At 59.8% G+C, this 57671-nt stretch carries 43 protein-coding genes, 4 pseudogenes and 1 riboswitch (2 of these 48 cut by a window edge); of the genes and pseudogenes, 28 read left to right on the top strand and 19 right to left on the bottom strand.

Features of this window, described 5'->3' with window-relative positions; all coding sequences use genetic code 11:
- From FOM02_RS42975 to FOM02_RS42930, 10 genes are all read right to left on the bottom strand, one after another.
- Positions 1-279: the beginning of an ATP-grasp domain-containing protein gene (locus FOM02_RS42975; protein WP_265441084.1), read on the bottom strand. 1008 nt of this gene lie to the left of the window's left edge; the window shows 279 of its 1287 coding nt (coding positions 1-279); its start codon is at positions 277-279; the stop codon falls past the left edge of the window.
- Positions 276-1178: a DMT family transporter gene (locus FOM02_RS42970; RefSeq protein WP_265441083.1), complete on the bottom strand. Its 903-nt coding sequence runs from the start codon at positions 1176-1178 to the stop codon at positions 276-278. Before FOM02_RS42970 ends, FOM02_RS42975 begins: the two co-directional genes overlap by 4 nt.
- Before the next feature lie 129 nt (positions 1179-1307).
- Positions 1308-2093, bottom strand: a complete 786-nt coding sequence (locus tag FOM02_RS42965) for a gamma-glutamyl-gamma-aminobutyrate hydrolase family protein (protein ID WP_265441082.1) — start codon at positions 2091-2093, stop codon at positions 1308-1310.
- 29 nt (positions 2094-2122) lie between these two features.
- Positions 2123-3181: a dhydrorhizobitoxine desaturase gene (gene rtxC / locus FOM02_RS42960; RefSeq protein ID WP_265441081.1), complete on the bottom strand. Its 1059-nt coding sequence runs from the start codon at positions 3179-3181 to the stop codon at positions 2123-2125.
- Positions 3182-3212: 31 nt separating this feature from the next.
- Positions 3213-5624, bottom strand: a complete 2412-nt coding sequence (locus tag FOM02_RS42955) for a 2-aminoethylphosphonate--pyruvate transaminase (protein ID WP_416207746.1) — start codon at positions 5622-5624, stop codon at positions 3213-3215.
- Positions 5625-6737: 1113 nt separating this feature from the next.
- Entirely contained in the window at positions 6738-7025 is a 288-nt protein-coding gene (locus FOM02_RS42950) for a hypothetical protein (RefSeq protein ID WP_141263263.1), read from the bottom strand.
- A gap of 630 nt (positions 7026-7655) precedes the next feature.
- Positions 7656-9539 (bottom strand): sulfate adenylyltransferase subunit CysN, encoded by a 1884-nt coding sequence (cysN, locus tag FOM02_RS42945; RefSeq protein ID WP_265441079.1) that lies wholly within the window; start codon positions 9537-9539, stop codon positions 7656-7658.
- Complete coding sequence (cysD, locus tag FOM02_RS42940; RefSeq protein WP_027562711.1) at positions 9539-10438, bottom strand: sulfate adenylyltransferase subunit CysD; 900 nt, start codon at positions 10436-10438, stop codon at positions 9539-9541. The genes cysN and cysD overlap by 1 nt, the downstream gene beginning before the upstream one ends.
- Complete coding sequence (locus FOM02_RS42935) at positions 10404-10715, bottom strand: hypothetical protein (RefSeq protein WP_265441078.1); 312 nt, start codon at positions 10713-10715, stop codon at positions 10404-10406. The genes cysD and FOM02_RS42935 overlap by 35 nt, the downstream gene beginning before the upstream one ends.
- Before the next feature lie 4 nt (positions 10716-10719).
- Positions 10720-11820 (bottom strand): sulfotransferase family protein, encoded by a 1101-nt coding sequence (locus FOM02_RS42930; protein WP_084334755.1) that lies wholly within the window; start codon positions 11818-11820, stop codon positions 10720-10722.
- 1822 nt (positions 11821-13642) lie between these two features.
- Here FOM02_RS42930 and FOM02_RS42925 point away from each other — a divergent pair.
- The 3 genes from FOM02_RS42925 (at position 13643) to FOM02_RS42915 (ending at position 17407) form a co-directional block, all read left to right on the top strand.
- A complete protein-coding gene (locus FOM02_RS42925; RefSeq protein ID WP_265441077.1) occupies positions 13643-16090 on the top strand; it encodes an NEL-type E3 ubiquitin ligase domain-containing protein in 2448 nt (815 codons plus the stop codon).
- The gene (locus FOM02_RS42920) at positions 16080-16460 is read left to right on the top strand and encodes a hypothetical protein (RefSeq protein WP_265441076.1); all 381 of its coding nucleotides are present in this window, start codon (positions 16080-16082) and stop codon (positions 16458-16460) included. The genes FOM02_RS42925 and FOM02_RS42920 overlap by 11 nt, the downstream gene beginning before the upstream one ends.
- Positions 16461-17110: 650 nt before the next feature.
- Complete coding sequence (locus tag FOM02_RS42915; RefSeq protein ID WP_084334757.1) at positions 17111-17407, top strand: chorismate mutase; 297 nt, start codon at positions 17111-17113, stop codon at positions 17405-17407.
- A 732-nt stretch (positions 17408-18139) separates the two neighbouring features.
- On the opposite strand, the gene FOM02_RS42910 is transcribed toward FOM02_RS42915, so the two are convergent.
- The 4 genes and pseudogenes from FOM02_RS42910 to FOM02_RS42895 form a co-directional block, all read right to left on the bottom strand.
- Complete coding sequence (locus FOM02_RS42910; protein ID WP_181411730.1) at positions 18140-18325, bottom strand: hypothetical protein; 186 nt, start codon at positions 18323-18325, stop codon at positions 18140-18142.
- Positions 18326-18799: 474 nt separating this feature from the next.
- Positions 18800-18914 (bottom strand): annotated as a pseudogene (locus tag FOM02_RS42905) (cold-shock protein); the annotation flags it as partial.
- A gap of 168 nt (positions 18915-19082) precedes the next feature.
- On the bottom strand, positions 19083-19394 hold the full coding sequence (locus FOM02_RS42900) for a hypothetical protein (RefSeq protein ID WP_231164271.1): 312 nt from the start codon (positions 19392-19394) through the stop codon (positions 19083-19085).
- Positions 19395-21251: 1857 nt separating this feature from the next.
- Positions 21252-21479: a hypothetical protein gene (locus tag FOM02_RS42895; RefSeq protein ID WP_028146387.1), complete on the bottom strand. Its 228-nt coding sequence runs from the start codon at positions 21477-21479 to the stop codon at positions 21252-21254.
- Between the two features lie 520 nt (positions 21480-21999).
- On the opposite strand from FOM02_RS42895, the gene FOM02_RS42890 reads away from it, so the two are divergent.
- The 6 genes from FOM02_RS42890 (at position 22000) to FOM02_RS42865 (ending at position 25990) form a co-directional block, all read left to right on the top strand.
- Positions 22000-22176 (top strand): hypothetical protein, encoded by a 177-nt coding sequence (locus FOM02_RS42890; RefSeq protein WP_265441075.1) that lies wholly within the window; start codon positions 22000-22002, stop codon positions 22174-22176.
- 126 nt (positions 22177-22302) lie between these two features.
- On the top strand, positions 22303-22641 hold the full coding sequence (locus tag FOM02_RS42885; RefSeq protein WP_265441074.1) for a hypothetical protein: 339 nt from the start codon (positions 22303-22305) through the stop codon (positions 22639-22641).
- Between the two features lie 145 nt (positions 22642-22786).
- Entirely contained in the window at positions 22787-23116 is a 330-nt protein-coding gene (locus FOM02_RS42880; protein ID WP_265441073.1) for a hypothetical protein, read from the top strand.
- A 442-nt stretch (positions 23117-23558) separates the two neighbouring features.
- Positions 23559-23864 carry an ATP-binding protein gene (locus FOM02_RS42875; protein WP_265441072.1) on the top strand — a complete coding sequence of 102 codons (306 nt, stop codon included), beginning with the start codon at positions 23559-23561 and terminating at the stop codon, positions 23862-23864.
- On the top strand, positions 23861-24466 hold the full coding sequence (gene fixJ / locus FOM02_RS42870; protein ID WP_265441071.1) for a response regulator FixJ: 606 nt from the start codon (positions 23861-23863) through the stop codon (positions 24464-24466). The genes FOM02_RS42875 and fixJ overlap by 4 nt, the downstream gene beginning before the upstream one ends.
- A 924-nt stretch (positions 24467-25390) precedes the next feature.
- On the top strand, positions 25391-25990 hold the full coding sequence (locus tag FOM02_RS42865) for a hemerythrin domain-containing protein (protein WP_265441070.1): 600 nt from the start codon (positions 25391-25393) through the stop codon (positions 25988-25990).
- 1177 nt (positions 25991-27167) lie between these two features.
- On the opposite strand, the gene metE is transcribed toward FOM02_RS42865, so the two are convergent.
- Positions 27168-29513, bottom strand: coding sequence for a 5-methyltetrahydropteroyltriglutamate--homocysteine S-methyltransferase (metE, locus tag FOM02_RS42860; RefSeq protein WP_265441069.1), 2346 nt, complete (start codon positions 29511-29513; stop codon positions 27168-27170).
- A 100-nt stretch (positions 29514-29613) separates the two neighbouring features.
- Positions 29614-29816: riboswitch (cobalamin riboswitch) on the bottom strand.
- A gap of 939 nt (positions 29817-30755) precedes the next feature.
- Between metE and FOM02_RS42855 the strand changes: the two genes are divergently transcribed.
- The 5 genes from FOM02_RS42855 (at position 30756) to FOM02_RS42835 (ending at position 39412) form a co-directional block, all read left to right on the top strand.
- Positions 30756-31538 (top strand): nodulate formation efficiency C protein, encoded by a 783-nt coding sequence (locus FOM02_RS42855; RefSeq protein ID WP_265441068.1) that lies wholly within the window; start codon positions 30756-30758, stop codon positions 31536-31538.
- Between the two features lie 1763 nt (positions 31539-33301).
- A complete protein-coding gene (locus tag FOM02_RS42850) occupies positions 33302-34042 on the top strand; it encodes a thermonuclease family protein (RefSeq protein WP_265442267.1) in 741 nt (246 codons plus the stop codon).
- Between the two features lie 10 nt (positions 34043-34052).
- Positions 34053-34790 (top strand): carbonic anhydrase, encoded by a 738-nt coding sequence (locus FOM02_RS42845; RefSeq protein WP_265441067.1) that lies wholly within the window; start codon positions 34053-34055, stop codon positions 34788-34790.
- Positions 34791-36126: 1336 nt separating this feature from the next.
- Positions 36127-37293: an acyl-CoA dehydrogenase family protein gene (locus tag FOM02_RS42840; RefSeq protein WP_265441066.1), complete on the top strand. Its 1167-nt coding sequence runs from the start codon at positions 36127-36129 to the stop codon at positions 37291-37293.
- Between the two features lie 1720 nt (positions 37294-39013).
- Entirely contained in the window at positions 39014-39412 is a 399-nt protein-coding gene (locus FOM02_RS42835; protein ID WP_265441065.1) for a hypothetical protein, read from the top strand.
- 699 nt (positions 39413-40111) lie between these two features.
- On the opposite strand, the gene FOM02_RS42830 is transcribed toward FOM02_RS42835, so the two are convergent.
- Both FOM02_RS42830 and FOM02_RS42825 read right to left on the bottom strand, forming a co-directional pair.
- On the bottom strand, positions 40112-40759 hold the full coding sequence (locus tag FOM02_RS42830; protein WP_027562728.1) for an FkbM family methyltransferase: 648 nt from the start codon (positions 40757-40759) through the stop codon (positions 40112-40114).
- 1160 nt (positions 40760-41919) lie between these two features.
- Positions 41920-42216: pseudogene (locus FOM02_RS42825) on the bottom strand (ATP-binding cassette domain-containing protein); the annotation flags it as partial.
- Between the two features lie 498 nt (positions 42217-42714).
- Between FOM02_RS42825 and FOM02_RS42820 the strand changes: the two are divergent.
- From FOM02_RS42820 to groEL, 3 genes and pseudogenes are all read left to right on the top strand, one after another.
- Positions 42715-42822 (top strand): annotated as a pseudogene (locus FOM02_RS42820) (co-chaperone GroES); the annotation flags it as partial.
- A 100-nt stretch (positions 42823-42922) separates the two neighbouring features.
- The gene (locus FOM02_RS42815; RefSeq protein WP_027562730.1) at positions 42923-43237 is read left to right on the top strand and encodes a co-chaperone GroES; all 315 of its coding nucleotides are present in this window, start codon (positions 42923-42925) and stop codon (positions 43235-43237) included.
- 85 nt (positions 43238-43322) lie between these two features.
- Positions 43323-44228, top strand: a pseudogene (gene groEL, locus FOM02_RS42810) (chaperonin GroEL); the annotation flags it as partial.
- A 115-nt stretch (positions 44229-44343) separates the two neighbouring features.
- Here the strand turns inward: groEL and FOM02_RS42805 are convergent.
- On the bottom strand, positions 44344-45153 hold the full coding sequence (locus FOM02_RS42805; RefSeq protein WP_027564832.1) for an SDR family NAD(P)-dependent oxidoreductase: 810 nt from the start codon (positions 45151-45153) through the stop codon (positions 44344-44346).
- A 261-nt stretch (positions 45154-45414) separates the two neighbouring features.
- Positions 45415-46473 (bottom strand): polysaccharide deacetylase family protein, encoded by a 1059-nt coding sequence (locus FOM02_RS42800; protein WP_027564831.1) that lies wholly within the window; start codon positions 46471-46473, stop codon positions 45415-45417.
- A 165-nt stretch (positions 46474-46638) separates the two neighbouring features.
- On the opposite strand from FOM02_RS42800, the gene FOM02_RS42795 reads away from it, so the two are divergent.
- The 11 genes from FOM02_RS42795 to phoU form a co-directional block, all read left to right on the top strand.
- The gene (locus tag FOM02_RS42795; protein WP_027564830.1) at positions 46639-48033 is read left to right on the top strand and encodes an OmpA family protein; all 1395 of its coding nucleotides are present in this window, start codon (positions 46639-46641) and stop codon (positions 48031-48033) included.
- Positions 48034-48035: 2 nt separating this feature from the next.
- Positions 48036-48332, top strand: a complete 297-nt coding sequence (locus FOM02_RS42790; protein ID WP_027564829.1) for a hypothetical protein — start codon at positions 48036-48038, stop codon at positions 48330-48332.
- Positions 48333-48577: 245 nt separating this feature from the next.
- Positions 48578-49168: a TetR/AcrR family transcriptional regulator gene (locus FOM02_RS42785; RefSeq protein WP_027564828.1), complete on the top strand. Its 591-nt coding sequence runs from the start codon at positions 48578-48580 to the stop codon at positions 49166-49168.
- On the top strand, positions 49165-50091 hold the full coding sequence (locus FOM02_RS42780; RefSeq protein WP_027564827.1) for a haloalkane dehalogenase: 927 nt from the start codon (positions 49165-49167) through the stop codon (positions 50089-50091). Before FOM02_RS42785 ends, FOM02_RS42780 begins: the two co-directional genes overlap by 4 nt.
- Positions 50092-50706: 615 nt before the next feature.
- Positions 50707-51762, top strand: coding sequence for a lysylphosphatidylglycerol synthase domain-containing protein (locus FOM02_RS42775; protein WP_027564826.1), 1056 nt, complete (start codon positions 50707-50709; stop codon positions 51760-51762).
- 33 nt (positions 51763-51795) lie between these two features.
- Entirely contained in the window at positions 51796-53094 is a 1299-nt protein-coding gene (locus FOM02_RS42770; RefSeq protein WP_027564825.1) for an ATP-binding protein, read from the top strand.
- Positions 53095-53238: 144 nt separating this feature from the next.
- The gene (pstS, locus tag FOM02_RS42765) at positions 53239-54252 is read left to right on the top strand and encodes a phosphate ABC transporter substrate-binding protein PstS (RefSeq protein ID WP_027564824.1); all 1014 of its coding nucleotides are present in this window, start codon (positions 53239-53241) and stop codon (positions 54250-54252) included.
- A gap of 166 nt (positions 54253-54418) precedes the next feature.
- Positions 54419-55408 (top strand): phosphate ABC transporter permease subunit PstC, encoded by a 990-nt coding sequence (gene pstC, locus FOM02_RS42760; protein WP_027564823.1) that lies wholly within the window; start codon positions 54419-54421, stop codon positions 55406-55408.
- Between the two features lies 1 nt (position 55409).
- Positions 55410-56255 carry a phosphate ABC transporter permease PstA gene (pstA, locus tag FOM02_RS42755; protein ID WP_035730482.1) on the top strand — a complete coding sequence of 282 codons (846 nt, stop codon included), beginning with the start codon at positions 55410-55412 and terminating at the stop codon, positions 56253-56255.
- The gene (pstB, locus tag FOM02_RS42750; RefSeq protein WP_027564822.1) at positions 56252-57070 is read left to right on the top strand and encodes a phosphate ABC transporter ATP-binding protein PstB; all 819 of its coding nucleotides are present in this window, start codon (positions 56252-56254) and stop codon (positions 57068-57070) included. The genes pstA and pstB overlap by 4 nt, the downstream gene beginning before the upstream one ends.
- Before the next feature lie 11 nt (positions 57071-57081).
- On the top strand, positions 57082-57671 hold the 5' portion of the coding sequence (phoU, locus tag FOM02_RS42745; RefSeq protein ID WP_027564821.1) for a phosphate signaling complex protein PhoU. It continues 127 nt past the right edge of the window; only the first 590 of its 717 coding nucleotides appear in the window; it begins with the start codon at positions 57082-57084; its stop codon lies beyond the right edge, outside the window.

Here is a 57671-nt window from a genome sequence, read left to right as displayed (position 1 = left end):
GGCGAGTTCAACTCCGGTCTCGCAGCCCGCGATAACGAACTCCAATTCCCGGCCATGGAGAGCCTGAAGATGATATTCAACGATGTCGTCGTACCCCATGCGCTCCCTGGGGCGAATGACTTCACCATACAGATCCGCATTGAAATGCGATTGGAATATGGGCGGAATCTGTGCAGCCGACATCACATGCACCGTTCCAATTCCATAGCGCTTGAACTCTTCCGGTAGGTATCGGGCGGTAGAGTAGGCGTCTACGATTACACAATTCCGTTCTTTCATGCGGATCTCCGATACTGCAAGTAGATGTTGCCGACAGCAACAGCCGTAATGAGAACATTTCCAACGAACGTGTGTGACGAAGGCACGATGCGAGAATCGAAGTACTGGAACAGGAAGGTGATGATAGGGGCGGTGGACAGGACCATGTTGACGGTGAAGGGCTCTACGTGCCGAATGCCCTGCTGGATCAAGAGCAAAGGAATAAGGATCGTCGACAGCCCAATTGCTGAGATCGTAAACCAATGCTGCGAGATCTCAGGCAAGATAGATGAATGATCGACTAGTCCCAGCAGCAAGAGAATCGTTCCATAAAAGCGATGCGCCAGGACTTGTCGGCCGGAAAACCCACGATCGAAGAGCAGTTTGACAAGTATATTTGTAAGGGCCAGCGATAGGCCGGCCACGATGGCCAAGACGATGCCAAAGGACGATCGAGCCCCCCACTCCACGCCTGCGTTGCCGCTGGCCGAGATCCAAATCATGTAAGTTCCGATCGTTGCGATCGTGACGCTCACGACAATATCGGCTGCTGGAGGGGCACCCTGGCGCCTGATCAGTGCATTCAACCACGCTGTTGCGGTGGGCCCCAGCGCCACCATGAAGGCGACGACGATCGCGGGTTCTGCGTATTTCAATCCGATAAATAAGCCGATCCAGCTGATTGCTGTCACGACATTGAGCGCGACAAAGACCAGGAGCGACCATTTCGTCACCGTTGCCCCGCCTCCCCCGTGGCGAGCCAGGAGATTGAACATCAGACAAACCACAGCGAAGGACAGCAGGAGCGCGACGAACACATCCGCTTGCTGAAAATACGACGCCGCATAAACCTCGCCTGCCGCGCTCAGGACGACGTAAAGCGCCACAAAGAAAACTCCCAGAGCGAAGCGATTCGCCAATCGTCCAGTCTTCCTGTGCCCGCGAGGCGACGCACGGCCCTCGCAGGACCCGACGCGTGCGTTGGCTCCGAGGAAATGTCCTTTCGACGTGCACGGACCACGTTTGGTTCGAAATGTCACAATCCGCCTCTAGCTCTTCTTAGTCCGGTAGTACCCAACACACGCCTCTCCAAACGCCTTGAACAATTGCTTGCTGAGGAGATCGCTTGAGACGTGCCATTCGGGGTGCCATTGCACACCGATTTGCAGCGTCGGGGCGCCAATGACCGAAGCCGCCTCGACCAAACCGTCAGGCGCCCACGCCTCCCGTCTCAGCGCCGGGGCAAGCGCCTCGATGCCTTGATTGTGCAGCGAGTTGACTTGCGCTTCGATCGTCCGCGCGATTGGAAAGAGCGCGCCATCGGAACATATCTTGACGCTGTGGGCGGCGTCGTACTGGCGGTCTCTTGGACGATCTGGCTTCTCGGCATGCATCGCACCACTTTCCGGCCTCCACTCCGCAAGCGATGAGCGGAGCGTGCCGCCGAAATAGACATTGAGTTCCTGAAGCCCACGGCAGATGCCCAGAATAGGCATTCCGAGCGCGATGGCGCTCTCTATAGTTACGGCAGAGAGCCTGTCCCGCGGACGGTCGAGGATCCCAACCTCAACGTCCTGCCGGTCATCCTCCGTCAAGGACGCGGGCGCTCTCAGGACGGCGGGGTCGATGTTCGATTCATCACCTGTCAACACCAAGCCGTCGAGCCGGCGCATGATCGCCGGGACGACCTCCTCCCTCGCATCTTCGGCGTCGACCGTCGGCAATATGACGCAAGCCACGCCCGCCTGACGATGGAGTGCCTGCAAGTACTTGCGCCGCAACCAGTCGCGGTGCACAGCATCGACCAGAAGACGGTTCGAAGTGACGCCTACCACGGCTCGGGTGCTCTCTGGTCGTAGCAACGTCACGCCACCTGCCCTCGTGTGCGAACCTCGGCAATGGACTGCTCATACAACCGTCGATTTCGCTCTTTTAACTGATCTATGACGCTAGGTTGACCTTGAGGTCCCTCGACAAAGAGCCCGCCCCAGGTCGCGGCAACCTTCGCATAGTTCGGATCCTGCATTCGGATTTTCTGAGCTTTGCGCAACAGCCAAAACGGAATGCCCGGCGAAAGGTGATGCTCAAGGTGGTACTCATCCAAATTCTGCCCGAGGATGGCCCGCTCGAGGAAATTTCCTTTCCGATTCCGGGTGAGATAGACGTTCTGCGTCTCGGTTTCGCACATAGGTGAGTGCTCAGCGAGCTCGATAAACCATCCGAGGACCTGAAACGTGGTGAGATAGGGCACGATCCAGAACAGGACGACGATATGGAGCAGCCCAACAGCATATGACCCGGCCAGGATGCTGATCCAGAAGACATAGAAGCCATACTTGTCGACAAGTATGCCTGAGCGGCTCTGATCCTCGACATCTGTGACCGAAAATCGATTCGTCCAAAGGTACTTCAGATATGCCACTGTCGCGCCGCCGAAGATCGGCTTCCAGATCATGTTGAAAGCGTACCGCTCCGGAGGCTGCACGTCGTAAACGCCGCTGGCCAGGAAGAACTTCAGGTCGGGGTCCTTGTCCGGGTCTCCAAGATAGGGGTGATGCAAATAGACGTGCGAGATCCGGTAGGCCCAGTGGCGCTGGAACAAGGGGTACGAAGCGAACAGAATGCCCAGGACGTAATTCCAGGTCGTGTTCTTCGCGAGCGTGCGGTGAGCCGCATCATGAGCGATGGTCGTCAATCCGCGCTGATAGGCACCAATTAGAAGGACGGCCAGCGGGTAGAGCCACCATGAGACCCACACAGTCGCGAGCGTGCACGCAGTGATGATAGCGTAATCTTTGGCAATATATGCGGCTCCCGTTATGTTGTCGGGCCTCAGCTCAGAGAGCTGCCTATTGATCTCTCGGCTGAATTGAACGGCCTCATAACGTGATGACCTCAACTTCCAAGCGTCTGCCTGATTCATGAGAACCTCCTCCTGATCGCCTTGCAGGTTGTCAGATTGCGGAAAGCGCCTTGTCCAGATCGCGCAGGATGTCGTTGACATCTTCGATGCCGACGCAAAGCCGGATCGAACCGCCGAATATGCCGGCGGCTTCGCGCTTTTCCCGCGGGACGGTGGTGTGGGTCGTCGAGACAGGATGGGTCACCAGCGTGCGCGCATCGCCTACATTCGAAACGTGATACATCAAGTCGACGTTCTGGATGAACTTGCGCCCGGCTTGCTCGTCCTCCACTTCGAACATGACCATCGCCCCGTGGCCGTATGCAGCACTCAGTGTCTGTTCGACGATTTCCCGATCGGCGCCTTCAAAGAGCCCCGGGTAGAAGACACGGCGTACTTTTGGATGCTCCTTGAGAACGTCGGCCACGATCCTGGCATTCGCGCAGTGCTGCTTCATGCGAAGTGGCAGCGTTTCAAGCCCTTGTATCAGTTGAAAGCTCGCAAACGGAGCGATGGCCGCGCCGGTATCGCGCAACCAGGTCATGCGAGCCTTGAGAAGAAACTCGCTCTTTCCTAGATCGTCGACATCGCGCACCGCGTTATGCCAAACAATTCCGCCATGCGCATCGTCGGGACGGTTGAACAAGGGAAAGCGAGAGGCTCCCCGGTAGCTAAACTCGCCGTTGTCAACGATCAGTCCACCGAGCGTCGTGCCATGGCCGCATATATATTTCGTTGCGGAGTACGTCGTAATGGCAGCGCCGAGATCCGACGGCCGGCATACCAGTGGCGTCGTCGTATTGTCTACGACCAACGGCACGCCGTACTTTCGGCCGATCTCAGCCAGCTGTTTGACGGGGAGCGGGATCAGACAAGGATTCGAAATCACCTCTCCGAACAGGCATATCGTGCGATCATCAATGGCACGTTCAAACGTCTCTGGCCTTCGAGGATCGGCCGTCCTCACGCTGATCCCAAGACGCTTTAAGGTGTTGTGGAGCAGGTTCCAGGTATTGCCATATAGATACGGAGAGGCGACGACATTGTCCCCCACTTCGCCACTTGACAGGTTGACGATAGCAAGGAACGTCGCTGCTTGACCTGACGCAACGGCGAGCGCGTCCTTTCCCATATCGACGGCGGCGTAGCGCCTTTCCAGCGCGCGCGTCGTTGGATTGATAATCCTTGTGTAGGTGAACCCATCGGCCTTGACATTGTAGACGTCGGCAATGTGGTTTAGATCGCCATCGAGTTCATAAGCCGTATTCTGGTAAATCGGCACTGCGACGGCTTTCGTTGCTACGTCACGCCGATAGCCCGCATGCAGAACAGCAGTCTCGGCCGAAAACGGCAGCTGCCGGTCCCCAGCCGCTCGCGCCGGCATCGTTACGCGAGCCCCGCATGACTCTTGGGCCGACATCGGCGCCGCTGACCGAGCCTGACCGGACCGGAAATATGTACGAAAAGCGCAGCCTAACTGCTCGATCCAGCTGGATTGGATTTCCCCAATACAACCGACGCGGAAGCTGCGCGTCGCAACATGCAGCTTCGAGTAGATGTAAAGGTTGTGGGCCGCCAAGTGGCGATACAGCCCATCGAATCCTGCTTGGTCCACGATTCCGGATGGCGCACTGAACGCGACGCAGACCGGCGACTGCAACTCCGTGGACAGCAGCGGAGACACCACACCTTCGAGTTCTTTGACGAGATCGTCCCTGACCTTCTCATACCTGCAGCGCCTGGCATCAATGCCCTCCTCGTGTAGAAGCTCCAGGGCCTTGGTCGTTGCCTGAACGATGTGTGTGGGAGGGGTCGATCGCCATTCACCCGTGCGCTCGAGCGAGAGCCATTGATCTCTCACGTCGAGCACAAACGACCTCGGTTCTTGAACTGCATTCTCCAGCAGCTCGCGAGACGCGATGACAAACGCTACTCCCGGCGGCCCCTCTATGCACTTGTTGCTCGAGGTGACCAGGACGTCAGGTCCACTCTGGCGCAGATCAATATTAAGGGCGCCGAAAGAACTCATCCCATCGATAATGGTCTTTACGCCACGTCGCCTCGCCTCCTCCACGATCGCGTCCAGCGGATTGACGATTCCGGTTGTCGTCTCACAATGCACGAAACACAGGTGCGTAACGCCAGGATTTCGGCTCAGATGCTCGCCAATTTCTTGCGGATCCAAAGGATCGGTCGCTCGCTTGACAAGCCTCAGTGCTTCGACGCCCCACAGCCGCAAAATCTGCAGAATGCGCTCGCCATAGATGCCGTTTATGCAAACGAGCGGCCTGTCCGCTCGGGACACAAATGAAGAGAGAGCGGCTTCCATTGCAAAAGAGCCGCCTCCCTGAATAGGCACCACCGAATAGTCTTCAGCGTTTCCCAGCAAGCTGAGCATCAGCCGCCTCATGCAGGCGGTCACTTCCTTGAACTCGCAATCGCGCGACGCGAGATCGAGCAGCATCCGGCTTTTGACTGCCAGCGATAACGACAATGGACCAGGCGTCAGCAAAGAGCGCTGTCTTGTCAAACCATTCCTCCTCAAGTTGTATTGGTCAATGGATCTGGAGTATGCCCGCGCCACCAGGGAGACCCTGTGGCGAGCGTCGACTTCTTCGGTCAAACGCCATAGATCGCAGCCGCGTTTCGGGTCGGCCTCCGAAAAGCCTGCCGCATGACAAACCTCCATATCTCATCGCAGATGCACGGCGATCTTTGCAAAGCTCTCCTCACCGATAAAATTCAAACCTCCAAGAAATTGGCTCCGCGACCACGCCCTCGAAACGCAATTGGCGCCGACGCGCGCTCTTATCCAGCCGTCACGCATGCGCAGATTTGAGCGCGGCTGCCTTCTTGCGTCACGAAGCGGCGGGTTGGCCGACCGACTTACGTGTGAACCTGCGCCATTCAGGCACACTTGACGTTGGAAAACGATGCAGTCGGATCATCGCGCCCGGATGCAGATCAAGGTATGGCACACTTGATCATCGTCGTTCGCAGCTGGAGTCTGATGCGTGGACTCAAGACCTGGTGCATTCGCACTCCGTCGCTCGTTGGAGGGTTTGTGACGCCGATGACCGTCGTCGTCCATTTCGAGATCGTACAACTTGACGTTAGGGGCGTTTCAACCCTCTCGCGGGATTTTCTCGCGTGAATTTTTTCTGACGTACTCCCATCTGGCGGCGACAAGCCGACGTAGGCAGCAGAGTGCGGAGATTCACAGCGAGCTACAGTGAGAGTCCGACATCAGGACGTCGGCATCCGCCTGCAAGCGCGATACCTGCAGGTAAGTGATGGCCCAATCTTCCGTTCACGTACGATCCTCGCCATACCCCCAGATGGAGGTAGCGAGCTTCTCCGCCGTGCAGGCGAGATCCTCCTGGATGCTGGTACCTGGAAAATATACGCGCTCGTCGCACATGACTGCCTTTATCACGTCGTTGCGCTTCAATGGAGCGGCCTTCGTCGAGTCCGGCTTGAAGACAATTGGGGGCCTTGGATCTCTGGCCGTTTAGCAGATCAGTTCGAAACCTTTCGGCGAGTCGCCGTGAAGCAGAACACGTCGTCCTGCTTAGGACTACGTCGAGCCAACTCCAGGTGATGGCACGTGTCCCTCTCTGCGAGCAATCGCTAGGCTGGCAGTATCGAGGCGATCTGGTTGGACGGATCGCACCTCCGAGCCGTCCTGCTCGCGTTGGCTCCTCTGCAGCGCCTGCTCGTTGATGGCGAGCTTGCGTTCGACGCGGCGTACCGCGCGGTCGAACAGGTTGACGGCGGACCAGAGCGGGTCATCAAGACATCGTCCTTGTCGCTTGTCATGGATGAACTCCCTTGCCTTTTGGGCCGCGCCCATCGCCGGCTTCATGGCAGGATGGCTAAGGATCGCGGCTGCTTTGTCTTGCGATGCGAAGGCGCGGCGCGTACGCGGGCCGCATCGGTCGACGAGCGGCGGGCCAAAAGGAAGCAAGCTTCCCGAAAGCTGGCAGGTCGCGACAGGAGGGAGTCGGGGTCTGCTAAGTTCGGATTGGTCAATATACTGAAGCAAGCGCCCGCTCGCTGGATGCGGCCAGGCTCGGAAAACCGGGCCCCACCCTCATACTGCTGCGCGAAAGATCGAAGCTTTTCGAGACGCTGCCTGGCTTGGCTAAATGGGAGCTCGGCGTCGCTGGCCGCACGCGTAGCAAGAAGCGCTAAGCGAAACTCAACCGACTGGGGCTCGGAATTCCTCTCTGGCCTTTGTCATCGTCGTAGATTCTCATCTGGAGCATGGAAGGCACTTCTTGATCTCCTCCGCTCCCGCCCAGGCTCAATCTCTGCTCGCGTACGCGGTCTCGAATTGCCCGTCACTTCGAGCACGTAACCGGAAGCGGGCACTCGAGGAGTGGGTGCGACACTTTTGTTCCTTTAGAGCGAAAAGTCCGGTCGCGGGCCAGCCCGAGCCGCATCGTCTTTGGCCGGGCCCGCAGGATATTCGATGGTGCGATGCGAGGGACATCTAACCATTAAGAATTGAGCGCGCCATCAAGACATCCACTACCGCTTCCGCTGAATGCTCTAGGGTCTGCTCCATGGTCCTCAGATGAATCTCCGGTGTTGTTGGTGCTTCGTAGCACGAATCGATCCCGGTGAAGTTCTTGATCTGGCCGGATTTCACTTTTGAATACAGGCCTTTTGGATCTCGCCGAGCGCATTCCTCGATCGGCGTATCGACGAAGACTTCTATGAACTCATCCTTGCCAACCAGGCCGCGCACCCTGTCGCGTTCGGCCCTAGAGGGCGAGATGAAGGAGCAGATCACGATCAAGCCACTGTCCGCCATCAACTTGGCAACTTCACCGACGCGCCGAATGTTCTCCACGCGGTCCGTCTCCGAGAAGCCGAGGTCCGCGTTTAAACCGTGCCGGAGGTTGTCGCCATCCAGCAGCATAGTATGCCGCGACATGCCACACAGCTTTTGATCAACCAGGTTGGCAATCGTCGTCTTTCCCGCGCCAGACAGGCCAGTGAACCAGATGACGCAAGGCTTCTGATTCTTGAGCGCGGCGCGCTCCCTCCTGTCCACGGATAGCGCTTGCCTAACAATATTGGTGTCCCGCCGGAGCGGAAAGGCGATCATGCCGGCCCCGACCGTACGATTCGTGTAACGATCGATGAAGATAAATGATCCGGTCTTTCGATTGAGCTCGTAAGGATCGAATACTGCGGGCATTGCGGTCGCAACATCGCAGAAGCCGATCTCGTTTAGGGAAAGCATCCCGGCGGCCAGATGCTCACAAGTGTTGACGTCGATCCGATGTCTAATTGCGGTAATGCTGCCGATAATCGTCTGCGATCCAATCCGCAGGACGTAATTGCGTCCGGGAGCGAGCGGCTCGTTGTCCATCCAGATCACATAAGCGGCGAACTGGTCGGCGACCTTCGGTCGGTCGTCCGGCCGCGACAGAATGTCGCCACGGCCGATATCGATTTCATCTTCCAGTGTAATGGTAACCGCATCGCCGGCTTCGGCGCCGACAAGGTCGCCATCGTGGGTCACGATCCGCTTGATGCGCGTGGTCCGTCCCGACGCGGCGACAACGATCTCGTCTCCTGCCGAGATCCTCCCGGAAGCCACCGTCCCGGCATAGCCCCGAAAATCCGGGTTTGGGCGGTTCACCCATTGGACCGGAAAGCGGAAAGCCTGGCCTGCGGTGCCGGACGGGATGTCAATGCTCTCCAAATGCTCGAGCAGGCAGGGACCATCGTACCAGTTGGCATGAGCGGAGCGATCCACAACGTTGTCGCCGTAGCGGGCCGAGATCGGGACCGGAACGATCGAGGTGAAGCCGAGACCGGCGGCAAAGGCCAGATAGTCAAGGGCGATCCGATCGAAGCACTCTTTGTTGTATGCGACAAGATCGATCTTGTTCACTGCCAGCACGACATGACGAATACCGAGCAGCGAACAGATAAAGGAGTGGCGGCGGGTCTGAACCATCACGCCTTTGCGGGCATCGATCAGGATGATGGCGAGCTGGGCATGGGAGGCGCCGGTAGCCATATTGCGGGTATACTGCTCGTGGCCGGGAGCGTCGGCCACCATGAAGGAGCGCCGCGGCGTCGTGAAGAATCGGTAGGCGACATCGATCGTGATGCCCTGCTCCCGTTCGGCCTCCAGCCCGTCCACGAGTAACGCGAAATCGATGTCATTTCCGGCGCTACCGTGCTTGATGCTGTCGCGTTCCAGCACCGTGAGCTGATCGTGGTAGATCATCTTGCTGTCGTGCAGTAACCGGCCGATCAGCGTCGATTTGCCGTCGTCCACCGAGCCACACGTGATGAATCGCAGCTGATCCTTTGTCCTGGCCGGGACCGCTTCCGTTGCCGGCTTTACAAACATCAAAAGTAACCTTCCCTTTTCTTCTTCTCCATTGAAGCGGCTTCATCGACATCAATTAGGCGTCCCTGGCGCTCCGACACAGTCGCAGTCCGCATTTCTGCGACGATGTCTTCAATCGCCATCGCGTTGGATTCAATAGCCCCGCTCAAAGGATAACATCCAAGCGTGCGAAAGCGGATCATCCGCATTTCCGGCGTCTCGCCGCGGTTAAGCGGCAATCGCTTGTCGTCGATCATGATCGTCGCACCATTTCGACGTACTGTGGGTCTCAGTTTTGCGAAGTAGAGCGGAACGACCGGAATCTTCTCGAGCATGATGTATTCCCAGACATCGAGCTCGGTCCAGTTTGACATCGCAAACACGCGCATGGTTTCACCCTGGCGTATCCGTGTGTTGAACAGGCTCCAAAGCTCCGGCCGCTGGTTACGGGGGTCCCATACGTGTCCGGCCGAACGGAAGGAGAGTATCCGTTCTTTTGCGCGACTCTTTTCCTCGTCGCGCCGGGCGCCGCCAAAGGCGGCATCAAATCCGTGGAGGTCGAGGGCCTGCTTCAGCGCGTCTGTCTTCATCACCTGGGTATGAAGCGCGGAGCCGGAATCGATCGGATTGATCCCGCGCGCGATGCCCTCCTTGTTGATATGGACAATCAAGTCGAGGCCGAGTCGCTTGGCTGTCGCGTCTCGAAAGCTGATCATCTCACGGAATTTCCAGGTCGTGTCGACGTGAAGCAGGGGGAAAGGCAATTTTGCCGGATAGAACGCCTTGATCGCAATGTGCAGCATCACGCTTGAATCTTTTCCGATCGAGTAAAGCATGACCGGCCGTTTGAACCCGGCGACCACATCACGCATGATTTCAATCGATTCAGCTTCGAGACGGCGCAGATGTTTCGGCAGCATATATCTTCTTTTCGATGCAGGATCTCTGTTCTTCGCCGTTCAGCTCCAGCCCAGAGTGGAGAATATGCGCGGAGGAAACGGCCGGCCAAGCGGCCGGCTCGTCCATGAGGTCGAGCTCCATTGGACAGCAGACTTGCAGACGCGGCAGCATTTCGTCTTCTTCCGCTGGTGCGGCCGGCGCCGGCTTCACACCTGATCGGGAGATCAGCTCGTGCGGGTTACGGATCTTGGCTAAATCAACCAACGTGTTTTGATCGCAAGCATTCAGATCGCCCATCGCCCTAGGAGTTATTGAGGATCCGCTCAAGCCGCTCGACTTCGCCTCGCAACATCTCGATAGCCGCGTCGCGGTTCTCCGAAACGTTCCAAGCAGTATGGACCGGCTCTCCAGCGTGAGAGGGACCGGATAATGCTCCGGCCTTGGTACTTCGCAAATCCCACCAAGTTCGGAATATTCGACGATAGAGTTCGGTTACCTCACTTCCCCTATCCAGCACTCCGGCTTTCTGTGCACGCACCAGTTCCTGCTCATATCCGAGTTCTAGCAAAAGCTCAGCGCCGACCAAATCAGTCACGGTTTGCATCTCTTCGACGCTCAATTGAGATTGCCATGATTTGACAGAGTTTTCGTCGACGGCCTTTCGTTCCAGGATATTTCGATCCCCAAAGCTGCTGGATCGAAGATAATCTGCTTGTCTCATCCCAGCCGATGCGACGGCCGCTGGGTCACAGCCGAGCCCCTTCAACAGACGCCGGATTTCCTCGTCCGGATGCGCCACAAGCAGTTCGTATTGCACGGACTGTGTCTGCGGGCGAGAGCGGTGCGCGGCGAGCTTGGGAAGGCCCAGAACCAAATCGGCGAGTGAAGTTATGATGACGTCGGGCAGACGGAGCATGAGATCGGCGAGACTGGATACGCTAACCGAATGCGGGCTTTCTGTCCGCAGCGGGATGCCCCACGTCGATTTCAGTGAAGCGGCGATGGCATAGGGATTGCGCATCAGAAGGATGTGTGGCGCTTCTGGATAGACAGATTCAAGAAACTCAAGCACGGTCCAATACCGCGGTGTCTTGTCTATGATGATGCGCTTGCCCGCGTCCGCCAGATACTGATCGTATGCTGCATCGGCGTAAGCGCGGCTGGCGATCGTGCGATCTATCCGCCCCAGGAACTCCGAGGTCGCGGCCTTGATCAGTGAGCTGCCCGCCGGATGGCGCTGGTCCACCTTGCCAAATGCTTCAAGCGCCAGCATCAACCAGGGTTCAGGCGGAGCCACAATGTCTGGATGGTGCTGGAGCAAATGCGCCAGGAGTGTCGTCCCGGATCGTGGAAGACCAAGAAGAAAGCACACCGCAGGCGAACGGCCGAAACGTCCGCTCATCGTTCAGACCCTCGTGCCTGAAATGCAAACTCTGCCGGCGCTCGCTCGATTGAGCGAAACAAGCCAGCCGGGGGATCACATGGACGGCCGCTCCCGTGCAAAGTATCAAAACAAGACTTTTGTGTAGCACTCATGAGTTTAGTCCATTCGGTTCGATCGATCGGCGGGATCACCGAAGATAACTGCAGTCCGCCCCCTCGATTGCTCGACAGTTAAAGCGACGTCAAGCGGCAGCTCAATTACACGAAGATCGATTGCGGATATGGGAAGGTTGGAAAGAGCTATACGGACGTTTGCCGAAGGCCGCCCGCGGTATAGGAAGGCTATTACGTGTAGTCATAAGTTGCCGTTGCTGGGGCATTGAAGCTCGGCATACCGGCGAGCGCGGCAAAGAAGCAGCCCACATCGCGGACATCTCACTTGGCGACGCGCAGCTATCTTGTCAGCGCGCATCGATTCTAATGCAACTTTGCCGTGCATACTGCCGTTGGTCCAAAACACTGAGCCATAGCTCCGACCAGCCCGTTGTTCGCAAGCCCATCCGTCCGAACTAGACCAACTGTTTGATTTACCTGCACTTGCAGCACTGCCGCCCCCTAATCGGCGCTAAGGACGTTGTAAAGGACGGAACCTGGCTTAAGATGGCTGATCCAGCAAGCGCGCTTGGCTGCATCTATACTGACGGAAACGAGATTGTCCGGCCGATCACATGGGAGGACCATTGTGCTGGGCATAACTGGGCCACAGTGGACGATCCTGATGGCGGTGACCTATTTGGGCAGAGAAAAAGGGGTGTAACGGCCAATCTGGTGTCACGATTTATGCACGTCGACCCTTCCTTCGTGACGACCCCCTCAAAGTTGTTAGAGAAAAACGGTTGCTGCGGTATAAGTCCTCCGCAAACGATGACCGGATCCTGCAGATGTCGCTGACGGCCAAAACGCGCAAGCATCTCGACATTGGCGCCACGACAGACAGCGCAGGATGAGCTCACTTTTGATGACGAAAGCGGCATTGACCGATCAAGCGAGTTCATTGCCAAGGCTGCCACAGTGAGACATCGCGTGGAATGGGCCCGCTCTGGCATTCAGAAGACCAAACGCACGACTGTCAGAAATGGAGCTCGCTAACCATGAGTCTCCCATTCTTCGAATATGTCTTGAAGCAGCGCGGTCGAAGGTGGTTGTGGTCCGTTCACAACGCCGACAGCGCGCAGGTGATGACGGGTTCAGGACGTAACCGCTCCGCCGCCATCTACCAAGCTAACAGAGCGCTTTTTCAATTGCTGCTGAGCGCGCCATATCGCCTCGGAGCTCGAGCTATCCGACAGGCTCGGCGGGGTCGGCTTACGCCCAAACTTTAGCCGTACTCCTACGACGGAGCTTTCGATTACCCACATTTCCAGCAGCTGCGATTCTTTAAGCCACGCACTTAGAGCACCGAGTCGTGCAGCCCGCTCCAGGGCAGATTTCCTTAGCTCTGTAGTCAGAACTTTAGGGACTTTCAAGGCTTCGTCGAGCGCGTCATTGATGAGAGCGGCGTCTCCGGGATCAATTTCGTATATCATCTTCAAGGCCGCAGCGAGTTCGGTATCACTCCGCCTCGGCGGACGCTCAGGAATGTCAGTGGACGCAAGGCTCAAGTCTGCGTAGCAGACATACGCAAGCTGTCACTGCAGTGATCCATCCAGCAATAAACGAAGGCTTACGGGACAGTTACGATCATTCTGATTCCTCGTCAGCTTCTAGAAAGCTAAGCCTCTTAGCGTGAACGTACTTATCCAGACCGGCGCTAGCTGCTCAGATCTGACTAGGAGAGTGGGATGGAGGCGTTCAATAAGCTCAACCCATTCGAGACCCATGTCGATCAGATGTACTACGATCGGCCGCAACAGCAGCAGGCCGACCAAGCCGGGTTTCAGCAGCACGTGAATGATTTGCGTCTTCACGGTCGCCTGCCTCCCAATTCAATTAGCCTCGGCGAGCCGCCCTGTGTTGCTTCGAACAGAGGTGCGGATCGTTCGGGAATGCCGCACGAGGATGTAGTCCGACAAGGCACCTCGCGGTCGCCGTCGGATTCGTTCGCCTGCTCTGAACGAGACGATCAGCATGTGCTTTTTCCGGTCGCGGATCGCGACGGGCAGTTGCCGGATGGCAATTTCAGTCTGACAGATGATTGGCACGCCATGGATTCAGCTGCCGATTGGCCGCCTTATAGTGTCGATCAGGAGGAGCATTCGTGGGCCGAGGCCGGTGATGTAGCGCCGGAGTCGTCAACATCCGGCGCAAATCGTTCCGCGCAAGATTTGGGGGCATCGATTCTGGGCCGACAGCCCCGGCCGGGCGATGGCAATACCTCTGGACTGACCCCGGCCGCAGCGCAGTGGACCATAGCCTTGCAAACGGGGGCTCCGGGGCGCGCAAGCGGTCAGACGCATGAGGATCCTGTCTTCAGCGAGTCGCGGCTTAACCAGATCCTGGATGGTTGGGCCGAGGAGGAAGGGCAGTCGCAAGACGAGAACCGCGAAGAGGCTGTAAGGCGAATAAAAGCCTGGAGTGAGGCAGGCGACGTCTACGCAGGGCTGGAGCTCTTAAATCTATCCCTGACGACACTGCCGGCCGCCCTTCCGCCTGGGCTTCAGTCGCTCAACGTGAGCGACAACGAGCTGGTGCACCTGCCTGACGCCCTCCCGTCTAGACTGCGGGCGCTCGGCGCCAGCGGCAACCGGTTGACCCGCCTGCCCGACACACTCCCTAGCGGGCTTCAGTCACTTGCCATCGGGGGCAACCGGCTGACCAGTCTGCCTGAAAAGCTTCCAGAGGGGCTTTTGACACTCGCGGTCGGCAGTAGCCGCTTGACCAGCCTGCCAGATACTCTGCCGGATGGGCTGCAGGACCTCGACGTCCGCGGCAACCGGTTGACCAGACTGCCCGACGCCCTTCCCATCGGACTTCAGTCACTTGCCGTCGGCGGCAATCGCTTGACCGCCCTTCCCAACACACTCCCGCCTGAAATCCAAGAGCTCGAAGCCGATGGCAACCGGCTGACCAGCCTTCCCGACACTCTCCCCGTCGAACTGCAAGTGCTCTTTGCGCGCGACAACCAGCTGGACAGTTTGCCCGAGACCCTCCCCCCCGAGCTCCAGAGACTTCACGTCAGCGGCAACCGGCTGACCAGCTTACCCGACAATCTCCCCGTCGAACTGCAGGTGCTCGAGGCACGCAATAATCGGCTGAGCAGCTTGCCGCAGGCGCTGCTAACCCGGCTAGGTTTTGGATGCATGGTTTATTTGGAGAATAATCCGCTGCCCGAGCAGGTGCGTACGAGTTTGGCGGAAGCCCTCAATTCCCGGGGCTATGACGGCCCGCGGGTCTTCTTCTCGATGGGCGAGGGAACGGCGGTGAATCAGGAACGGTCGCTGGCCGAGGTGGTAGCGGACTGGATGGACGGGGAGCCGGAGGTGATCGACGCCTGGCAAAACTTCGCCGGCGAAGCGGGGGCGCCGGAATACGCGCTCTTCCTCGATAGGCTACGGAACACCGTAAATTATGATAATCCTCATTTCCGGGAGGCCGTCGCCGAGGATCTGCAGCAGGCTGCGATCAGACCGCACTTGCGCGAGCATTATTTTCAGTTGGCTTTCGGGGCAAGCGAGAGCTGCCAGGATCGCATCACTCTGACCTGGAACAGCATGCAGACCGCACGCCTGAACGCTGATGTCGAGGACGGGGCCTATGACGATCGGCTCGGCGAGCTCATCCAGAAGGCTCGGGTCTTGTTCCGCCTGGGCGAACTCGAGCCGATTGCCCGTCAAAAGGTCAACTCACTCCAGTTCGTCGATGAGATCGAGGTCTATCTCGCCTATCAGGTCAAGCTACGTGACCGGCTGGACCTGCAGCTCATCGCCCCGGACATGCGGTTCTATGACATCTCGTACGTCACTGAGCACGACCTCACCGCAGCCGAGACGCAGGTGCGGAATGAGGAAGCGGCGGGGTTCGCCGATTTTATGGCAACTCGCTGGCAGCCCTGGGAAACGGTGGTGAGCCGGATTGCCCCCGACGCCCATGCAGAGATGCAGAACCGGCTCGCCGAGGCGATGGACGGGGAGTTTCCGAGCCGGCTCGAGCAGCGACTCGCCGAACATCACCTGACCGGAAACAGCGACGCCGAGTTGCAGTTCGGAGCCCAGATCCGCGACGAGATCGCCCGCGAGATCAAGGGCGCACTGATGCGGCAGGTGCTCGCGGATCATGCGCTTGAGCTATGAAGCGGCCGTCCACTCGGCGAGGATGCCGGCGCGCCGAACGGGCTGTTCGTTGAACGTTATGCCGGCAGGATTAGGCACCTGGCAGGCACGAGGCCGCGCAGAGGAGCTTCGAAGACCGCTTGACGAGGAGCCCGCAGAGGAGCTTCAGGAATGGCGAGATGATCACTTCACCTCGTCGGCTTTCGCGCAAGCCGAATTGCATTCAGAGCAGTTCTCTCAAGGAGAGCTTCGGCGAGTGCTGGATCATCTGGATGATGAAGCCGTGCCGTCGGCGGCCTCCGTCGCTTCAGAGGAGCATCAGCGTCTGGAAAAACAATTGCATGACGAGCTTCACGGACTAGGAGACAATCATCCTGCTGCGTCGGTTTAGCGCTGTAACCGGCGACAGTCGCCGGTGCGACGTAAAAGGTGATGACCAAGAGTCGGAGCCAAGTCCATGTCACGAGGGCGAGCGCGAGCTGGCCGATGCTGAACGTTGCGGCGCCAGCCACGAGGGCGACAGCGATGCCGCCCAGAGCGCCGGCTCTCGTGTGGAAGGCCCAAAGACCAACCGTTACGCCGGCGAAGACGGGCAACGCGAAGACTGCAAGCGTGAAGAGCAGCCACGCGAAAACGCTTATGACGAGGAAAACGAGCAGTGGTGCGAAGGTGATCTGGCGGTGGGCTCCGTGAGTCATATTGACGGTTGCGCCTTTCACCACAACCACGGCGCGAGCGTGAGTATAACCGCAAATAGAAGCCGTCGGAAATGGCATCCGTCTGATGTTCTGCGACGCCTGCAAAGCGATGCACCCGATCCGATGACGTGGCCTTCGCGTCATTGACCTTCCGATGTCAGAACCCAGTTAATCGGCTCGGATCCAGAAATCACGTCCACTGGCTAAGGTGCTTGCATAAAACTCTTGAGCGGGCCCATAAGGCGTCAACGTTAGCTCGTTCGAGGTCTGACTCAAGAACAGTAGTACAGAGACTCGTTATGAAGCCCGAAAAACATCGTGCGCATCGAAGGGACCTGAGACGTTGGAAGCTCCACCCGAATTGAATGCTCTTCGGAGCAGCATCGACAATCTGGACGCCGCCCTGATTCACATTCTCGCGGAACGTTTTAGGTGCACTCGAGAGGTGGGAAAACTAAAGGCTCGGTTGCAAATGCCTGCTGCCGATCCAGGTCGGGAGGAGAGACAGACAACAAGACTGCGTGCGCTCGCACAGGCCGCCAACTTTGACCCAGACTTTGCTGAGAAGTTCCTGGCCTTCATCATAACAGAAGTGATCCGGCATCATGATCTTGCTCGTGAAGAGATCGGCAAAGTGTAGAATTGCCTCGTTCAGCATGCGACGCGCGGCCCGTAAAGCTTGACAAGCAAATCCGGCTTCGAAGGATGCGCTGCTACTACGCGGATGTGGACGACTATCCTTGCGTTGCGAGCGGCTCGGTTTTCCTCTCCGCATACTCGGCCAGAGTTGAACCGGCGTCGGATCGACGCTTGGACGTTCTGCGGTAAGGTTCATGTGGGGGATCAAAGCGCTGCGCGGGTTAGTCTCACTAGCTCGCCGCAGAAGCATTGCGCAATGCCTTCGGGCAGCAGTCTCGGCAAGGGAGCACCAGATCGGCGCTTCCAAGCCGGCCAGTCTCGCGGGAGGCGCCAAGCCTCATCGTCGGCAGCGGCCTGCAAAAAGGTCGAACGTCGGCCCAGTCAATTGATGAAGGCGCCCCAAGGCCGCTTAGTGGCGCGCCGGGTATTCCGTGATCTTGCGTGCGCCCTGCCAGAGCTCAACAGCACAATCCTCCGCGAGTTGATAGGTTCATTTTTTCGCAGTGTCCTCGTCTGCGCAGATGATATTTACGCGCTTCGAAAGCGCGTTCCAAAAAACTTAATCAAAGATGAGGACGCGTTGGGCCCGTTCCGCGACGTTGAAGGCCATCCAGCACGAGCGTGAAAAACTCTCTCAGCGCCGATCGGCAAAGCTAATTTGCGACGAAGTATCTACGACCAAAGAGGGCGGCCCGCAAGCCGCCCTACCGCCATTAGCCAGCGTTACTCAAAATTACCGCTGATGTCCGAGTCCAATTCCGAGATTTAAGGCCTTCTGGCGCAGCGCGCCGGCGCTGCGTCTGGTCATTTTTGCTAACTTTATGACCGGGGTCCGAGCCTTCGAATGAACTTTGAGCTCTTTGATATCTGCCTTCGTCCACTCGCGCCGCTTGACGCGTTTCTTTGTTGCTTTTTTCACGATGAATGCTCCTTCTGAGAAGAGCGCTTGTAACATAGTTTTTTCGCAGCGACGACCGTAAAAAAAGAACAGTCATCGGAACTCGCGCCAGGTATTAGCTCGGTCATGCTTTCGGAAGACAAGGCGTCTGGACTAGTGCAGCTGTGGAATTGTAAACTTCGTACAGACGCTGTGTAGAGAGGCTTCGCTACAATTGAATGCTCAATCCACGCCTTTCTATTCGAAACTAAGCACGTAGACTAACATGTTCTGGAATGAGCAAGCCAATCGCGATGAACTTGAACAGCTGCATCTCGGGAGGTTGGTGATTTGTATTAAGCCTAGAGTGATCAAACATCGAGCCCTGAGAGACATCGGGGCGGTCTCCTGCTATGGTCACCTTATGACGATTATCGCGCTCGTTATCTAAACGCCAGAGCTCCCTTGGGGCATGCGCGAATACGAGATCGGTCAGGTCTTCGTGTCGGTCGTTCGGGCTCGGCTCAACGCGTTGGAGTGCACGAAGACATCAGCTCCTCCATTCCGTAGGTTGGATGAAGCCATATCGTCCCTTGGTCGCGTTGAACCACTTCACAGTACGAAAAGCCATTGCATTTATATCCAAACTGAACTTGCGCAATCTAGTCGGCGCACGTGGCCATCAGCAAGGGATTGAGCGGCAAGCCGTCACGCCGATAGCCCTTGCCCGTGCTCAATCGCTTGCCGGGCAGCGCTTTCTGCGCGCGCTGGTTCGTAGCTGCAAAGACACCGGGGGCGGCTACCCATCTTCGCGCTCTTGCGCGATCTCCCGTTTAACCTGACGCTGCATAGCACCCACATCTACCAATTCGAGCCTTTCAAGAGTCTTCCTTCCCTCGTCGGTGATAATCCAGCACCCGGCCTCTCGGTCGATCAGCCTTTGGCCAAAAATATCGAGTTGGGGCGCTCGGCTCGCGATACGCTTCATACGCGCCGGCCACTCTGGGCCGCTGCTGTAATAAATGGCCAAATGCTGTTTAACGACTTCGATGCTCGCCCGTCCGTGCGGCTGGCCGGCAAGTATCTTCAGTATGGACAGCTGAAAACTCACGCGCGCACGCCATCGAGTCGGGGAAAAGCTGCATAATACTTATCCGGAGGGAAGCCGCAGCGCCGTGCGCGGCTTTTCAAAAGAAACCTTGCGCCATAAGCCTAATGAGCAAAATATCCGCCTACCGTCGACGCCGTAAGCAAGGTTCTCGACGGGATCGGCGACATCCTGGGTCAGCGGAGATAGCCGCGTTGGCTACGCGTCTGACGAGGTTTCGACTGCCGTCTTCGACCGATTCGGGATCAGACTACGTCGGTGGTAACCGCGCTGTTGCACATCTTGGCGAATAACATCGCTCACTGAACGCACCGCCCGCTTCTTTCGCTTCCAACTGCCGGCCAACCCCGCAGGGATCGCAAACCCTCGCGGAACGACCAAAAGATCGCGTCTTCCGTTCACATAAATATCGAACATGTCGTCCCTCGGTTGACACCAGCGTAGATCGCCGGTTCATACGTTTGGTGACATCGAAGCAACAGTTGCGCGTAAAGAACTACGCGAGTTGTCTCCTGATTTCGCCCGCACCTGAGAGTGCACGGCGCAATCTCGCTTCTCTTTCACGTGCTCCCGATTGCCTAGAATGCAGGAGCCTTCGCGCGCGCCTTATTGTCGCTAACAGATTCCCCTTATCCGGGCGTCGTTCAAGGCAATAAGCGTTGCAGGCTACCGTCGGTTCGATAACGAGCCGGTGGACTGAATTGTCCTTTGGACAGAGGCCTGATGTGTGATGCGAGGGACTTTTGCCGCTCGGCGAATTCGATTGAGCATTTGTCTGCCGTGGCAATTCTCTTTTGTTCTGAGTTTATCCCTGATCGCGCGGTCGAATCGTACTCGGATGCTGATGTTACAACGTACGTGAGAACCGTGGCGGGTGCGATGGTGCCGACGGACGCGACGTGTTCACGTCCCAACTTACCGCCCGTTCATAGTGCGATTGAGGATGACGGCGGCACTGGCAGGCTGGCGGCGAAAGTGAGCACGCAGAAGGTAAACGCCGGATCGTATTCCCGTCGCCGCCAGAAACAGCGAGTACAGACACAAGGGCTGTCGTGGATTTCGAAGCGGCAATGAGGCTTGTCCGCTTGTCCTGTGTCGACCTTCTTTGAATGTGGGCATGCTCGGGAGCCAAAGCTCTTCGGCGACGACCTGTTGAGCGTAATCAATCACGAAAGCGCAGCGGGAGGATATCTCACGATCAAGCGCGCAGGTCTGTTCGTTCGGGCAGTCTTTGAGCGGACTTGCATGGTTCTGCTTCTCGAGGTTGGCGGCGCAGAGGACTTTGGTCTGACATAGGCCGCCCACCCGCTGGAGATCGCGCAATACGTCTCCATAGCCGCAGCAGGCGCGTTCTCGGAACACCCGGCAAGCACGACGCGCTTGCTGAGCTGTTCAGGAGAGTAGGCTCTTTGCGCCATGGTTTGAAAGGCAGATGCGGACAGGTCACGTGCGATCACATCGACGTGCTGCGGGCTAGGTTCGGATGTCCGGGCCAGGCTCGCGCGCAACCGGCTGAGTAAATGCCTCAACCGTCAAGGGCATTGACGTGTGCAGATTGGCTAACCACGCAGACCCTTTGAGACGGCCATGGCTGCCAGAGGCAGACTTGTTCTTTTTACTAATCAAACAAGACCGATATGTGGGAGCGAATCCTTCGATCCGGATGGCCCTGCCGGTAGGCGGAAAACCCTCCAGCGAGGTCCGCCAGGTGTCGTGAGACAATAGCGCGCGCGCCGATTTGACGCCAGCATCACCAGTTGTTCTCGAATCGAGTGGTCGCCGCGCCCCCTGTCCGGGATCACGCTTAGATTACAGATTGACCCACAATCCAATTCGCAGACTCCCTCTGCCAAAGTCAAGCTAACCAGCCCATGCTGGCGGCAATGCGGTCGGGGTTCGGAGCTCTATCACATCGGCGAAGACGGTCCAATCGCGAACACTCTTTTGCTTGCAGAAATCGCTCTCCGCCTGCTGTGCAGCAGCGCACAGCGAGGCGGCATCAACCTTGAACGTCGCCTGACAGGCACGATGTTCGTGCCCGGTATCGTCACAAACGATCTTGATGAACCGAACATTAAATGAAGTCATGGCATCCTCTTCTTGTGGATTTGCTTATCCACCATTCTGCCATTCGCTCCACAAGTGTATTTGATCTGCCTCAAGCGTCATCCGCAACCGGTTGTCCGCCCCTCCATCGAGATAAGTTGAAACTTGGTAGCGCGTCTCGCGCGCTCCTGTTGTCGCGCAGACCACGCAGCCTCTGCTTTTCCAGCTTGGCGAGATCGCACTCTGTTTTGCGCCGAGGGATAACACCTTCTGGTCTGCGCATGCCCTCGACTGACAAAATTGAACGACCGATAACTCGAGGAATGTCTGAAGAGACGATCGAGGGCCGCATGCGCCGTCACGCCCGAGCTGCCGGCTATTGATCTCTATCGATCCATACTCGACCGCTGGCAATATCGAGAGGCCGCTAACTTTACACGCGATACTTGGTGGTCCCACGAGACATTCCCGCAAACACCAGGTCGTCGCGCCAATCGCCGAGCAGAGCCATTTCTGAGGCGCGCCGGCGGCCGAGGCAATCGATGGCGAGACCTATGCGCACGTGATCGTGGGCCAAGATGAGGCAAATTGCCCTGCGGCCGCGACCGCACAGCCGATGATCACGCTTGTCGCAAGCCAACGTTTCGATGAGCCCAGGGCTCAAGACTTCAGCGCCAAAGCCTTTGACTGGGATCTGCCCGGCAAGGCCACCGATATTGGCAGGCGAGCGATCAATTGAACATCCGCTTGCCGGCTATCGCAACGTTGAGGACAAATGCCGTCGTGGCCCATTCGCGAGCGGTGCGCCTCAAATCAACCCCGCTACACGGTGGCGTGTCCCCTCGCGGATCGCCCGACTTGGGACATGTCGCCAGCCAACGCGGGCCTGTGGGCCCGCAGCAGCCGCTGGAGCTCCGCCATTCTGGATGCGCATCAGCTCTTTTTGACCTGTATCAAATACTGCGGCGACTGCCTACTGATAGAAGTGAGCTTCCCGTCCAAGGTCACACACATGGCAGCAAGAAAGACTTGGCGCACCATCATCTTTTCATGTCCAGATACCGGCGACCGAGTTCAAGGACTGCTGCCGGACGTGCCCGAGCCGCGTGCCGATGACCTCCACACAATAACCTGCGCCGCGTGCGAAGGCGTCCACTTCATCGACCCGCGGACGGGCGCGATGATCGGCGCCGAGCGCAGCTAGGCTCATCCGAATGGGTGTCAAGCGAGCTCCGGCGTCTTCCGGTTCTCGGGGATGCCGCCCCGCTCACAAGGGCGCGGCCGACGTCACAACAACCCAATGCCCCACGTTGACGCCGTGGGACAAAGAGATTTCCCACCAACGAAGGATGTCCGACATGACAGACCACGGGGACATTCGTCCCGCCGCCGGCGAGATCGCGGGAGCGGCAGTCCAGTTCTACTTCTGCAGAACAGCGGTTAATACCAAGCGCCGAGGACCTGAGCTGATCCATATCGATTCGACCAAGGCCCGGGAGTTGTTTCGCGGCGCCAATCCTAATATTTCGGGTGGCGAGCCGATCAAGTCCCGGCACGATAGGTTCAACGGCTCCGCGGCCGATAAAACCCCGGCCGCGGCTGGCGCAATCGGGACCACGCCGCCTGGGCAATATTGGGCTGAGCCTGCTCTCGCGGCGGCCAAGCCATCTCGTGCGTAGTTCAGAAGGTTGCCTGAATTTGTCAGCCGGCAGCGATGAACACCGTCCAAGATCTACTGGGGACCTGACCTGGGAGCGGGTCGAAACGGCGCCGCCCTTTGATCAGGATCTGGAGATTGCCGTGATCGAGGGGAATGCCATTCACCGGGTGGTCTTTCCTTGCCGCCGGGCCTTCGGCGGCTGGATCAAGGCCAAGACCGGAGAACACGTAGCCGTGCAGCCAACGCACTGGCGCATATGGCCAGATGGCGGCGGCCGTCCTGCACAATAGATTGGTGTGAGCTGAGGCGCGTTCTGCTCCGGTGGCCCTCGTGGAAAACAATGTAGAGTCGATCGAATGAGAGGGTCTACCAGGAAGCATGTCGGACCACATCTGGTAAGGCTATGGCATTGCCGCGGCAGCCGCCGCGCTGTCTCTCGTGCTGTCGTCAACAAGATCCAGATGCAGAAGGTCGCGGTGGACTTGATACGCAATGCAATCGACGCCATGGCTTCCTGCCCGCGCGCTGAAGTTGCTGTCGAAAGGTTTACAGTTGCTCATAAGGACCCCGGCATCAGCGCTGATATCACCGACCGACTGTTCCAGCCCTTTGTCACGACTGAAAGGCATGGCATGGGTGTGGAGCTATCAATCTGCCGGACGATCATCGAGTCACATGGCGGCCATATCGTCGCGCAAGCAAATCCGGGTGGCAGCGCGATCCCTCACACCGCGCCATTTGTCGAGCTTAGCGAAGAGACAGCATGATTGGACGGCGCATTCTTGTGATCGACGATGACGCCGCAATGCGGGACTCGCTCGCCTTTCTTCTTGATGTTAACGGTTTCTACGTAGCAACCTATGAGACGGCGACCGCGTTTCTTAATGACGTCGCGAGCGGTCCAGTTGATTGTATTGTGTCGGACATCCGCATGCCGGGTATGAGCGGTCTCGAGCTAGTCGGCAAAGTGAAGGCCAATCGCGTCAACTGCCCCGTCGTTTTAATAACTGGTCATAGCGACGTATCGCTCGCAGTCGAAGCGATGAAAGCGGGTGCGGCCGACTTCCTCGAGAAGCCGTTCGTGGAGGAGGTGCTATTGCGTGCGATCAATAGTGCTCTGGAAGCGCGGCCGACAAAACCAGCCGATGACGCAGCAAAACTCCAGGCGGAAGCCCGCCTCGCGTGCCTCTCGTCGCGCGAGCGTGACGTCCTGCAGGGACTATTGGCCGGCAAGATTAACAAGGTGATCGCCCACGATCTCGGCATCAGTCCCAGGACAGTCGAGGTTTACCGTGCAAACCTCATGGCTAAGACCAATGTCCGCAGCATGTCCGAGTTGATGCGGATCGCCATTGCCGCGGGACTCTAGCACCAGCGCAAATGGCGCGAATGGCTTATTCATGCATTCAAGCTGCGCACTCCTGACGAACGGACGGTTTTCAGGCGCACCGCACCGAGTGGGTCATGTTGTCGATGACGGCTACCGATGCAACACAGGCTGCTGGTTTCTTGCATCACGACGGCACATGAAGCAGATCAATTACGTCGGCCCACATTTGTGCTCCGATGGACAGCGGGTCTGTCGCCCCGGAGAACGGGGGCTACGGCAGCGTATCGCATGATCATCGAGCGCGTCGACCACGTCGGTCAGCGTACATCGATCGGGATGCCGTCAATATCTGCCTGGTCACCTCCGCGGCCGACCGATGCTGACGGGGATCAGAGCCAAGACGCCCGAACAAGACTTCCTGCGGCAAGCCGAAAGTGGCTGTGGACGACAACTTTTCGGCCGGCTGGAGCTCTTCACGGGTGCGGCCGTGCGTTTCCGACTGTTTCCACGGACGCGGCCGAGGAAGCCAGCATGCAGCTTTCTAATCCGGTTTGGCCATGTCTGAGCAAACAAGGGACCGCGCCGCCCCCATTCAAAACGCCCTGCTCATGGCACTTACGGGCAAATACTTAGGGACTTCTACCTAGGGAAAACATCCAAATTTTCGAGTTCGTCAGGAGCAGCCAATCTGCGTCCCATCGATGTCCGCAAGAAAGGGTCCGCCATGCACGCCCAGGCCGCCAAATTTACCGAAACCAGCCGTTATCCGACCGGCGTCTTGCGGGGGCAACCTCAACACTTCGGCGGCTAAGTTGATTTAAGCCAGCTCAAATTCAAAGCGCGCTACGTTTTTGCCTCGAACGGCGCAGAAACTGCGGCGTAGAAGGACACCGAATCGGCTTGGGCGATCTTGTAAGTGGCAGAAACGCTTCCGGCCTACATTGTGCCTCCAGGAGCACCGGAATGACCATCGACCTTTTGCTTCGAGAGCATCGCAACATTGATCTGCTTCTGGCCGCTCTTCAACGCGAATTGGAGATTTTTGAGGGAGGGATCGGTCCCGATTATGAGGTCATTCGCGCGATTATCAGCTATTTCGAGGTTTACCCCGAGCTGTACCATCATCCACAGGAGGACTTGATTTTTTCGAAGCTCAAGGCTCGCGATCCCGATGCAGCTGCAATCGTCGGCGATCTCGCGCTTGAACACCAGGAAGTGGCCGACCGTTTGCACCACTTCGCGCGAGCTATTGACGCCATCCTCGCGGATCGTGAACTCTTTCGGCGAGACGTCGGCGATATCATACGCGACTTTATAGTATGCGAGCGGCGCCACATGATGTGGGAAGAACAAGATTTCTTTCCGGCCGCACTGAAGGCTCTCTCGGCACAGGAATGGACCGAAATCGCTTCCGCCGTCACCGATGATGGAGATCCCCTGTTCAGCGAGACAGCGGCAGCCACTTCGGATGCGCTAAGAGCGCATATTCTGCAATTGGAGCAAGAAGCTGAGGCCGAACGGAGCTCGGTCGCAATTTCGTCCGCCAAGGCCGGCAACCCGTGACACGGCTCCGAGACGTAGGGGCCGTATTGATCAGCGCCGTCTTACAGCAGGAATTAGACCTCATGCTCATCCTGTCGAATGAAAATGGGGGTGTTCGCGGGCATGTAGGCTGCCGCACCGCCAAAATGGCTTTCTGCGCACGATGATCGCTTCCGGTGCCAACGGCATGGCCGAGCCTTCCTGAGCTCTGGTTCCGGCACGTTCCACAATGTGATGTCGCAGGTCCGGCAGTTGCGCAGTGACGCGAAACGGATGCCTCTGATGTCCGCCGCCGTACAACGACGGACGATTGCCGCCGCGCGGGTGGGGCGAAGCACTCCCACCTCTTTCCCAGCCTGGCACGCTCTGAATGATCCGACCGCGGCCGATTCGACCCACAGCACCCCAATTGCCGGGCACTTGCTCGCGCGGGCACGTTTAGCACGAACTGCAAGGCGCTGGACGACGTCCTCACTCTGCGCCGAGCCGTGTCGGATCGGAGATCGCCATGATTCAACTGGCCTGTGCTGAGGGCAGGACTACGCTCACGGCTGAGAAGCACCCTATCGGCACCAGTGCCATCTTCAAGCTCGTGACATCCTCCGCGTGGTCCGCTCATAAACTCTCAAACAGAGGCGCAAGACGAAACCCGACCATTGGGTGGAATCGGTCGACCAAGGACTGCCTTAAGCAGGGGTCAAATCAATATCAACCGCTCATGCATTGTCTACGCTTGCAAGATCCTTGGAGCCGGGTTTTTCGTATCGTCGCGCCGAGCATAAGGTTTCCAGGCAGGAAAGCGCACCGAGTTTGCGGCTCGTGCCCTGCGGTGACGCCCGGCATCACCGTCCTCGTCGCGTCGTAATCGTTGCCGACGTGCTCTTGACCGACAAACCTTGGTGTAAGTTTATAAACCTCGGGCTAACGGTCGCATACCACGGCATAATTGAGCTACGCTGAGCTTGTGCTTCAACTGAGCTCAGATTTTCGGCGAATGTCCTTGCCGTGATCGAACCGGCGGTTGTCCTCTCTCCGCCGATGGAAGTCCGCGCGATGCGTCAGCGTCGCTCCTCCCGGACTTTCGCCCGGCCCGCTCAGCGGGGCCGGGCTTTTTTTTTATTCCCAAGGCTCCATCGATCATCGACAGCGCAAATGACCGCAACAGATCCGCTTTGTCGAGAAGAGACCCAAGCCCGGATCAATGGCCTCGCGGATCGGATGCAGCGCGCAGTTGGCGGGCGGCAGCGACCATGTTCGCTAGTGCCGGCCGCACTTCCTCCCATTTGCGCGTCTTCAGGCCGCAGTCCGGATTGATCCAGAGCTGCGAATCCTGCAGCCGGGTCCGAGCCAATACCATCAGTTCCTTCATTTCGCCCGCCTCGGGAACGCGTGGGGAGTGGATGTCGTACACGCCCGGTCCGATCTGATTTGGATATTCGTAGTCCCTGAACGCGTCGAGTAGTTCCATTTTCGAGCGCGACGTCTCGATCGAGATGACATCTGCGTCCATTGCAGCGATCGCACCGATGATGTCGTTGAACTCCGAGTAGCACATATGTGTATGAATTTGCGTTTCATCGGCGACGCCCGATGAGCAGATGCTGAAGCAATCCACGGCCCAGTCGAGATAGGCCGTCCACTCAGATCGACGCAACGGCATTCCTTCGCGCAGTGCGGCTTCGTCGATCTGGATCATTGTCGCACCAGCATTCTCGAGATCGCGGACTTCGTCTCGGATCGCGAGCGCAATCTGGCGACAGACCTCGCTTCTGGGAATATCATCGCGAACAAAGGACCAGTTCAAAATCGTCACCGGTCCGGTCAACATGGCCTTCATCGGCTTCCTCGTTAGTGATTGCGCGTAGCGCCACCAGTCCACGGTGATAGGCTTCGGCCGCACCACATCGCCAAACAGGATCGGTGGCCTGACGCAGCGCGAGCCGTACGACTGCACCCATCCGTTCCTGGTAAATGCGAAGCCGGCGAGGTGCTCGCCGAAGTACTGCACCATGTCATTGCGCTCGAACTCGCCGTGCACGAGGACGTCGAGACCGATGTCCTCCTGCCAACGTACGGCGCGCGCAGTCTCCTCCTTGAGGAACCTGTCGTATTGCTCGTCACTTATCGCGCCTCGCGCATGCGCCGCACGGGCATTCCGGACCTCTGTGGTCTGCGGAAACGATCCGATGGTCGTGGTAGGAAAAGCCGGTAGTCCGAAACGATTGCTTTGGATCTCGGCACGACGGGCAAATGGGCTCCCGCGTCGACGCATGGTCTGATCGATCGCTTTCATCCGGACAGCGACATTGGCATCACGGATTTTCGGCGAAGTCCGGCGAACAGTCGCGGCACATTCCGACTCGGCAAGAGCTGGCGCAACATTCTGGTCGCCTGCGAGTGCCCGCGCCAGGATCGCAAGCTCCCGCATCTTCTGGACCGCAAAAGCGAGCCAGCTCTTGACGTCGGAAACGAGCCCGGTTTCAAGTTCAACATCGACGGGCACATGAAGCAGCGAGCAGGATGGGGCAATCTGTACACGGTCCTTGCCGAGCTTCGCAATCGCGGGTTCGAGCCGCTGGCGCAGCGACGACAAATTCGACCGCCATACATTCCGGCCGTCGACGACACCGAGCGACATGACGAGATCACTTCGGCCGCCAGCGATGATCTGGTCCAACAACTGTGGCGCTCGAACTAGGTCGAGGTGTAGTCCGGCAACTGGCAGGCTCAACGCGGTGTTCAGATTGTTCCCGAGGTCGCCGAAATAGCTGGCAACTAAGATCTTGATGGCCGGCACCTCCTTGGCGAGCCGATCATAGGCATGTCGCAAAGACTGCCGCGTCCTCTCATCCAGATCAAGAACCAGGCAGGGCTCGTCTAACTGAACCCAATTTGCCCCACGTTTGGCCAATTCCTGCAGAACCTCGATATAGGCCGGTAACAGTTCATCCAGTAGTGAGAGTGGCTGGAACGCAGGATCGGGACTCTTGCCGAGCTTTAGGAATGTGACCGGCCCGATCAGGACAGGGCGGGTCTGAAAGCCAAGGGCCTTGGCTTCCTCATACTCCTCGATCGGCTTGCGAGAGCATAGCCTGAAAGTCTGCCCTCTGTGAAACTCGGGGACCATGTAGTGGTAGTTGGTATCGAACCACTTGGTCATCTCCTGAGCGGGTGCGCCAAATCCGCGCGGTCCGCGACCGCAACTCGCATCCTGATCGTCGCATTGTGATCCCCGGGCCATGGCGAAGTACGTCTTCAGCGAAACGGATTCGGCGTTCGAAGCGTAAATCTCTGGGATGGCGCCAACCATGACACTTGTGTCGAGCACCTGATCATACAGCGAGAAATCGTTCGATGGAATGACGGTGACGCCGATAGATTTCTGACGAGCCCAGTTTGCGGCACGCAGGCCAGCTGCGTCCTCGAGCAACTGCAGTTCGCTGCGTTTTCCCGCCCAGTAGCTTTCAAGAGCGAGTTTGAGCTCGCGCCTTGGACCGATGCGTGGCGTTCCAAGCGTGGCAACCGGAAGGGAGAGAAGAGACATAAGTTAACCCCATGTTGGGGGCAAAGGCCGTGGCGGACGCAGGCAGGGGAAGTCGCGCGGTGCGACGGCTGCTTGGCGCACCACCGGGACACCCCGCCCGTGGACGAATAATTGTCGGGGCAGGTCTCCTGGCTCGCGGGTCATCGCTTCTGTCCGGCCTTCCCGAAGCCGCGCAGGCTTCAGTGACATCGTTGGACAGCGGCTTGCCGCTCACAGTTGCGGGGGCAGCGCCGGCATTGTCACCGGCTTCCCTCTTAGCTCCGGATCAAGTGGGACCGGAGAACCTCGACGATTTGGATTATCGGCAAGACAAGTCTTCCGTCAACCTCTCAGATTATGTCGCAAGCTGGTGCTGCGGCATCCGCTACGCGAATGACCGCGCATCCTTATCGCTGAGTCGATGTAGATGCGCTCTGCAGTCAGCGATATTGTGATGACCATCGCAGCTGCCCTCTGGCCGCACGCCAGTTCGGTGGAAGGGATAAAAGCGGCTTCCGCGGTCGGGACTGCTGCCTGGAGCAGAACGCATTTGATCCGTGTCCCAGGCTTCCCAGCAGGTTTTTCGAGCGCGTCCGCCATCCAGCCGCCCTCTCGACCAGCTGGATCCGTGCTGCACAGGCCTAAGACACGTGGCAAAGTCAGCAACATACCTGACCGGCACGTTGATTTGCAGTGCCAGCCAGACTCCAAATGCTCGGCGCGAGTGCCGGATGTCGCGAAAGAAGCGCCAAACGCGCTCTGGCCTCTCGGCCGCGAGTACCCAGAGGCATGCCAGAGGACGAAAGCTGACACTCCGGTAACGATAGTGAGCCAAACAGTTCTGTGGCGGCAAACGTGCTCCCAATTCTCATCAGGAACTTGGTCGAGGCGTTCAGCTGCGCCCACCGAACATTCGGCGCGTGACGAGGGTGCATAAGCCGCGCTGAACGGAAACATCGAGACGCCCGCACGTCGGAAAGCCGACAAAGAGGGCATAGAAGCGGTGCGAATTGCCGTCTATTAACCTGGCACGAGGAATGCAAGTCTTCGGCATGCCCAGTCTCCTCCTGCTGGGCATGTCTAGCACAGCAACTTGAGGCTGTCGCCGGCAACGAAGTTAGCGGCGCGTGATAGAGCGCCTGCTCGCACGGGACACCATCGGTCCCCCGTCGCGTCGTCGCTAACTTCTTGCGCTCGCGCATAACAGGCTGAAGTTGCCCGCTCTGCAATGACGTGTGGATGAAACCAGATAGGCCAACAGTCATGAGAAAAGTGTCTGGAAGACGCGCGTTATTGTTTTGTCTCGGTCGATCCCTGATCTGTCTGGCCGGGCTGGCTGCGACTGGCGACCGTGCTCGCGCTATCGAGAGCCCCCATATCGAAAGATTCAAGTCAACGTGGCGAGCGCAAGACGGTGAGACAATAGAACAAATTATCTCCAACGTCTCGAAAGTTGCACGGTTCGTCCCTCGAATGTGGGGCGTCGCCGAACTTGACGGAAACGACTATGTTTTCGTTTCGTGGACCAGGCACGCGGATGATATATTAGACGAACAGCACGTTATCACCTGGAGGATCGCACTCGACGGCACGTTTCAACTTGCGTCGACCTATGCAAAGCCGATCGAATTGGGCTGGCACGCCCTGGCGCTCGGGTTGATCGCCAGTGAAGTCAAGGATGGCGAAAGGGACGCAAATCTTCGCTTTCTGCATGATCCGAGCAACTTCAACTTCGTGACGACCACGCAGGGCCCGCTCGGCGATCTCCTGCGGCAGGGCCGCTGCACTATCGTTGAGCCTGTTGGAGTGGACTACTTGCCGACGCAGAAGGACAAGCCGACCGAAAAAGGTGATCTGTGGCGCGTTTTGCTTTTAGTGAACTGTAATATCCCAGGGCCCCGTTTTTACACCCATAACGGGGTCATCACTTTCGAGAAGAGCGAAGGGCAAGATTGGGAGCCGCAATCCTCCTTTGCCAAGCGTATCGCGGCCTTTCCTCCTGGCTCCTGGTTCGCTCGGATGGAGCCCAAGGAACGGGAAGAGTAAGAAGGAGCGAAAGCCCTCGGTTTAATGGTCGCGCGGAGCAAGATCGCGCCGCAGCTCCTTTACCGCCGACCGCCTCAGAGTAACTGCAAGAATATCAACGCTAAAGTGTCGGTGCTTACTCCTTCGCAACCGTCGCGAGCCTTTCCCGCAGCCTTTAGCCCGTCAGGCAAAAATCGGGCAGCACGATTACTCGAGCCTTTCCGCGACAGTCGAGCTCAGAGGCGCGTACCAGTTGGCGAGATTTTGCTCCCAGCGCACCCGACGCAGTGAGAGAACACCGATCTGCGAGGGAACCAGCTCTCCATGCCACTCTTCAAGGGACCGGGCTTGGAGATGCCTCGGGCCCTGATCCGGCGTGCAGGCCGCGCATCGCGCGATTGAAGGGTGAGCATGCCGACGCCGAGCCGGCACGATCAAGTGCTGCGACAAACCCATTAAGAGGGTAATGGGGCAGTGTCGGCATACCCTCGAACATCGGCCGGTTTCCGACTGGCCCCGGCGACGAGCCCCGGAGCCGTGCGCGAGGCATCGAGGAACGACTGATTCGGCGCTAAATTTCCTCGCGCGCATTCGTCTGCGCGTCATAGATCCGGACTTGAAGCATGGGAAAACGCTTCTTTAGTTCTGCTCCGCCTGCCCTGGCGCCGTCTTTGGTTGCGAATTCAGCTCTGAGTCGACCATCCACTTCAAGTGCGTAAGAAGAGACCGGCAATTCCCGTGGAGCTGCAGCCATTTGATTCCCATTGTGTAGTGAGGTCGTTGAGAACGATTGTAGCTTGAGTCGGCTAAACCGCACCAGAGCGGCCTGCCCGAGTGCCGCGATGGGGCAGCCATGATGCGGATTGACGCCTCGTACCGAATGGCATCAGGATGGTGCTCGCGATCGTCCGAACACGCGGGCGGCATACCCCTCGTGCGGTGCGTATACGACGAAGCCACGCAGGTTGCCGTTCCACATCTTCTGGCGCAAACGCACGCCCTCGTGCCGGGCTTGCCGGGTCAATCTTCACCTGTGATCGCGGTGAAGCGCACTACGACAGAGCGGCCGCCAGTCGCGCCGCCCACGACAATCGGGTTCTTCTACGAACGGGGCGGCGGCACCACGAAGATTATGGCGCACCGCAGAGGTGCGAAAGGCCACAATGCGATTGGCATTCACGCGTGGCTCTCCAAAAGATGGCTCGCGGATTGGCGGTTTGAGCAAACGATACCGATTCATTTACGCAGCGAGCCTTGAGCTGAACTCCGCGGCGCCTTTGTCCAGATCTCAGAGGAAGCGAGACCAGATTTCTTTCGAAAATCAATCTCGTCCTGACAAGAACTTACAGCGAAATGTCATCGCCCTCGCTGAAACCGTCGGCAGCCTTCTGTCTGCCGATGCGGGTTGCCACAAGCATAGCCAGGTTGCTCCTCCCCGCCTGACTTCCACTCGACGTCAAGATTCACACGCGACTTCATCTTAAAGTGCGTGAGAAAACAGCGTTCGAGGCTTGGTTTTCTCTCGCATACCAAGTCCGCCGCCGAGCGATGGAGATCTCCTCCTCAGGTCGAGAGGGTGCAGTACCCGCCCCGTGACAAAGACCGACGAGGCTAAGGATACCGCGACACGCACACCGGAAGAAATCGCTTGAACCTCACGCAGCGTCAGGTCGTAGCTTGGAAATGAAGCCCACGCTTTCATAGATCAAGCGTCGAAAGATGCGGCCGAATAATGGACAAACATTTAAGCAGCCGAATGCGGCGGCGCCGGATCGTGCGTGAACATGAATCAAGAGCGAGAGGTTTTTGTCGGGATGAAACACCGCGTAATGATGGTCGCATTGTTCGCTATCATCACATCTCCGGTCTGCGCGGCGAAGCTCCGCGGTCCTCCGCGCATCCTCGACGGCAGTACGATCGAGATCGAGCGATCCAAGCTTCGGCTCTCAGGCATCGAAGCTCCCGAAACTGACCAGATTTGCCTCGACGCCCACGGTCGGAAATGGGCTTGCGGCCTAGCTGCTCGCGACGAGCTGATCAAGCATTCGAACGGACGAACGTGGGATTGTCATACCACAGGACGTGATGAATACGGCAGGTCACGCGGCAGTTGCTTTATAGAAGGCGAGGACGTGAACGCCTGGATGGTACGCTCTGGTTGGGCACTCTCGTCGGGGCCGTACGTCATCTATGAAGTTGTGGCGAGCAAAACCTGCGCGGGGCTGTGGTCGGGGGCGTTCATCGCCCCCTGGGACTGGCGTCGCCGCAATAAGGGGACGATCATCATCGGCGCGAGCTCGGTTCCCGTCGACGCTCAGGCGCTCCTGCTCGGATCCGCGCTGCTATCGGACCCGCCCTCCTCCGAGTGTGTGATAAAAGGCACTATGGGCCGCAATGGCGAGCGCATTTATCACCTGCCCGGGCAACTCAGTTACGAACAAATCGACATGACCAAGCCCGGTGAACGCTGGCTCTGCAGCGAAGCGGAAGCCGAAGCCACCGGGTGGCGTAAAGCCGCGCGATGAGGTGAGATGCATGAAGGCAGGCTGTTCTCTGACCTATCTGACCAAGATCGCGCCGTCGCGCCGCTCGCTGTTGCTGTTCGCTTTTTCGGCGGTTTGCCTACGGGTTGGCAACAACATTGTCGATGCAAAGGAAGCAAAAGCGCCGCCCAAGCCGAATAACCTGATCTCGCCGGAGGCTGCCCTGAAGCGGCTAATGGAAGGGAACGATCGCTATGTCCAGGGCGTATCACGACGCCACGATTTCAAGCGCGAGCGTGAGGTTTTGGTGGATGGGCAAAATCCATATGCCGCGGTTCTGAGCTGCGCCGATTCTCGCGTAGCGCCTGAACTTGTCTTCGGCAGCGGACTTGGTGATCTGTTTGTCTGCCGGCTCGCCGGTAACTTCGTCAACGATGACACGCTCGCCAGTATGGAATATGCGGTGGCCGTGCTGAACACGCCGCTGATCCTGGTACTTGGCCACGATCATTGCGGTGCGATAGACGCCACGATCAAGTCGCTCCACGACGATAAGCCGCCGCCGGGGCACATTTCATCCCTCGTTGCTGCGCTTGCGCCTGCGGTAAAAGGATCGCGCCAGCAAACCCGTGACACGTTCGCCGAAGCAACCCGACAAAATGTAATCGATAACGTCGACAAACTAAAATCGGCGGGGCCGATTCTGAACGCGGCAGTTGAGCAGAACAGACTAAAGGTCGTCGGGGGCCTGTATCGGCTCGACACCGGCAGGGTCGAGTTGCTGAACTGACGCTGGCACCCTCGGCGGCCCGCTATCGTTTGCCGCCTGTTGCAGAGCTTCCGTCGAATTCCGGTAATTCACTCCTGCATCGGCTTCACCAAATGCACCGAATACAACCGCTCCACAATTGTCACAGCTTCGGGAAGATCCTTGGTATGCGCGGCCTCGTAATTCTCCTTGCATTCTACGTGCTCATATTGGCAACGCGAGGCCAGCACCAGGAAGCACTCATACCGCGGGCGACAGGATTCATGCCCTGCACGTTAATGCGCTAGACCAACAGAGGCGGTGCAAGCGGCAGATCGCGGTGCGAGGCATGCGGGTCTGGGCTCTCGGCCTAACGGAACACGTGACAATTCCGGCAGGCTCTCACCCGAGACCCAGCAGGCAACCACTTATGGTCCTGCTATGATCACCAGGTTCAGCCAGGTCCGAAGATCAAAAAGAGCGGAATTGCGACCACGACGACTGCCCAGCCGACCGATGTAAAGAAAACTGCTATTCGCGTCGGCATCGGACAGTCTCTCCTGCAGGCGCTCATCCGAAACTCCCGGACGCCGCCGTCACGTTCGTTGAATACTGCCGTGTGATGTCCACATCCAACCAACAGCTCACCCACAGTCGCGCGCACGGTAAATTGCGCTGTTGGTAATGTCTGGAAATCAGAGCGGGCCTGAAACTCCAGCAGGCAAGCCGAGCCCGACTGGTTCGCGCTCGAGGTCCACTTCAGTCGCTCTCCTTCCGCCGTGTCCGGTTGATGACGCGTTGTGCCTGGAATCAGACACGGAGGCGCGAACATCCTCCCGGCGCGGCTGCACGAGCCAAGTGATCTCGCTCGATTCAGACACGGCCGGCAGAACATGATTGATGGCACGTCGATTGCTGGGGACATGCAAAAGAGCCGCAGGGCATCGCCGACCTCGCGGTTGCCAGGTCAGGAATTCACAACGTGGTTCGACCGGCCGGGCGCAAGTGTGACAAATCTCCGTTGGAGGACACATGGCAACACCAGCGCTGTCTTCAGCGGTCGGAGACATAATGCAGCAGAGGTGGAGCGATCTCGACGCCGCATATCAGCTGCTTTGCCGGCTCAGCCTCAACGACACCAGCGACAGCCATATCTATGTCAGTCTTGCCGGCCTTCAACACCTTTTCTTTGAGTCAATGCGTTCGGGGGGTAGTTTGGACTGGCAACCGTCAGTAATCGCATCACGGTCAATATCAACTACGACAGTTTCGACCATCCCTGCCGACTGGGTATCAATCCGACCGGCTTCGCCCTGCGCGCGCAACCAAAATCAATGAAGTGCGGCAGCGATCGGCTCAAAACACCGAGGACAGCTTTATGAACGCTCCACCAGAGACGATGACTCCAGTAACCGACGCTACGGCTGCGACGTGGGATAATCTGTCGCCGCTACTGGCTGATATCCGCGCGCGTCGAAACGAATTCGCCCGAACGCAGAAGATTCCAGACGAGATCATCGACGGCTTCAAGCGCGTTGGCGTCTATCGAGCTATGGTCGCCAAGCGATTCGGCGGCGAGGAGCGAACGCCGGCCGATTTTTGTCACCTGATCGAGCGCATTTCCGAAGCCGACGGCTCCGCCGGTTGGGTCGCCAGCTTCGGCGATGGGGCTCGCTACCTCGCTGCTCTTCCGGAGGACACGCTTCAAACGGTATACGCGAATGGGCCTGACGTGGTGTTGGCAGGCGCGCTTTTCCCACTCCAGCCCGCCAGGCGAAGCACCGACGGGTTTGTCGTGAACGGCGTGTGGCCATTCGCCAGCGGCTCACCGGGCGCGGATCTGATAGGGGTCGGCATCACTCTGGAAGACGATCCGACCGGTGGCCTTGCGCGTGTAGCCGTGATGCCGGCCGAGAAGGTGACAATCCGGCCCAATTGGGACGTCATCGGTCTGCAAGGCACCGGCAGCCACGACGTCGTTGTCAACGATGTCATTGTGCCGGAGGAATGGACCTTGATCCGCGGCGGTCCGCCGACACTCGACGCGCCGATCTATCGTTATCCGTCCGTGACTTTTGCTGCCCAGGCGCATGCGATCGTCGGCATCGGTATTGCGCGCTCCGCGCTAGACGAGGTGGTCGCGATGGCCGGAAGCCGCGCCTCAATCACGGGAGCGCCCGTGATGGCAGAGCGCGGCTATGTCCAACTGGAGATGGCCAGAGCCGAATCCATGCTGCGTTCCGCCCGTGCCTTCTTCTATGAGGCCACCGAGGAGCTGTGGAAGGAAGCGCTAGAGGATGCGGTAAACCAGAGCACCACGACCCTGATGCGACTTGCCGCCACAAATGCCGCGCGGCAAAGCGCGGAGGTCTGCAACATTGCGAGCGTTCTCGCTGGAAGCGCGTCGCTCTACACAACCAGCAATCTGGCGCGAGCGATGTGCGACAGCTTCGTGGTTGCCCAGCATGGAGCTTTAAACGAGGGAACCCTCCAGAGCGCCGGCCGACTCCTGCTCGGAAGTGCAGCACAGCCCGGATTTCCATGAAGTGGTTCATCCACCTTCCGCACCCTCCCACACCTTTACTGTGGCTCCACAATCGGCCGAATGAGCGGCGGCGCTTTCAACGATTGCGGTTGTTCCGGTTACGCAACAAGGACGTTTGAATCGCACATCACCTCACGTCGCGCGCCATCTTGCAGCGGCGAATGATCCGGCTAGCTGGCGTCGAGTCACGGCGGGGTGCAGGAGTTATGCTAGCGGCCGCAATGCGCATTCCTCTGCGCTTGTGCGATCGCACTGTCGTATTCGCGATAACAGGTGATCTGGCGAATGTCTGGTCTTTTGAGTAGGAGAGAATTCGCAGGACGAACGTCGGCGACCGGAGATCACTCGGCTGCGCCCGGCGAACGGACGACTGCCATGGCGCGCGACCTTTCAACACCGGTGATGCCAGTCGGAAGCCGACAAGCTCGAAATGATGACTTGACGATTCATGATCGCCGACGCACGCGATCTTTCGGACAAGACGAACACACGACATGCCCATATGCGGTCGCTGATCACTTGCTATCGGCGAGAGGTCAGCGGCTTGAGTTTTATGCGGGTCAGCTCAAAAGACCTTGAATCGCACGTAGCGTCACGTTGTACCATTTTGAAGTAGCTGACGGGGATGGCCGGCAAGCCGACCGGGCCGCTGTTTGCCGCCGACGTCGGTGAGACGATGATACTAGTGCGTTCGATGTGTATACGGCAGAGGGGGACTCTGGTGCGCCAATCACTGCCTGCGAATTGCTCTAACGCGCTCCGAGTGCTCACATGCGAATAACGACGTATTTCTGCCCAGACACCGGGGATGGTGGGTCGCTACGCTCTTCGGCCGGCACGTTGATGGCATACGAACAGCCGCGGATCAACTCTGTTCAGCGCACTCACTTAATCAGCATGACTTTGACGATCCTCAGGACAACGGACAATACCTCCTTCCAGCTCTGCGAGCCAGTGTTGAGCCGCATTCCGCCAATAGTCGGCGGTTTTTGAAAAAAGGAGTGAAGCCAGGTTTCTGCGACCATTGACCACTCCGTAATTAGAATTTGCGGCGAACGTTTTGCCGCAAATCATCGTCGGCAGCGCTCCCTCTGTCGACGACTAACTTCCGCCCGGCCATCGACATGCGGCCGGGCGCTTTTTTTTTGCGTCGATGAATGACCGTTTGGAGGGTTCTGGTCCGTGGTGCTTGATGATTGCGAAGGGTTTAGGGAGAGAGACACACCTAAGCGATCGATTGGGAGGATAGTTCGTCACATAATGAAATCGATTGATCCGATCCTAGCGCCCGCGTTGCTCTGGCCTCTCGCATCCATGGTCCATGGCCACGACCTCGTGGCCGTCAACGCCAACCACCCGGCCACCCGCATCGCCGCTGTGGCTCTGCACGGAGCGACTGATTTAGCTGCCGCGCATGAGTTATGGAGAGGACCGTCCGCGTCAGCTTAACGCTCCATCCGCGCGTCGATCTCGTCGATCCCTGCGCGTGATGATGGACGACACCGTCCGCCCGGACGCAGCGCGCGGTGCTGCCCGGAATCGACCGCTCGGTCGGCCGTCCCATCTGTCCCGGTAAGCTCTCGCGTGCGGATTTTTCGCGCTACGAATTCGACGTCGTGAGGTGGGTGACGGCAGGGATACGCGTGCTTTCTGATCAGGGAGGGCGTGATCAGAGAGCACTTCTCTTCGTGATCACGTGAAACTCTGCACCCAAATTTAAATGGCCTTCGCGCAACTGAGCGACTATTGTCGATCCATGTCTCGCCTTTTGTGTCTAACTGCTACTATCATCCTGCCGATGCTGCCGGTCGTCGCGAACGCTGCGCCAATTAATGAAAAGGGGCCCAAGCCGGTCTGGCAAGGCTACGGCTTCCTGCCCGGCTATCGCCAACCGCCGAGCAACAGCATTCCGCTCTACAAGCAGAAGGACTTGATACGCCGGTTCTCGCGCGCCGACCGACGCCACTGGTATATTGACCCGGTTCCTCAGTATTACGGTTGGGACGGCGAGTGGCACTATTTCGGCCAACCCGGCTTCCGCGGCGGCCGCTACAATGGAGGCAGTTTCGGACCGTGCTGGACGCGGACGCCGATCGGGCCGATCTGGAATTGTGGATGATCGCGCGCGCCGCTAGGAGAAACTTCACGCCATTGCGCCGGAATTACGTCGCGGCATTTACTGACGTCCTGCCCCGATCTTCGCCATCGCGCTGCAGCCCCAGAGGCAGAGCGTGCTCGCAGATTCGATGATCAGGTCCGCCTGCGGCAAATGAGCAGGCAAGTAATCGCGATTGCGATGACGATCCTGATCCGATCCGGCGCGAAATCGGCCGCTGTTGATCGCCGCCTTTCTGCGCTGCGGCCCAGGACCCTTTGCCGGAGACAAACGGCCGCTGCAGTGATGCTGAACTCTCGCGGCAAGTTATTCTGGAATGAACAAAATCCTTCAGCTCGCATTCCCATTGACACAACAACAGGGACGCCAGGCGCGTGCTGAAATCCGCTCAGCTCAAGGAATTATGAGAACCGATGCAATTGTTTGGCATTTGTTCGAAGCAGTGCACCAGCTCCTCGAGGACAAGGCCATGCGGCAGCCGCTCAGACCATTCAACGCTTCGAGCGCCGGTTGGCAGTGTTAGAAATTTACCACCCGCCCGAGGTTGACGTCGTGCGCCGGGCCTGTAATGGCAACCCGGAAACTGGAGTGCCCGTCCGGCCATCGATATCCGCTCAAATGATCACCCGTTGTGCGGCTTTGGGCGCCTAAGCGCGATTGTCAGGTCCTTCAGCGATGAATGAGGCGCTCCAAGAGTCGTCACTAAAAGCGCGTATTTTTGAGCAATACATCACCCTCCACCGCGCGGGGATAGTGGGACGCCACCTCGAATGATGGCAATAGGTCAAGAATAGCTTGCAGCGACAACTGCCCTTCGTAGAGCTCGCGGTCGCTATATTCCGTGTACACGAAGCGCGTGTCGCTCAAGGTCTGCATGCCGCCGGCGATAACATCGGCTTCGGCTCCCTGGACATCCATCCAGATGAAATCGATCATATTCAGCTTGGCTTCGCTGCACCAATCGTCCAGCCGCCGCGTTTCAACCGAGACAGGGCGATCGAACCGAACCCAATCATACTCAGTAAGATGATTCTTCGGGCGGCGTATTGAGCCGGAGAGGTCCCATTCCTTCGCATCACCATCTGCATTGCTTGGATGGAAGTCGATCATCCCGTTTCGATCACTGATCGCGATTTCAAGCAGCTTCACCCTATTGAGGGATGGCCCCAGCTTCTTCTTGAAGCGCGCGATCGCTCTGGGGTCCGGCTCAAAGCAGTAGAGCTGAGCTTGCGGGCAGAGGTTGAGAAACTGTTGCGTATCGGTCCCATCATTACAGCCGATATCCAGGATGACGGGATTCGGCTTCTGAAGAAGTGAAACAATGTGCTGGTGTACTTCGATAGACGACACGGGTGCTTTTTCCATTGGGCGCGGTGATCGGTTAAATTTCGTCTTTGACGCCGCAATCACACGCCAGACGCGCCGGCACAACGCATATCAATGTATATGATTCATATACCTGTCGATTCCCTTGAATTATGACAGCCATTTGGAGGCCATCAACATCAAAAGGGAATCCTGTCGAACCGGGGCCTGCAGCGACTGCCCTGCAATGCAAATTGCCCCTCTATCTCGGTAGACGAGCCAACTGCGAGCTAGATCGTCGTCTCCGGTCCGCCTTTCGGAGCGGCAGAAAGATCGGCTTCGTACTAATGAAGTCGTCGGCTATTCTCCTCAAAGCGTGCCGCCAGACTGATCTCTCGTGCGCAGGAATAGCCAATTAGCTCGCTCCCGGTTGCGACAGGCAAGCTGTGCCTAGTCGACCGACCGTTGCCATCCCAGATTCGCTGACGCAACGTGTGAACCACCCAGTGGAATCACCTGATCCCCGGAATACCGTACGAGGTCAAGGGACCGACGCATAGGTTGCTGCGCGCAAGCAAAACACTGCACGGCGGTCGTCGCGGATCTCTTCGATTTCTGGCAGGAGACCTTGCTGCGGATCTCCGGCAAATCAAAGCTGGCCGTGGCGATCCGCTATGCCGTCTCTCGGCGCGCCCTCTTCGAACGCTTCCCACCGGCGGCCGCATTGAGCTCTACTCCACCACCGTCGAACCCGCCATTAGCTCCAACAATTCGAAAAGCTTTTCGCGGGCAGCGGCGGCGGGACAAACCTTGGCAGCCATTCGCAACCTGCCGCAAACGACGTAAATGACAATGTCGATCCATTCGCGTAATTTGAGATGACGTATTGCCAACGGCTTACCTTGAAACGAAATCGAAGCGCTTATGCCATAGGACCACGCCCTCTGACGACCTCAGCTTGCCGCTGGCGTAGTTCAAATCGAGATTTCACATGCCTTATGGTTGAGTTCGCGCACGCTCTCCTGATGCTTGCCACGTCGGTCCTCAGGCGTGGATCGCTGTTGAGCTGCCGATCTCGCTGCATCACCGACCGTGGTATACAATTTCGAACGTCGATCAGCAGGGTCAGTTTAAGAGGACGAGCTCTGCATGATTCCCCTGAATTTTGCGATAGGCCATCATATGCAACTTTAGGGCTCGCCGGTTTACGTCTGCCACAAGCGCGCATAAGCGCTTTCAGCCAGCAGATCAGGATGTCTGCCCTCCGCGACGATCCGGCCCCTGTCTAAGACGACGATCTTGTCGGCACCACAGATGGTGCTGACTCGGTGAGAGATGACCACGACAGTCTTGCCGTCCCGACGCAACTTCTCAAGGAGCCGGTGCACAGTGGCTTCGGCAAGCGAGTCGAGGGAGGAGGTCGGCTCGTCCAAGATTAGGATTTCCGGATCCCGGTATAGCACTCGTGCTAACGAAAGGCGCTGCTTCTCGCCACCAGACAAGTTGGCCTACAGCATCAGTCTCGCCTCAATCGCCGGAGAAAATGCCTGTAGCGTCCTCTCAACTCTGCTCACAATCCTGCTAATGTGGTGTGGCACGACACTTGTTCTGGACCGGACCGTCACTCGAGGTGAGTTGTTGCTCTCCTGCGTATGCACTGCTCGGCTATATCAACCGACCGGTCGCCGACCTGCTCCAAACTAACAAAATTGTTCCGCAGGCCGGCCAGCGCCGTCGAAATACGCGACGCTTCGATCGGTGTAAGGGCCGTGAGAAACCCTGGGCTCAACCGGTGTTTCGGCGAAAGCAATGTCATTTCCGCAACAGCTTGTCGGCCGTGTATCTAAGCGCGTCTGCTTCCGGACAAAGACACGCGCAGGCCCGCCAACGGATCAGCGGACCTGCAGGCACGGATCGTTCAGCTCATTTTTGGCCTGACTCTTGCTGTAATTTGGTTTGTCACAATGTGACTATCACCAACTTGAGCTCAGGAGACCTGTATGAATTTTCGTCCGCTTCGCGACCGCGTCGTGGTCAAGCGCACCGACGCCGATAAGAATGCCGCTTGCGCCGTTATCATTCCCGACACAGCCAAGGAGAAGCTGCAGGCATGGGTCGTTCAGCTCATTATTGGCCTGACCCTTGCTATAATTGGACTTGTCACAATGTGACTATCTGCAACTTGTTCGAAACGCTCAGGAGTCTTGTATGAAATTCCGTCCGCTTCACGACCGCGTCGTAGTCAAGCGCATCGACGCTGATGAGAAGACCGCTGGTGGCATTATCATTCCCGACACAGCCAAGGAGAAACCCTCGCAGGGCGAAGTCATTGCAATTGGCCCGGGCGGCCGCGATGAGACCGGCAAGCTGATTCCGATCGACATCGAGGTCGGAGACCGCGTGCTGTTCGGCAAATGGTCGGGTACAGAAGTCAAGATCAACAGCGAGGAGCTATTGATCATGAAGGAGAGCGACATCATGGGCGTTCTCACAGATGTGTTTTCCAACAAGAAAGCCGCCTAACCCAGCGCTCGCACAGCTCACTCCCTGAAGAGCGCCCACTTAGGCGCGCCGAAGGGTGAGAAAATAAGAACTGAGGGAATTCTTAATGTCAGCCAAAGAAGTCAAATTCGGAGTAGACGCGCGGGACCGCATGCTGCGCGGCGTCGACATCCTCGCTAATGCCGTGCAGGTCACGCTTGGTCCGAAGGGCCGCAACGTCGTGCTCGACAAGTCGTTCGGCGCGCCTCGCATCACCAAGGACGGCGTTGCCGTCGCCAAGGACATCGAACTCGACGACAAGTTCGAGAACATGGGCGCCCAGATGGTGCGCGAGGTCGCTTCGAAAGCGGCGGATGCTGCCGGCGACGGCACCACCACTGCGACCGTCCTGGCCGCCGCGATAGTCCGCGAAGGCGCCAAGTCAGTTGCCGCCGGTATGAACCCGATGGACCTGAAACGCGGTATCGACCTCGCGGTCGAAGCCGTCGTTGCGGACCTCCAGAAGAACTCCAAGAGGGTCACGTCGAACGAGGAGATCGCCCAGGTCGGCACCATTTCGGCCAACGGCGACCAGGAGATCGGCAAGTTCCTCGCCGACGCCGTGAAGAAGGTCGGCAACGAAGGCGTGATCACGGTCGAAGAGGCCAAGTCGCTCGAGACCGAACTCGACGTCGTCGAGGGCATGCAGTTCGACCGCGGCTACATCTCGCCCTACTTCGTGACCAACGCCGACAAGATGCGCGTCGAGATGGATGACGCCTACATCCTCATCAACGAGAAGAAGCTCTCCTCGCTGAACGAACTGCTGCCGCTGCTCGAGGCCGTGGTGCAGAGTGGTAAGCCGCTGGTCATCGTCGCCGAGGACGTCGAGGGCGAAGCGCTCGCGACCCTCGTCGTGAATCGCCTGCGTGGTGGCCTGAAGGTCGCGGCCGTCAAGGCTCCGGGCTTCGGCGATCGCCGCAAGGCCATGCTGCAGGACATCGCGATCCTGACCGGCGGCCAGGCGATCTCGGTGACAGAAAGCCGTACCTGAAAGCCAACCCAACATAACAGTTGCCGGATCGGCGCGCGCCTAAGGCGCGCTTGTCCGGGACGACACTGAGTGTGACGTGAGAGCCTCGAGCCCCTCAGCTGTCCCACCCGCTCCCCTTGATCCCGGGGTTGGCATAGACGATGCCGCCATCGACCGCGATGGTCGCGCCCACCACGTAATCGCCTGCGCGCGAGGCGAGATAGATCGCGGCGCCCGCCATATCCTCGTCGGTGCCGATGCGCCCGGCAGGCACGCGGGTGGCGACCTCGTCGCCATGGTCGCGGGCGGCGCGGTTCATGTCGGACTGGAACGGGCCCGGCGCGATCGCCGTGACCACGACGTGGTCGGAGATCAGCTTCACCGCCATGCGCCGGGTCAGATGGATCAGCCCGGCCTTGCTCGCGGCGTAGGAATAGGTCTCCATCGGATTGACGAAGATGCCGTCGATCGAGGCGATGTTGATCACCTTCGCCGGCCGCTCGGCGGAAGCTGCTGCGCGCAGCGGCGCGGCGAGCGCCTTGGTCAGGAAGAACGGCGCCTTGACGTTGAGGTTCATCACCTTGTCCCAGCCGCTCTCCGGAAATTCGTCGAACTCCGCGCCCCAGGCCGCACCGGCATTGTTGACGAGGATGTCGAGCTTGGCCTCGCGCTTCTTGAATTCGCCGGCGAGCAGCTCGGCGCCGGCCAGCGTCGAGATGTCGATCGGCAGCGCGATGCATTCGCCGTCATAGCGCGCGGAGAGCTCCTTTGCGGTCTCCTCGCATGGTCCGGCCTTGCGCGCGGTGATGTAGACCTTCGCCGCGCCGGCGCTCAAGTATCCAGCCGCAATCATCTTGCCGATGCCGCGCGAGCCGCCGGTGACGAGCGCGATGCGGCCTTTGAGCGAGAACAGGTCGTTGAACATGGTTGCCTCCCTGGGGTTGGCGGCCGTTTTGGGCGGGGAGGCGAGGGGAGTCAAGGAAGGCGCCGAGTGTGGTGCCGCGGCGGCTCAACAAACTCAGTGTCGTCCCTGCGAACGCAGGGACCCATAACCCCAGAAAGTAGTTTGGCGAAGACTAGTCGTTCGGCTTTCGACCAACCCCACTCGGTGGATTCCGCGGTATGGGTCCCTGCGCCACGTGCGCAATTGCGCACTAGGCAGGGACGACAGCGGATATTGGAGCAGCTACGCCGCGGCGATCCGGCGAAAGCCGTTCCACATCGCAGTCGCAGCGCCGGAGGTCAGCACCGGCAGGATGCGCGTGTCCTGGTAATTGCCGTTAAGTGAGACGCGCGGCAGCGCGGTCATGTGGCCGGCGTTCTCGGCGAACAGCATGCCGGGCCGCGTCGTCACCGCGGTCTTGAAGCCGGCGGATGCGGCAAGGGCAAATTCGCGGTCGCCCGCGGCTTCACGATCGCCGTAGGGATAGGCGAAATGCAGCACGGGGCGCCCTAAGGCCTGCTCGATCCGTGCGCGGCTCACCGCCATCTCCTGCGCGGCGATGTCCTCGGCCTGCTTGGCGAGATTGCAATGGCTGATGGTGTGGGCGCCGATCGTAACCAGCGGATCGGCCGCAAACGCCTTCACCTCGTCCCAGGTGAGGCACAGGCTGCGGCACAGCGCTTCCATGTCGACGCCGTATGTGGTGCAGAGCGCCTCGATCTCGCGCTTGAGGTCGTGCTCGCCCGGCAGCGCGCGCAGCCAGTCGTGCAGGCGGTCGAACGCGGCCTGCTTTGCGGCCGGCGTGCTCGCATCGAGGCGCAGAGCGGAATTGCCGATCTGAACGTCGATCTGCTCGGCCTTGGCGATGACGGCCTCCAGCGCCGCCCACCACAGCCGTCCGGATCCTTCCGCGAAATCGCTGGCGACATAGACCGCCAATGGCGCGTCAAATTCCCGCAGCACCGGCAGCGCATAGTCAACATTGTCGCGATAGCCGTCGTCGAGCGTGAAGGCGGCGAAGCGGCGGTCGAACCGGCCCTGGACCAGCCGCTCGTGCAGCTCGTCCATGCTGACGATGTCGATGTCGCGCGAGCGCAGATGGCATAGCGTGGCACGCAGGAATTCGGGGGTGACTTCGAGATGCCGGTTCGGCTGGAACGCGCCCTCGCGGGCCGGACGCACGTGGTGCAGCATGAATATGGCGCCGACGCCCGACAGAAGCGGGCGCAACAGGTGGTGCGCCCCGCTGAAATAGAGTGCTCCCAGCCCGGCGCGGATGACGTTATTGCGGAGTTGTTTCATTGCAGGCTGGCCGACCCCAGGCATTCCGCCCTCAACTTAGGGTGGGACCCTTGAAGAAAAAGTTATTCCAATTGTCCAGGCAGGGCCTTCGGAAGGACGCCATTTCCGGTTTGACAGCCCGCCAAGGGTTTGTTTTGTCTCCGGTTCCAGAGTTCGGGTCGTCGAATGCAGAAGCTTTTCTTGTGGGCCAGCAAATGGTGGCCGGGGCTCATTCCCCTGGCCGTCATGTGGGGATTTGCGGCCTGGAATAATACCTTGCCGGTCGAGGCGGACCTCTCCGCCCGCAGCACGGCAGCGCTCAAGGACACCGTCCTGGACAAGACCCGGATCACGGTGGACGGCCGCGACGTCAGCCTGGCCGCGGAGGCCTTTTCCGAGGAAGGGCGCCGCGACGCCGTGATGGCGGTCGAGATGGTTCCCGGCGTGCGTCTGGTCGACGACCTCACCCGCCTTGTTCCTGAAGCAAAACCTTTCGTCTGGAATGCCGAACGCGACGTGGTGCGGGTGACGCTGTCGGGCTCCGCGCCGTTGCCCTCGATGAAGCAGCGGCTGACCGAGGCCGCCCGCAAGGAGGTCAATGGGGTCGAGGTCGCCGATCAGATGGGCCTGGCGCGCGGGGCGCCGCCGCGGTTCGAGGCAGCCGCGATGCTGCTGCTCGACCAAATCGGCAAGCTCAAGGACGGCAAGATCACGATCACTGATACCAAGGTCAACCTGTCGGGCATGGCGCGTGAGCTCGGCGGCCGCGAGGCGATCGCCGCCGCGCTCAAGAACCTGCCCGAGGGCTTCTCGGTCGCCGCCAACGACATCAAGGCGCCGCCCTACATCTTCCAGGCCTACAAGGACCCGGTCGCCGCGACCGTGACACTGACCGGCTACGTGCCCGACAACAACGTGCATGCGGCGATCGCGACCAGCGCGTCGCGCAAATTCTTCGGCGAGAAGGTCGTCGACAATCTCAAGGCCAGCATCGGCGCGCCCGGCTCGTTCAACACCGCCGTGGTCGCGGCGCTCGGCGCGCTGTCGCGGCTGTCGACCGGCACGCTCGTCGTCTCCGATCGCGAGGTGAAGCTGTCGGGCGATGCGCTCTATGAGGGCGCCGCCAACGACATCCGTGCAGGGCTCGGCAAGGACTTTCCGAAGAACTGGCAATACAAGCCCGAGATCACCGTGAAGCCTGCCGCCGGCCCGGTCGACGGCACCGTCTGCCAGCAATTGTTCACCGAGCTCCTGAACAAGGGCAAGATCCGCTTCGCGACCAAGCGCGCCGACATCGATCCGGATTCCGCCGGCATTCTCGATCACCTCATCGAGACCGCGCTACGCTGCCCCACCACAAATATCGAGGTCGCTGGCCACACCGATGCCGACGGCGAGGATTCCTTCAACCAGGCCCTCTCGGAGAAGCGCGCGCAGGCGGTGATCGACTATCTGGTCAAGGCCGGCCTGCCCGCCACCCGCTTCACCGCGGTCGGCTACGGCGCCACGCAGCCCCTTGCCGGCAACGACACCGACGACGGCAAGGCGCAGAACCGCCGCATCGAATTTCTGGTGAGGTGACGATGCCCTATCTCGTCTCATTCCACATGGGCTGGCTGATCGGTTCGCTGCTGCTCGGCTTTTGCATGGGCTGGATCTCGGTGGTCCAGCGTGGCAACGGCACTTCGAAAGTGACCGCGCGCTGGCTCGCCGTGCTCGTCGCAGGCCTCGTCGCGGTCTCGTTCGCGCATGTCGTCCCCGGCCGCTTCGGCTACTGGCTCGACCTCGGCCTGATCATGTTCGCCTGCTATCTCGTCGGCTGCACCATCGGTGCCTTGCTGCGCGACCGCGTGGTGTCGCGGAGCCAGCCTGTGGCTTGAGGCCCTGGTTCGAGTCATTTGAGTGAGGTAGCCACCGCTCTCTCGCTCCCTCCCCCCTTCGGCGGGGAGGGATCGGGAGAGTCCCCTCTCCCTACCTCCCACAAGGGGGGAGGGAACGTACCTTCATCGGGCGACAGACGAGGGCTAATTCCCAGATCCAACAATAACGGTCAGATCGGGATGTGAAGTTACGATGCGCTTAGAGCACGCTTGACATCAATACGTACGTACGTATTATTCAACTTATGCCAAAACCCTCGCTCAAAGACGCCATCCTCGATGCCGGCCTGAAGGTCATGTTCCGGACCGGCTATCATGGCACCAGCGTGCGCGACGTCACCGCTGCGGCGGGCGCGCCGCAGGGGTCGTTCACCAACCATTTCCGCTCCAAGGAGGCGTTCGCCTCCGAGGTGCTCGACCGCTATTTCGGCGTCACCAGGGGATTGGTCGCCGAGGCGCTCGAGGACACCTCGCTGACGCCGCGGGCGCGGCTGAAGCGCTATCTCGACATCATCAGCGGCCGGCTCGAGGCCGACGGCTACGGCCGCGGCTGCCTGATCGGCGACCTCAGCCTGGAGGCCACCGGCAGCAGCGAGCTGCTGCGCGCGCGCCTTGCCGAGATTTTTGCCGAATGGCGCGTGCCGTTCGCCGCCTGCATCCGGGATGCCCAGACCAGCGGTGAGATCGCCTCCGATTTCGCGCCCGAGGAGCTCGCCGATTTCCTGCTCGCATCCTGGCAGGGCGCCATCCTGCGCATGAAGGTCGACCGCAATCCCAAAGCGCTCGAGCGATTCAAGACCATCGCATTCCAAACCGTGTTCAAGGAGCTGACATGACCAAGCAGATCGAGATCCGCACAGCGTCCGTCCTGGGAAGCAACGTGGCCTATCGCGAGGCGGGCGCGGAAGGCGCGCCGGTCGCGCTGTTCCTGCACGGCAATCCGACCTCGTCGCACATCTGGCGCAACATTTTGCCGCTGGTGTCGCCGGTCGCGCATTGCATCGCGCCAGACCTCATCGGCTTCGGCCAGTCCGGCAAGCCCGACATCGCCTACCGCTTCTTCGATCACGTCCGCTATCTCGACGCGTTGATCGACGAACTCGGCATCTCCTCGGCCTATCTCGTCGCGCAGGACTGGGGCACCGCGCTCGCGTTCCATCTCGCCGCGCGCAGGCCTGAGCTCGTGCGCGGACTTGCCTTCATGGAGTTCATCCGGCCGATGCCGACCTGGCAGGATTTCCACCACACCGATGTCCCGGAGGAGCAGGATCACGCCGAGGCGGCGCGGGCCGTGTTTCGCAAGTTCAGGACGCCGGGCGAGGGCGAGGCCATGATCCTCGAGGCGAACGCCTTCGTCGAGCGCGTGCTGCCCGGCGGCATCGTCCGCAAGCTGGGCGAGGACGAAATGGCGCCCTATCGCGCGCCGTTCCCGACGCCGGAAAGCCGCCGGCCCGTTCTCGCCTTCCCGCGCGAGCTGCCGATCGCAGGCGAGCCTGCCGATGTCTACGCGACGCTGCAATCCGCGCATGCGGCGCTGGCCGCATCATCCTATCCAAAGTTGCTGTTTTCGGGCACTCCCGGCGCGCTGGTTGCGCCGGAATTCGCCGAGCGGTTCGCGGCCTCGCTGAAGCACTGCGCGCTGGTCCGGCTGGGCGCGGGATTGCACTTTCTCCAGGAAGATCACCCCGAGGCGATCGGTCGCTCCGTCGCCGGCTGGATCGCCGGCATCGAGGCGATGCGTCCGCAGCTCGCGGCTTGAGAGGCGCAGGCCGCCTTTGGTGGCCGCTCCAAGAGGCCCCAAGGCAATGCCTTGGCGTGGCGAAGCGTCAGGTGAGGGTTTTCTCCTCTGGGGGCCCTCGATTACGGAGATACCCTCTCCCCAACCCTCCCCCGCAAGCGGGGGAGGGAGCATACCTCCGTCGTGGCGTGCCTGGGATCAGAGTGTTGCGCTGCGGTGCACGCCCGCAATCTCCGCAGCCTGTCGCGCGCCGGAAAATCTGTGTACGCCTTTCGCCCTCTTTCAACCGGCAGGCGCGCCCCATAGATTGATTTCGGCTTAAGGCGTGACGGAACATTGTGCGGCCGAAATCATCAAAACTTCATGGCGCTTGCGCAGGATTGCTATGGAGATTCGCCTCGAGCCTTGCCGCCGAAAGCGCCAAACCGTGCATCCGGAGTCCGCAACGTGCCTAAAACATTGAAGGCACGAGTTTTTGTTCGAATTGCTGAATTCCACTCGGCCCCAAAACGCGCTAGTGGAGGGGCGGGGGGCATGCGCGATGCCGGAGCCGGCGGCGAGGGTTCGTTGAGTGCCAGTGCGTCGTCCGCCTGTTCGCCGGCCACCCCGGCCGTTGAAGCGTTGTTCGAGGTCTAGATGCTGGAAGCCATACGCAGGGCGATGTCGTTTCTGCGCCAGAAGCAAATCCTGCACAAACTTGGAGTTGTGATCAGCGTCGCGGTCATCGGCATCGCTTGCTATGTGCTCTACCACATGCTGCGCGGCATCGACTTCAACGAAGTCCTCGAGGCGATCAAGAGCACCGAGCCGCGCCAGATCGCGATGGCGGCGCTGTTCGTCGCCGCCGGCTATTTCACCCTGACCTTCTACGACCTGTTCGCCGTGCGCGCGATCGGTCATTCCCACGTGCCCTATCGCGTCAACGCGCTGGCCGCCTTCACCAGCTATTCGATCGGGCACAATGTCGGCGCCAGCGTCTTCACGGGCGGCGCGGTGCGCTATCGCATCTATTCGGCCTATGGCCTGAACGCGATCGACGTCGCAAAAATCTGCTTCCTCGCCGGCCTGACCTTCTGGCTCGGTAATGCCGCCGTGCTCGGCCTCGGCATCTCCTATCATCCGGAGGCCGCCGCTTCGATCGACCAGCTTCCGGCCTGGCTGAACCGCACGCTGGCGATGATGATCATCGTGGCCCTCGTCGCCTATGTGGTCTGGGTCTGGACCCAGCCGCGCGTGGTCGGCCGCGGACCCTGGACCGTGGTGCTGCCGGGCGGCCCGCTGACGCTGCTCCAGATCGCGATCGGCATCGTCGATCTCGGCTTCTGTGCGCTCGCGATGTACGTGCTGGTCCCGGACGAGCCCAATCTCGGCTTCGTCGTGGTCGCGGTGATCTTCGTCTCGGCGACCCTGCTCGGCTTTGCCAGCCACTCGCCCGGCGGCCTCGGCGTGTTCGACGCCGCCATGCTGGTCGGCCTCTGGCAGATGGACCGCGAGGAACTCCTCGGCGGCATGCTCCTGTTCCGCGTCCTCTATTATCTGTCCCCCTTCGTCATATCTGTAATCTTGCTGACGTTTCGCGAAGTTATAATCGGCGCACGATCGAAGCGTTTGCAGCAGGCGGCGCTCAAGCTCGACCCCGGCCCGGCGCGTGAAGCCGCCTATGTGAGAGAGCGCAGCGACAGCGGCGCCTGACCTGCGCCGAGCCCCTAGGAGAAGCCCGCACCGATGGCGATCGACGCCCCATCGTCTCCCTCCGCGCAGCCCTGGTCCGACCGGCTGCGCCATTCCACCGTCATCCTGATCGCCGCAGCGCTGACGCTGTCGGTGGTAGTCTCGCTCGGCGAATTGTCGGTGATGCGCGCTGCGACCGTATTCCTCTGCATCGCCGCCGCGGCGCTGATCCCCTGGCGGTTGCACGACAATGCCGCCTCGCGCGACGACACCCGCCGCGTCAACCCGGTCGAAAGCGCGGCGGTCGCCGCAGTGGTCGCCGGCATGCCCGATCCGGCGGTGCTGCTCGACCGCGCCGGCCGCGTCATCCATCTCAATGCCGCAGCCGCCCAGCTCGCGCCGGCGCTGCGCAAGAACGAGCTCGCCCAGTTCGCGCTGCGCTCGCCGGAGATCATCACAGCGCTACGCGAGTCGATCGCGACCACCGAGCCGCGGCGCGCGACCTATCTCGACCACGTCCCGGTCGACCGCTGGATGGAGCTGATCATCACCCCGGTGCCGGTTCCAACCAGCTTCGGCGGCGCCGACAAATGCATGCTGATGACTTTCCACGACCAGACGCCGCTGCGCCGGGTCGAGGAGATGCGCGCCGACTTCGTCGCCAATGCCAGCCACGAGCTGCGCACGCCGCTGGCCGCGCTGTCCGGCTTCATCGATACGCTCCAGGGCCAGGCCAAGGACGATCCCAAGGCGCGCGAGCGTTTCCTCGGGATCATGCACAACCAGGCCACCCGCATGGCGCGCCTGATCGACGACCTGCTGTCGCTGTCGCGGGTCGAATTGTCGGCCCATGTGCGGCCCGACACCCTGGTCGACCTGCTGCCGATCATCTTCCAGGTCGCCGACGGGCTGGAACCGCTGGCGCGGGAGCGCCAGGTCGAGGTCGAGACCCATCTGCCGGAGACCCCGGTGATGATCGCCGGCGACCGGGAGGAGCTGCTGCGCCTGTTCGAGAACTTGATCGAGAACGCGCTCAAATACGGCGCCTCGGGCGGACGTGTCATCGTGTCGCTGACGGTTCCGGCAGCCACTGATGGAACTCAGGAAATCCGGGTCCTGGTACGCGATTTCGGCCCTGGCATCGCGCCCGAGCACCTGCCGCGCCTGACCGAGCGGTTCTACCGGGTCGATGTCGGCGACAGCCGCTCGCAGGGCGGGACCGGGCTCGGATTATCGCTGGTGAAACATATTCTTAACCGTCACCGCGGCCGGCTTTTGATCGAAAGCGTGCCCCGGCAGGGCGCCACCTTCACCGCCTGTTTTCCCCAGGTGAAGACCCTGACACAGAGCTGAAAGCCAAACGATTTCAATCGTTTGACTGTGTCATCCGACTGTCACGAAACCTTCGTAAAAGCACAGCCGACTGCTCCTAAAGGGGCGGCGCGGGGAGCGCGATCGGGCGCGGATGGCGCTTCGCTCCCCTGTATGGAGACCAGCATGAATTTCATCAAAACTATCGTCGCTGCTGGCTTGGTCGCCGCAACGACGACGGCGGCGTTCGCTGCCGATATCACGGGTGCCGGCGCGACTTTCCCGTTCCCGATCTATTCGAAGTGGGCTGACGCCTACAAGAAGGAGACCGGCAACGGTCTGAACTATCAGTCGATCGGTTCCGGCGGCGGTATCAAGCAGATTCAGGCCAAGACCGTGACCTTCGGCGCCAGCGACGCGCCGCTCAAGGCCGAGCAGCTCGAGAAGGACGGCCTCGTTCAGTGGCCGATGGTGATGGGCGCGATCGTCCCCGTCGTCAACCTCGAGGGCGTCAAGGCCGGCGAGCTCGTGTTCGACGGCGAGACCCTCGCCAACATCTATCTCGGCAAGATCACCAAGTGGGACGACGCCGCGATCAAGAAGCTCAATCCGAACGTGAAGCTGCCGTCGGACGCGATCACCGTGGTCCGCCGCTCGGACGGCTCGGGCACCACCTTCAACTTCACCAACTACCTCTCCAAGGCCAGCGCGGACTGGAAGAGCAAGGTCGGTGAGGGCACCGCGGTCGAATGGCCGGTCGGCGTCGGCGCCAAGGGCAACGAAGGCGTGTCGGGCAACATCAGCCAGACCAAGAACTCGATCGGCTATGTCGAGTACGCCTATGCCAAGCAGAACAAGCTGACCTACACCGGTCTCGTCAACAAGTCCGGCAAGCCGGTTCAGCCAACTGTCGAAGCCTTCCAGGCGGCCGCTTCGAACGCCGACTGGGCCAAGGCTCCCGGCTACTACGTCATCCTGACCGACCAGCCCGGCGACAAGTCCTGGCCGATCACCGCGGCGACCTTCATCCTGATGCACAAGGAGCCGGCTGATAAGGCGGCGTCGAAGGAAGCCATCAAGTTCTTCGCCTGGGCGTTCAAGAACGGCGCCAAGGCGGCCGAGGAGCTCGACTACATCCCGATGCCCGAGAGCGTCGTGAAGCTGATCGAGAAGACCTGGTCGGCCGACATCAAGAGCTAAGCTCTCCTGTTCCGGAAGGCGGCGCGGCTGCGAAAGCCGCGCCGCTGGTCCGGAGCTCTCGCGAACGATCGTTCTCCGGGCCGGTGCCGCAATGGCGAACCATCCGGGGCACGCGACAGCAACTTAAAAAAACGTATAGTCAGTACAGGGGATCGGCGTGGCAGAGATGGCTGTCGAGAGCAATGTAGTAGATGCCGCCGGACCGTATGATCGCGCCAAGGCATTGAGCGCGTTCAAGCTCGGTGACCTCACCTTCTACTGGATCACGCGCCTCAGCGCGATCTCCGTGCTGCTGATCCTCGGCGGCATCATTGTTTCGCTGATCGTCGGTGCCTTCCCGGCGATGAAGGAATACGGCATCTCCTTCTTGTGGACGCAGCGCTGGGCGCCGTCGGCAGATCCCCCCGTGCTCGGCGCGCTCGGCCCGATCTACGGCACGCTCGTCACCTCGTTCATCGCGATGGCGATCGCCATTCCGGTCGGACTTGGCATCGCCATCTTCCTCACCGAGCTCTGCCCGCAATGGGCGCGCCGCCCGATCGGCATGGCGATCGAGCTGCTCGCCGGCATCCCCTCGATCATCTACGGCATGTGGGGCTTCTTCGTGCTGGGCCCGTTCCTGGCCAACACCTTCCAGCCGTTCATGATCAAGATCTTCGACGGCATCCCCGTGCTCGGCGCGATCTTCGCAGGTCCCCCGTCTTATCTCAGCCTGTTCAACGCCTCGCTGATCCTCGCCATCATGGTGCTGCCCTTCATCACCTCGATCTCGGTCGACGTGTTCAAGACGGTGCCGCCGGTGCTCAAGGAAGCCGCCTACGGCGTCGGCTGCACCACCTGGGAAGTCGTCCGCAGCGTCGTGATCCCCTACACCCGCGTCGGCGTCATCGGCGGCGTCATGCTGGCGCTCGGCCGCGCGCTCGGCGAGACCATGGCGGTGACCTTCATCATCGGCAACTCGTTCCGCATCTCCTCGTCGATCTTCGCCCCGGGCACCACGATCTCGGCGGCGATCGCGTCCGAGTTCGCCGAAAGCGACGGCCTGCACCAGTCCGGCCTGATCCTGCTCGGCCTCCTGCTGTTCGTGCTGACATTCTTCGTGCTCGCAGCCGCGCGCCTGATGCTGCTGCGTCTCGAAAAGAAAGCGGGGAAGTAACATGAACCCGATTTACGCACGCCGCCGCCGCATGGACATCGTCATCCGCGCGCTCTGCCTCGCCGCCGCCGCCTTCGGCGTCACCTGGCTCGCGCTGATCCTGCTGACGCTGTTCTACAACGGCCTGACCGGGCTCAACCTCCAGGTCTTCACCGAAAACACCCCGCCGCCCGGCTCGACCGAGGGCGGCCTACTCAACGCCATCGTCGGCTCGGTGATCATGACCGTGCTCGGCGTCGGCATCGGCGCGCCGCTCGGCATGTTCGCCGGTACCTATCTCGCCGAGTACGGCCGCAACGACAAGCTGACCTCGGTGATCCGCTTCATCAACGACATCCTGCTGTCGGCACCCTCGATCATCATCGGCCTGTTCATCTACGGCGCTGTGGTGGTGCCGATGCGCGGCTTCTCGGCGATCGCCGGCTGCCTCGCGCTCGCCGTGATCGTCATTCCGGTGGTGCTGCGCACGACTGAGGACATGCTGCTGCTGGTGCCGAACGCATTGCGCGAGGCGGCCTCCGCGCTCGGCCTGCCGCGTTCGCTGGTGATCAAGCGCATCGCCTATCGCGCCGCGCGCTCGGGCCTCATCACCGGCGTGATGCTGGCCACCGCCCGCGTCGCCGGCGAGACCGCGCCGCTGCTCTTCACCGCGCTGTCGAACCAGTTCTTCAGCCTGAGCCTGAACAAGACGATGGCCAACCTGCCGGTGACCATCAACAACTTCGTGCAGAGCCCCTACGCCTACTGGAAGCAGCTCGCCTGGAGCGGCGCCCTGCTGATCACGTTGACCGTGCTTGCCTTGAACATTGGCGCGCGCATCCTGAGCGCCGAGAGGACCGCAAAATGAGCGATATGTCAGTTACCGTCAGTACGCCCGTTCAGCACGGCTCGCAGCCGCTACCCGAAGCCCCGGCCAAGGTGACGGTGCGCAACCTCAACTTCTATTACGGCGAGCATCACGCGCTGAAGAACATCAACCTGACGCTCGGCACCAACCGCGTCACGGCGTTCATCGGCCCGTCGGGCTGCGGCAAGTCGACCCTGCTGCGCATCTTCAACCGGATGTACGACCTCTATCCGGGCCAGCGCGTCACCGGTCAGTTGATGCTCGACCAGACCAACATCCTCGACCCCAAGCTGGACCTCAACCTGCTGCGCGCCCGCGTTGGCATGGTGTTCCAGAAGCCGACGCCGTTCCCGATGACGATCTACGAGAACATCGCGTTCGGCATCCGCCTCTACGAGAAGATCTCGAAGTCCGAGATGGACGACCGCGTCGAGAAGGCGCTGCGCGGTGGCGCCCTCTGGAACGAGGTCAAGGACAAGCTCAACGCGTCCGGCCTGTCGCTCTCGGGCGGCCAGCAGCAGCGCCTCTGCATCGCCCGCACCGTCGCGGTGCGGCCCGAGGTGATCCTGTTCGACGAGCCCTGCTCGGCACTGGACCCGATCTCGACCGCCAAGGTCGAGGAGTTGATCCAGGAGCTGTCCGAGAACTACACGATCGCGATCGTCACCCACAACATGCAGCAGGCGGCCCGCGTCTCTGACAAGACCGCCTTCATGTATCTTGGCGAGCTGATCGAGTTCGACGACACCAGCAAGATCTTCACGTCGCCGAGCGATCGGCGGACGCAGGATTACATCACCGGCCGGTTCGGCTGAGGAGACGGGATATGGGTTCTGAACATACCGCAAAGGCCTTCGACACCGACCTCCAGGAGCTCACGCGCCTGGTCGCCGAGATGGGCGGCCTCGCCGAGCGCATGATAGTCGATTCCGTCGACGCGCTGATCCGCCGCGACGTCGCGCTCGGCCAGCGCGTGGTCGCGACCGACGCCGAGATCGACGCGCTCCAGAAGAAGATCGAGGAGCGCGCCGTTCTCACCATCGCCCGTCGCCAGCCGATGGCGGTGGACCTGCGCGAAATCGTCGGCGCGATGCGCGTCGCGACCGATCTCGAGCGCATCGGCGACCTCGCCAAGAACATGGGCAAGCGCGTCGCGGCGCTGGAGACGGACTTCCATCCGCTCAAGCTGTTCCGCGGCCTCGAGCACATGACCGACCTCGTGCAGCAGCAGGTTAAGTCGGTGCTGGACGCCTACGCCGCGCACGACCTGCCGGCGGCGATGGCGGTGTGGAAGGGCGACGAGGAAGTCGACGCCATCTGCACCTCGCTGTTCCGCGAGCTCCTCACCTACATGATGGAGGATCCGCGCAACATCTCGTTCTGCATCCACCTGATGTTCTGCGCCAAGAACATCGA

Source organism: Bradyrhizobium sp. SEMIA, assembly GCF_014844175.1.
GTDB lineage: Bacteria > Pseudomonadota > Alphaproteobacteria > Rhizobiales > Xanthobacteraceae > Bradyrhizobium > Bradyrhizobium arachidis.
This window is presented reverse-complemented; position numbering and strand designations above follow the sequence as displayed.

Coding starts and splice junctions, on each gene's coding strand:
- cysD (WP_027562711.1), bottom strand. CDS start 10,438: ATGCTGCCGAAACATCTGCGCCGTCTCGAAGCTGAATCGATTGAAATC.
- FOM02_RS42955 (WP_416207746.1), bottom strand. CDS start 5,624: ATGCTGCTCGATCTCGCGTCGCGCGATTGCGAGTTCAAGGAAGTGACC.
- FOM02_RS42770 (WP_027564825.1), top strand. CDS start 51,796: ATGGCGATCGACGCCCCATCGTCTCCCTCCGCGCAGCCCTGGTCCGAC.
- FOM02_RS42925 (WP_265441077.1), top strand. CDS start 13,643: ATGGAGGCGTTCAATAAGCTCAACCCATTCGAGACCCATGTCGATCAG.
- pstB (WP_027564822.1), top strand. CDS start 56,252: ATGAGCGATATGTCAGTTACCGTCAGTACGCCCGTTCAGCACGGCTCG.
- FOM02_RS42835 (WP_265441065.1), top strand. CDS start 39,014: ATGGCCTTCGCGCAACTGAGCGACTATTGTCGATCCATGTCTCGCCTT.
- pstC (WP_027564823.1), top strand. CDS start 54,419: ATGGCTGTCGAGAGCAATGTAGTAGATGCCGCCGGACCGTATGATCGC.
- FOM02_RS42775 (WP_027564826.1), top strand. CDS start 50,707: ATGCTGGAAGCCATACGCAGGGCGATGTCGTTTCTGCGCCAGAAGCAA.
- FOM02_RS42800 (WP_027564831.1), bottom strand. CDS start 46,473: ATGAAACAACTCCGCAATAACGTCATCCGCGCCGGGCTGGGAGCACTC.
- pstS (WP_027564824.1), top strand. CDS start 53,239: ATGAATTTCATCAAAACTATCGTCGCTGCTGGCTTGGTCGCCGCAACG.
- FOM02_RS42785 (WP_027564828.1), top strand. CDS start 48,578: ATGCCAAAACCCTCGCTCAAAGACGCCATCCTCGATGCCGGCCTGAAG.
- FOM02_RS42795 (WP_027564830.1), top strand. CDS start 46,639: ATGCAGAAGCTTTTCTTGTGGGCCAGCAAATGGTGGCCGGGGCTCATT.
- FOM02_RS42930 (WP_084334755.1), bottom strand. CDS start 11,820: ATGAGCGGACGTTTCGGCCGTTCGCCTGCGGTGTGCTTTCTTCTTGGT.
- FOM02_RS42935 (WP_265441078.1), bottom strand. CDS start 10,715: ATGGGCGATCTGAATGCTTGCGATCAAAACACGTTGGTTGATTTAGCC.
- fixJ (WP_265441071.1), top strand. CDS start 23,861: ATGATTGGACGGCGCATTCTTGTGATCGACGATGACGCCGCAATGCGG.
- FOM02_RS42850 (WP_265442267.1), top strand. CDS start 33,302: ATGAATCAAGAGCGAGAGGTTTTTGTCGGGATGAAACACCGCGTAATG.
- cysN (WP_265441079.1), bottom strand. CDS start 9,539: ATGTTTGTAAAGCCGGCAACGGAAGCGGTCCCGGCCAGGACAAAGGAT.
- FOM02_RS42950 (WP_141263263.1), bottom strand. CDS start 7,025: ATGAAGCCGGCGATGGGCGCGGCCCAAAAGGCAAGGGAGTTCATCCAT.
- FOM02_RS42880 (WP_265441073.1), top strand. CDS start 22,787: ATGTCCGACATGACAGACCACGGGGACATTCGTCCCGCCGCCGGCGAG.
- FOM02_RS42885 (WP_265441074.1), top strand. CDS start 22,303: ATGTCGCCAGCCAACGCGGGCCTGTGGGCCCGCAGCAGCCGCTGGAGC.
- FOM02_RS42845 (WP_265441067.1), top strand. CDS start 34,053: ATGAAGGCAGGCTGTTCTCTGACCTATCTGACCAAGATCGCGCCGTCG.
- FOM02_RS42840 (WP_265441066.1), top strand. CDS start 36,127: ATGAACGCTCCACCAGAGACGATGACTCCAGTAACCGACGCTACGGCT.
- rtxC (WP_265441081.1), bottom strand. CDS start 3,181: ATGAATCAGGCAGACGCTTGGAAGTTGAGGTCATCACGTTATGAGGCC.
- FOM02_RS42895 (WP_028146387.1), bottom strand. CDS start 21,479: ATGACTTCATTTAATGTTCGGTTCATCAAGATCGTTTGTGACGATACC.
- FOM02_RS42875 (WP_265441072.1), top strand. CDS start 23,559: ATGCAGAAGGTCGCGGTGGACTTGATACGCAATGCAATCGACGCCATG.
- metE (WP_265441069.1), bottom strand. CDS start 29,513: ATGTCTCTTCTCTCCCTTCCGGTTGCCACGCTTGGAACGCCACGCATC.
- FOM02_RS42815 (WP_027562730.1), top strand. CDS start 42,923: ATGAAATTCCGTCCGCTTCACGACCGCGTCGTAGTCAAGCGCATCGAC.
- FOM02_RS42790 (WP_027564829.1), top strand. CDS start 48,036: ATGCCCTATCTCGTCTCATTCCACATGGGCTGGCTGATCGGTTCGCTG.
- FOM02_RS42780 (WP_027564827.1), top strand. CDS start 49,165: ATGACCAAGCAGATCGAGATCCGCACAGCGTCCGTCCTGGGAAGCAAC.
- FOM02_RS42865 (WP_265441070.1), top strand. CDS start 25,391: ATGACCATCGACCTTTTGCTTCGAGAGCATCGCAACATTGATCTGCTT.
- FOM02_RS42855 (WP_265441068.1), top strand. CDS start 30,756: ATGAGAAAAGTGTCTGGAAGACGCGCGTTATTGTTTTGTCTCGGTCGA.
- FOM02_RS42805 (WP_027564832.1), bottom strand. CDS start 45,153: ATGTTCAACGACCTGTTCTCGCTCAAAGGCCGCATCGCGCTCGTCACC.
- pstA (WP_035730482.1), top strand. CDS start 55,410: ATGAACCCGATTTACGCACGCCGCCGCCGCATGGACATCGTCATCCGC.